Genomic DNA, 57,671 nt, shown 5'->3' on the forward strand with positions numbered 1-57,671 from the left:
AACTGTTGTAGGGGAATTTTACTATGAAGGTAGTACCAACACCGATTTCCGAGTAAGCATCCATTTCGCCGCCGTGTGCCTCGATGATCGCAAATGAGATTGAAAGACCAAGCCCTGTGCCTTGCCCCACCGGTTTTGTGGTGTAGAACGGTGTAAAAATCTGCTTCTTAGTTTCGTCGTCAAATCCCATACCGGTGTCAGTTACGTGAATTTCAATATATCCATCATTCAGATTGCTGGTTATGTTCAATTCACCGCCATCTGGCATAGCTTGCGCTGCGTTAACGAACAAATTTACAAACACTTGTTGTAGCTGGCCATAAGTGCCTTGAACAAACGGCAGATCTTGCGGCAACTGATTTTTAACTTCGTGCTGATACTTAAACTGATTCCATACTACCTTGAGTGATACATCGATAACTTCATTTAAACTCACCGACTCAAAGTTTTCTTCACCGGCATGCGAGAAATTCTTTAAGGCTTGGACAATTTCCGTAACGCGATTAATACCTTGTAAGTTAGTTTCAATAATCTTTGGAGCGTCCATACAGATGAAAGCTAAATCACTCTCATGGAGGGCCTTAGCGACCACCTCGGTGGCTACCGTACCGGATGACAAACACTGCGACAAAGTACTTTCCAATACCGCTAAATCGTCAACGTACTCTTTTAATGCCTGTAAGTTAGAGCGCACAAACCCTAAAGGGTTATTGATTTCATGGGCAACGCCCGCAGCTAGTTGTCCTAGCGATGCCATTTTTTCGTTTTGAACAAGCTGTTGTTGGGTGTTTTTTAAACTCTGTAATGCAACTTCTAGGTCGGCGGCGTGCTGTTGCAACGCAGTATCGTTAATACGTCGCCGAACACCGGTAAGCAACTGACCGCGCGCGGTATCCAGTACGAATAAACGCTCCTCCTGGAGTAAATTATTGTCACCCGCCAGAACAATAGTCGTTGCGGAATCATCAGCGGTAGGGATGGTTATCAATGCACAAGCTGACAATGCCAACTTCTCGAAAGTGGGGTCTTCCAGCGGGGTTACAACCCATTGTTCAACTAAATCAGCGGTGTCACTGACGATTGGCTTTAATGCTTCTACTACGGCTTGCTGATGCGTCCAACCCTGGCCTTTAACCCATAATCGATGCGGCTCCTGAAAATCATAATCTCCATTCTGACTAGCAACAGAAAAAGCTACATCCACTTGAGTAAACTCCACCAGCTCTTGCAATATTTGCGATAACAGCTGTTGCAGCGAATCCTGATTCACTACAAGTAGTGATGTATCGTGCAAAAACTCAAGCTCTTCTGTTTTCTTTTGCGCTTCTTCCAAAGACTGCTTTAGTAAGCTGTTAGCTTTGAAAATATCCCAAGAAAAATCCTCCAGCTGCTTTTCAGCAGCTAAACGGGCTTTTTTCTCTCGCTCGAGCTTGCGTTCGAGCATGGCGATTTTTTTTTCCAAATCGCTGGGGCTGTCTGTCATAGTTTTACAATTTCAAAAAGGCAGGAATCGTCTTTTTCTTGTGTTGATTCAGTTAGCGTAATTTCAACCGGCTGCTGTAAATGCTCGGCTAACGACAAAATCAGACCTTCGCAAAAGTAGTGCAGCTTGCGCGGAGATACGTAACGCATGCGCAGTGTTGTATCGGTCTCTTCGATAAACTCAAACGTTGGCAACAACGCATCGATATAGATTTTCTGTACTTCTACGTGGATAACATCTTGTACTGCACGCAAAAAGCCAAACACATCGGTGTAGCCGGTCATATCATGGGGCGAAATAGCCATTAGCTGTGCGAAGATCCAGCGGCCAAACAAACGCTGCGCCTCAATTGGGTCGAGCGCCTTTTGTTTGCACAGCTCAACAAAGATGGTAAAAAACTCATCGTCATCGTATAACAGCCCGCTGGTGTAGGCACCACCACTTGCCAACTCCACTTCGGTGAGCACAGCGTCCCACGCATATTCGTCAAATGTGGCTTCGACAAACTCTTCTAATTTCAAAAAAATGATGCCTTTCATAGCGTTAACCTTTCGCAAGCGTTATATTCAATAGTAATGTAAAAACTTCAAAGCTCAACCAAACATCGCGTTGGAAAAAATCGAGCTGCAGATGATAGGGTGCAGATGCATGTCGAATGCCAAAATTTTGTTAGTCGATGATGAGCAAGATATTCTAGATGCGTTGCAACGTGCATTGCGCAAACAGAGCTTCGATGTATCGACGGCGATTAGCGGTTTTAAAGCACTCGAATTTCTCAAAGACAATGCCGTTGACATAGTTGTATCTGACCTCAGCATGCCCGGCATGACAGGCATCGACTTATTTGCCCAAATCTCAGAGCTGTATCCTGAAACTGTGCGTTTAATGCTGACGGCCCACAGTGACCTAGATCATGTTTTAGAGGCCATCAATACCGGCCGCGTATGGGGTTATTTGCAAAAGCCGTGGGATAATCAAAACCTTATCGTCATCTTAAATCAAGCACTGAAAGCCAGAGATACTGCTACTGAAAACGCAATTTTGCGCAAAACACTGATGCGGTATCAGAAAGATAGAAAACCGAGTTTTGAAGGCTTTATTGGTGATTCTGTGGTTATGCAATTTGTGTATTCAGCCATAGAAAAGGCAGCCCCAAGCAGTGCATCCGTATTTATCACCGGCCCAAGCGGGGCGGGTAAGGAAGTTGCCGCCGAAGCATTACATCGATTGAGTAAACGCAGAAACAAGCCATTTATGGCTATCAACTGCGCAGCAATTCCCAGTGAGTTAATGGAATCCGAAATCTTTGGTCATCTGAAAGGTGCGTTCTCCGGCGCAACCAGCAATCGCGATGGCTTGGCCACTCTGGCCAATGAAGGTACTTTATTCCTCGATGAGCTGGGTGAGATGGATATTCTATTGCAGGCTAAACTCTTGCGTTTCATTCAAACGGGTGAGTTCTCTCGTGTTGGCTCAAACAAAGTCGAGAAATCCAATATTCGCTTTATTGCCGCCACTAACCGCGATCCACTGCAAGCCATCGCCGATAAGCAGTTACGCGAAGACTTATTTTATCGCCTCAATGTGATTGGGATTGACTTGCCAGCACTTAAGTACCGAGATGACGATGTATTGCAATTAGCCATCGCTTTTTTAAACGAGTTTTGCGAAGAAGAAGACAAGTTAATTGCCGGCTTCAGCCAGGAAGCCCAAGTCTTGCTGTCCAATTACGATTGGCCGGGCAATATTCGCCAGTTGCGAAACCTAGTGCACAGCTGCGTGATCATGACTGACGGGCCATTGATTGAAGAAGATGTGGTGAAACAACAGTTAAAGATAGATCGACCAGTACTTCCGGCGACTACCGCAAGCGCCAAACCAACAGTCATGGCCCATACTACAAGCCCACAAGCTTCCTCTAATGGTGAGATCATCCCTTTAGCGATAATCGAGCGTCAAGCAATCGAAAATGCCATCGCGCAATGTGAGGAAAATGTGGTACAAGCCGCTAGCGCATTGGGTGTGAGCCCGTCTACCTTGTACCGCAAAATTCAGCAGTGGCAAGATTAAGCATATTGAAAATGCATTGCAAAATGCGAAACACGAATCCGCTTAAAAAAATAAACCCGTAAATTCAACAACTTAAAGTTGGCCTAGTTCTTGTAGTTGTTCTCGTAGTAATGGTTTTATAACTGTAGAGAACGATAAATGGGCGTTGCACAAAAAGTACTTTCAACACTTTCATCGCGTTTGGTTGCCAATGCCTCTTGGTCAATCGGTGCTGAGGTTTGTGCAAAGTTTATTCGTATATTTTCATTGTTCGCGCTAGCGTGGATACTGCCCATGGATCAGTATGGGTTGGCGATGCTCGCGTTGGCATTACAAGATGTGGTGCGGTTGTTGATGCGCTGCGGCGCGGGAGCGCAAGTAGTGCAATGCTCCAACGATAGCTATCCTTCGACATTGTACAACGGCGTCGCGTTGCAATGGATATTGTGTATCGCGCTCACGGCAGGGCAAGTGGGTTTAGGCTGGCTTGCTGCGGCGTTTTACGAGCAACAACAATTATTCACCATTCTTGCCTGGTCTGCACCGGTTCTACTGGCTTTCCCTATCGTTTGCGCGCGCGTATTTAGTGCTACCCGTAACAATAACTTGCGCCTTATCAGTATTGCTACGGCTATTGGATTGTCTTTAGAAAATCTCAGTATCGCCATCAGCGCCTATTGGGGTGCTGGTATATACGCGATTGTCATCGGTAAATATGTATTCGCAATGGTATGGATCATCTACTTCTTGCGTTTACCGTCACCTGTACTAGTCGGTGAGTTCGACCTCACTAAGGTCAAATCTATGTTTGTTTCTTCGGGCAAGCTCGCCTGCAGTGAAGCCCTGCGCGCGGTAAAAATCCATTTAGATCTTTTTGTCGCAGGTAAGTTTATGACGCCGGATATGGTGGGTGTTTACAGCGTAGCCCGCAATGCTAGTTTTGGCATCAGCCAGTCGTTTTTATTGGCCTTCGAACAAGCCCTGTACCCATACTTGTGCAAGCTCCGTCGCGATAACGCCGTGCAGTCATTAGTCAAATTGCTCTCAGTAATTGGTCTTATCATTACTGCCGGTTTAGCGCTTCAATCGCTACTGGTGCCGTACTATTTACCATTGCTGTTTGGCGACAAATGGCAACTGGCAACTACTGCTGCAGCGTATTTGTGTATTGCCATGATCCCTGCAGTTGCGGTTGACTTGTGTTGTACAGCATTGCGTTCAAAAGCCGCATTTAGTTTTGAGTCTTGGCTACGCGCCGTCTTTATTATCACTTTTATTGTTGGCCTGATTAGCACTTCAGCCACGTCAGCCAATGCGTTTGCTCTGGTTGTTGTGTCGTGCAATGTTGCTGGCGTCTTGGTGGTTGTTACCACTTTGCTTGGCGGGCAATACATCACTAATCAATTACTTCAGAAGGAAAATGCCCATGAGTAATTCATCTCCCGTAGTAAGTGTTGTCATCCCGATGTACAACGTTGCTAAGTACATCCGTGAATCTTTAAATTCAGTATTAGTGCAGACATTTAGAGATTTTGAAGTAATTTGTGTCGACGATGGCTGCAGTGACGAAACCGTGGCTATTGTAAAACGCTACAGTGATCCGAGGATTAAGATAGTACAGCAAGCCAACCGTGGTCTTTCCGGCGCGCGAAACACTGGCATTGCGGCTGCCACGGGTCGCTTTGTCGCACTTCTCGATGCCGATGATCGCTGGCACTCAGAAAAACTGCAGCGCCATGTCGCGCATCTTTTGCAACGACCTCATGTCGGTGTTAGCTACTCACCATCGCTGTTTATGGACGATGACAGCAATGACTTAAACATCGGTCAGTTTCCTAAACTTACCAATATCAGTAAGAAGCACGTGTTTTGCCGTAACCCCATTGGCAATGGCTCAGCGCCTGTGATCCGCAAATCGGTTTTTGAGCAAGTGGCATATTGGCAAGACGGTCGTAAAATGTATTTTGATGAATCACTGCGCCAATCCGAAGACATTGAATGTTGGACACGTATCTGCTTACAAACCAATGCTCAGTTCGAGGGCATTGCCCAGCCGCTAACCTATTACAGAGTGAATGCTGGTGGACTGTCAGCGAATTTAGACAAGCAACTCGAAAGCTGGAAAAACGCCATGCGCAAGTTGCGCAGTCAACATACCCGCTTCTTTGCCGCCTACTATCGCTTAGCTTTAGCCTATCAACACCGCTACTTAACCCGGCGGGCGATTCAATCGGGCAATCGCAGTGCCGCACTTAAGCATTTAGCCCGCGCAATCAAATGTGACGGTAGAATATTTATCGAAGAGCCGCTGCGTTCAATCAATACTATGGTTTGTACACTATTGAGTATGCTTCCGCGAGGCTTGTACAAAGCGATAGAAAAAGTCGGTATGAATCTAAACGCAGCATTGCGATAACAGTAGAGAACGTGGCGGACGGTTAAATACCGCCACCTTGCTCCCATGCGTATAGACCGTCGACTTCCCATAATTTAGCTTGCTGCTTGCTAACTACAGAACGCTTTTGCTCTACCCATAAATTGAAGCCACCGGCCATTGACCAAACTTGAGATAACCCCATAGCGTTCAGTGATTTGGCCGCTAACGCCGAGCGAGCCCCCGAACGACAGTAGAGATAAATCGACTTACTCGCGAGTGTTTGTAATGGGTTATCGCTGTGCTTTACGCTTTTGTGATCGGTAATTTCCATCTCTAGAACGCCACGCGGGATATGAACTGCACCTGCAATCATACCCAGAGTCACTTCCTCGGTTTCACGAATATCAATCACAATAGCCTCAGGGTTTTCGGCTAATTCGCGTGCGACATCATCACAGGCACACTGTTTGATTTCGTGTTTTACTAAACCCACTAACTCTCTGCCATTAAGTAATTTCATCGGCTTTACCTCAGCATAATAATCTGGCTAACTGAATGGGCTAATATGCCCAAAGCAACAAGTAAAATGATCCATGCAAATCCCTTTTTAAGCAGGCTTTGCGGTAGTTTTTGTGCAAACGCTTGACCGAACATACTACCTACAATTCCGATAAGCGCGAAGGTTACGAGCACTGACCAATCAATACTGTGAATTAACGGTTGGTTGGTATACCAATGGTTAGCAAGACCGGCGAACGCGTTGAAAAAAATGATCGTTAAGCTGGTATTTACCGCCTGCTGCATAGGTATTCTGATTAGCGTAACCAATGCCGGAACAATTAAGAAACCGCCGCCAACACCGACTAAACCAGTTACTACGCCTAATCCTATTCCGGTAAGCACCAAGCGCAATTTCCCCGCCTTATCACCCGGATCAGTCGACTTAGTACTTTTCAGCATTCGCCAGCTCGCCAGCAACATGATAAGTGCCAAGATAATAAATTGGGTGTGTCCTGAAAGGTAGTTAGAGCCACCCGCAGCTAGGGCGCTCCCCAACATGCCAGTGACTGACATCCATATCGCTGCGCGGAAATTGATTTTGCCTTTTCGGCTATTGATCAAAACGGTACTTAAGCTGATTGCTGCGACAATAAATAACGCACCGACAATCGCTTGTTTCTCGCTAAAGCCAACGCCATACGCTAATACTGGCACTGTAAGTATCGACCCACCTGCGCCAAGCAGCCCTAAACTCAGACCTATAATTAATGCACTGATGAAAACAGTCAGCAAAATGTTGTACTCACATTTGAATATCTTATATTTATAATATACGATATATAAATAAATGCTAGAGGTAAAATAATGATTTCGATACATGCATTTTTTCATCAAGCTAGTTCTACTATCAGTTATGTGGTGTACGAACAGGCAAGCAAACAGGCGATGATCATTGACAGTGCGCTTGATTATTCAGCACATACTGGCAAGTTGTGGACTGAGTTTGCTGATCAGCAAATTGCTTTCATTGCCAATAACAACCTCCACGTTGAATGGATCTTAGAAACACATGCACATGCCGATCACATCTCAGCAGCGTATTATTTAAAATCGAAACTCGGCGGCAGAATTGGTGCTGGAGCAGGGGTTGTGGAAGTACAAAAGACATTTATTGAATTCTTTGACCTCGACTGTGCAAACATCACCAGGGAAAGCCAACCTTTCGACCATTTGTTTGTCGATAATGAAACCTTTAGCTTGGGAAATAGTGAAGTTAGCGTAATTGCTACGCCAGGCCATACAAATGACAGTGTTACCTATCTTATTGAAGGAAATGCATTTGTAGGTGACACCTTGTTTATGCCAGATGGTGGTACCGCCCGCTGTGATTTTCCGGGTGGCAGTGCAGAGGTGCTATTCGCTAGTATTGAGCGCTTACACCGGCTACCAGAGCAAACTGTGCTGTGGATGTGCCATGATTATCAGCCCGAGGGCCGCGAACTTAAATACAATTGCACTGTTGCACAGAGCAAAGCCGATAACATTCATGTTGGGCGAGGTAACAGTCGCGATGACTTTGTTAAACTGCGTGAATCACGCGACGAAAACCTTGATATTCCGAGGCTCTTGTATCCGTCAGTACAACTGAACATAGCCGCCGGAAAACTACCGCCAAAAGCGGCAAACGGTAAACGTTTTATCAAACAACCCATAGCCTTTATTTAAAGCTACGAATACGGAGTAGATTGCTAATGACAGATTTTATTGAGCCACTCATTGGTGGCGTAATTTTGGGGGTGTCGTCGCTACTTTTGTTAGTAGCAAACGGCAGAATTGCGGGCATTTCCGGAATTGTCAGTAATTTGCTTAAGTTACAACCCGGCAATGCTTGGCGTTGGATGTTTGTTATCGGGCTTATTCTTGGGCCTGTGGTGTTGCAAACCACTAGCTATAACTTACCCAATATCAACTCTAGCTGGTGGATGCTCATTGCCGGTGGACTGCTGGTGGGTTTTGGCAGTGTGTTCGGCTCAGGCTGTACGAGTGGTCATGGTATCTGCGGCATTGGTCGACTATCACCTCGGTCGATTACGTCGGTCGTTATATTTATGGCTACTGCAGCCATTACCGTATTCGTTACTCGACATCTTCTAGGAGCAGCTTAATGAACCTCATCATCGCTTTAATTGCCGGTATTGGATTTGGTATCGGTCTGACCATTTCGGGAATGGTTGAACCGCTTATCGTGTTGGCATTTTTGGATGTAGCAGGCGCATGGGATCCAAGTTTAGCCTTCGTAATGTGCGGCGCGTTGGCGGTATTTATTCCCGGTTATCTGTTGAGCAAAACCAAGATGTCGAAGCCTATTTTTGCCGCTAGCTTCTCATTGCCAACACGCAGTGATATCGACAAGCCTTTGCTGATTGGCGCAGTAATATTTGGTCTTGGCTGGGGTATTTCAGGCATATGCCCCGGGCCGGCGATCGCCAACCTCAGCGGCATGGATGAAAAAATATTTGGTTTTATTATTGCAATGTTAGTTGGCATGATAGCGGCCAATAAAGTGAAAACCACCTAAGCTGAAGTAAGACCCTAAATGCAAGATTTTGCCAAAATGGAAGCCAACGCCCAGGAAGCGATTAATTTATTAAAAGCGCTGGGCAACCGTTACCGACTAATGACGTTATGCGTGCTTCAAGATGGCGAAATGAGCGTATCTCAGCTCAATGAAGTTATTCCTATTCCACAATCATCGCTGTCTCAGCACTTGGCCTGGTTGCGTAAGGAAAAATATGTCGCTACCAGGCGCGAGGCGCAAACTATCTACTACTCACTGAACAGCCACGAAGTCACTGAAGTGATTGCGGTTCTCTACAAGCTATTTTGCGAAGATAAATAGCATAAAAAACGACAGGCGAAGAAGGGTTTAACCCGTGTGTTAAACCCTATATGAATAGAAATTGTTGACCTATGAAAAAGCCTTAATTTTTCTGCGAAGGTTCAATAGCGCTAGCGCTGAAAGAGAGAAAAACACTAACATGCCAGGCTCACTCACACTTTGTCGCACCGTACTCAGTTGAAAGTTGCCAAAATATTCATTGTCATTAGTCCCTGCAGTCTCGCGTATTTCTACACGGTCAAATAGGGTATTCGAATATACGCCAACGAAGGTTAAAACCGAATCAGAAAATAAAGGGTTAAATGAAAACGAACCAACAAGCGCATTACCGCTAAAGATAGAAAAACTGAAAACCGAATCAACACATGAGCTTACATTACAACCATTCGGCAATGAGCTTGAACGCGGATCGGTAACATCAAAGCCAAAGGCATACGCACCACCAGCAATATCTACATTAAAGTTCTCAACACCGGATAAGGCTAACTCATTTTGTAGAAGATTGGTGAAGTTGCCAAAAAAAACGCTTGCCGAGGGACCACTCGTAAAGGTCAAAGAGCCCGCGACGCTGCCGTTGCCACCGCTTGATGGGGTCGACACAAAAGTGACAACATTATCATTTTGAAAAGACGAGGCATCTGTGTAAATGATAATTGCGTTGGCTAGTCCGCTGACTGATAAAGACGCGACTAGCATTAAGCCTTGAAGGAATTTAATTGTTGATAGTTTCATACTGCGATTTTCTTTTTACTGCAAGATTAAGCGATTTAAAGCACAAATCGAGCCATACAGTTTTAATCAATAAAAACAATTAGTTAATAAAGATGTTTACAACTTGAAACCGGAGGTTGTAAAGATAGCTGACAGTATTCATGCCAGCCATCATACCGCTATGCAGCCATTCTGTTGTTTGCTTTAAATGGATAAAACAGTACACAGCCTAGGGTCAACAAAATTTTGTGCTTCGGCTTGAGCCAGCAACGTTTGTCTTTCAATAAATTCCACGCCGCTGACACGTTGCCATTGCGCAAATTGCGCTGAGCTAAATGACAAATGTGTGCGGCACAAAAGCGCATGCGTTCAATGCGTTGTTTAGTATCTACACTCGGTTGCTGTTCTAGACGCGCCATTATCCGTTGACTGAAAGGCAGCTCCTGCGCGGGTAAATGGTTTACACAAGCGCGATTTGTGGCATCCGTATGGTATAGATAATTGATACTAGGTGAGTAAGCAACGTGATAGTTTTCAGCCAGCCGGCACATTAAATCTTGATCTTCACCCATAGTTTCACCTACAGGAAAACCGCCTACGCTATCAATAGAGGATTTTCTTACCACCATACTGCAAAGGTGAAATGGCAAATCACCGCGACTCGCTAAATCGTAAAAACTGCTCATAAGTCCGCCTTCAGGCGGCACGTCAAATGGCGCAAATTTTACATCGCGAAAATAATTTTCGCCCACAACCATTTGATAACGGCTGGCGAAAACGCCGGCAATTGGAAAACGCTCGGCTAACTCCATCATTTGTTCAAGAAACATGGGCATCCATTCATCATCAGCATCAATAAATGCAATGAAGTCCCCAGTAGCTGCCTCAATCCCCGTATTACGAGCAACTGACACTCCAGCGTTAGTTTGCGAAATGAGATGCAAATTAGGAATATTGGCTTCTGCGACAATCTGTGCACCATCATCTGTAGAGCCATCGTCAACAACTATGATTTCATGAGCAGAAAGCGTTTGTTTGGCTACGCTTTCTAGGGTACGCATCACGTGTTGGGCTTTGTTGTAAAGCGGAATTACGACAGATATTTTATTGCTTTTCATAAGCTTAACTCCAATTACTCAATGAACGTTGCACCGCCTTGTCAACTGTAAGAGTTGGTATAGCAAACCCATTCTCTAGTCCATCAATTACTTGGTCAGTCAATGTTTGTGGATCAAAGTCTGTCATGTCACAACGATTTTGCTGTGGTAAACCGATTTGCTCACACCACTGATTACATTTTGGATGGTAATTTAATGAAAAAGACGGTGTTTCTGTCATAAATGCAAAAACGTTGCCATGTAAGCGCATACTCAAACACGCTTTAAAAGAGCCCACTAATTGAATAATGCTAAAGGTATCTGTGTGGTACTGAATAAAGCGCGAAGGCACAACTTTGCTTACTTTGCGAACAAGTAATTCACACAAGCGATCGTCACCAAACTCGTGATGACCATTCAGTGAAATCACACTAATTCTCTCACCAGTAGCATTCCATATACGAATCAGTGCATCAGCTAAATGGTCAATGCGTCTTTCATCAGCCTGAACGTCGAAATTGCCATGTGTACCCCTAGCAATAGGGCAGACATTAACTAAAATACCTGAACGCTCAGCGGGCAAGGCCTTAAAGCGCGGATGACTAACAAGTGAAGGCGCCAGATCGAAAGTCAACTGACAATTAGCATTGGGTGCAAGAGATTGAACAATGTCGTAACTCTTCTGATCGCGAACACCAACAAAGTCCAAGCGATTGAGTAGTTCAGCACAATGCCTCTCGGCAGACGTATCAACGAACGGCCCAACACTTACACCAACGGCACGCGATTTACCCGTACCTGAGAACTTAAGCATATCGAGCTTCATTTTTAAGTCATGGCTGTTGTGCATCACCGAGCCACCGCCAAACACCACAGTATCGCTACGCAGTGCATTAGCATAATGCTTAAGCCGATTTTGACCGCGAAATGACTGGCGTGCTTTGAGCGTGGGTGGCAAAGTTTGGCTAGCTAAGTCGTAAATAGTCGAGGTCGCCGATACGCAGATATTAGTATGCTCAGCGAGTGTGCTAATGCCGTACATAGACGCCAGCATCAGAGCGTCGTCGCCCGCATTGTGCATACCGTAATAGCCTACTAAATAATGACTAAATTTACGCATCGTAATTCTCCAATTTTTGTGGTGTGAAGGCCATGCCAATGATTAAAAATGCAGGCCAGCATAAATACATTAAAATTTCTAAATTCTCGAAAAAGCTGTAGCACAACAACACAAACACCAAACATAGCGCTCGATGTGCTAACTTGCTGTGAATACCTTGCCAAACAAGATAAACAGCGCTGATAAATAATGGGATTGCCAGAGCAAACAAGCCTACTAGCCCTTTAACAAACAACAGCCCATACCAACTGTGGTGAGTACCAATAGGCATAAATTCCACCATCTTCGGACCGCGTTCAATAATGCCGTGACCAAACCAAAACGCTTCACTCTGCCAACGCTGGATAGCGATGTTTGCCAATGCATTACGCACACGAGTTGAATCTGGGCGCGCATCTTTTACTTGCTGATAGGAATCCATAACCGCCTCAAACAACGGTTGTCCCAACAACAGCAATGCAGGTAAACCAACCCCAGCGATGAAAAATAGCGCGGGGTGCTTTAATGATTTTTGAGTACTCAACAAAGGAATAAGTACGAGGAAAATGGCCAGTCCCGCACGAGACTGCGAGAGTACAACAATCACAAAGCAGCCAAAGTAAGCCCAGCGACGGATCTTGTCGTTCTTTTCAAGCGACACAATCACCAGTGACAAACACGCAATCAAACCGGCAGATGGTGCCCAGGGGCCAAAAAACTGCCAACGACCAGCCCCGGTTTCTGGATTCATACCAAATAGCGAGACTTTGAAAAAATCAGGACCAGGACCGCCCACAACTTTTAATGGCGAAACGTAGATATCACCACTTATACCTGCGATATAAGCCAATACGCTAATCAATGCGAAGACTAGACTGTGAATAGCAACCAGCGATACACCGCGCACTACATAGTGGGGGCGGATGTAAGAACAGGCACCCAACCAGATAAATAGTGACATTAACGCCCAGCCTTTGGCCCAACCGATGGTTGATTTTATTGTCTGCGGCATACCTAAATTCCAATTGGCGTGTCCAATGAACAAAGCGAGAAGCATGGTTAGCATGCCGATGTGCCATACCCATTGCATGGCGGATACGCTTTGCACTTTTAGACCTTGGCCAACGAAGCTGCGCAACAACACAATACCAGCCAGCATATAACCGATTACCGAGCCCAATACGTAAAGGCCGCCGAAAGCATAAATCCCGTAAGTACTCGACAACGCAAGGAGGGTTAGCTTTTCTTCAGAATAAGATTGATGATCTTGTCGCGTTGCCATAATACGATTAATCCAATTGTGATGAAGACAAAGCCAAATAAGCCCGCGGCAATCGCTATAGCTACTTTGGGTGATGTTTGGTTAAATTCTAAGCTCGGTTCGGACAGCATTTGCAATACAGGGTAGGATGCAAATACGTCTGCCTTGTTTGCTTCTAAACGGGCTGCAGCCGATGTGAAAACAGCCTCTGCCAAATCGAACTCGCGTTGTAAGCGATCAAGTTCAGCCACTTCACGTGATGCAACTTTTAATTCATCACTGACGTGAACATGCGCACGTTCGATTTCAATTAACTCTGATCGCGTACCGGTTAGTTTCGCCATTGCATCAATTAACTGACTGAACAGTTGGGCGCGCTTGGGACTCTCGTTTACAGTTAATGCTGACACTAGCTGTGGTGATTCAACACCTACAAACTGACCCACGTACTGCAACATTTTTTCCCGTGCAGCTTCTGCTCTGCGCTTTTGTGCAATAACTTTCGGATGACTCGCTCCCCAGGAAGCGGTGAATTCTGTAAGCGTTTCAATCGAAACATTGAGCTCACTCACATAACCGGTGAAATTCGGATCTGACTGCAACATCAAACCAATCGACGCTAAATGTGGAGAAACCTGCAACTCTTCGCTTAACTGATTTACATAGTGCTCAAGATTCGTGAGCTCACCTTGCAGCATGTGTTTTTGATGTTTTAAATCCGCCTGCATTTTAATCATAAGCTCGATTTGATCTTGTGAGACCAACAACGAACGCTGTTGAAAATCAACAATGCTGTTACGCGCAAAGTTGGTTCTTTCGCGATAAGTCTGTAACACCGCTTTAATAGAATTATCGCGACGCTCAACTTCATCTGCGCGCAGTTCATCAAGTTCAGCCTGTAATGCTGTGTACAAGGCCCAAGCTTTCTCTTCCGCGTGCTCAGGTGTAAGGCTAGCAATTGAAACTGTGATTATTGATGTCTGTTCAGTCAAAGTGACTTTGGGTTGACCAAAATCCTTCATTGACATATTTAGGGCTTCGCTGGCCTCCTCTAAAACGGTACGACTCATCAGCATTTGCTTGTAGTTAACTCGAGGGTTAAAGCCACCGCCAGAAAATGGCGCTGTAGTTTGCGAAACCACTTGGCCAACTTCATTCAGGCTGACATTGCTGCTTGCACCTGTGCCAGGTAACACGAGTTCCATTTCACTTTTGTACTTCGCTGGCATTTGCAAATAAACCACAACTAACAGTGCGATTACTAAGTATGCAACGCCCCCTGTAACCAAATAGGGCCAGCGCAGTATGCGGTACACTAACGACCTAAATTGATCAAACTTCGTGGGGATTTTTAAAGCATTCATAACAGCACCCTTAGAACAATTTAATCGGTAGCAAGACATCAGCAATGGTGGCTGCGATATCGCGTAGATTAGTCACATCACTGTCGTAGCAGGCAATCGCGTCATTCGGCATCAAATACGGATTGATAGCATCGCGATCAGGCTCTCTAAGCAACTGTTCAATAGACCGTTCGATGACCTGCGTTTCACCGGTAATGGGGTGTTTGCTGGCTAACACGACTTTACGCGGTGCGTTCGTCCACGACATACCGCCTACACAATTAGCAGAAATAGCGCCCTGCAACAGGCGTGTACCATACGGCAAGTTGGTTGAATAACGGCCCACTGCTGCATTGGCATTACTTTCAGCAGAGTCGATAAGGTTCGACATAAACACCCGGAAACCTTTTGGTGTAATTTGACTAGGTTTAACCAAGTGCGGTTGGAAACAACCAGTGCTCGGCACAACAATGTGGTCACCTGCTACCAAGGGAATATCGGTAACGGGTTTGCCAGAAATAATACCGCTTAAATCAACTTCAATACGCCAACCGTTGCGCACCAAAAACACTTGCTCTAATTTGGCATCAGGACGCACACCCGAAGCCGCGCGAAGTGCTTCAGACAAATAACGAGTCGGGGTGTAATCACCTGTTGCTGCATCACGCGCGTCGTACATGGCGTCAGGCGATTCAGTATTGATAAGTACGCGACCTGAAGCGAAAACCGCACCTTCAACTGTGACTTCAATGGCTGACCAACGTAATACTTTGATCGTTGTCATGGCTGTTTCCGGTTGAAACAACTGCGCTTTAATCAATGCAAGTTCGATTTCTTTGGAAATTTCGCTAGTAGTTTTGCCAATCGCTTGAATCGGCGGCAACATGGGTACGTTAATGTTGCCCAAGCTATCAACCATGTAATTGCCAGCAAAACCTTCACCCATGTCAAGTTGCAACTCGATAAGATCCCCTTGACTCAAGGTTAACTGACCACTAAAAGGCGAAGAATTTTGCTTGGCTGAAGGCGAATGTTTTACCAGCCCAGCTTCGTTAGACACAATGCTGACTGGCGCCGCAAATAAAAAGCGCTCGTCACAGTGCGAAGACCAAAAAAAGCTTCCACCTTCAGGTGTGCGCTGTGCGAAAGCAACGCCTTGTTTATTCATCTCACCGTAAAAGTCGTGTTCACTTTGCTCAGCCGTGCGCAAACCGTGATGTTGGGTACATGCGCTTAGCAAATTTGCGAGAGATAACAACACTAGCAAGGTTTTGTACGACTTCATTTTAATGTTCCTGTAAAAACGTTATACCTAGCGTTCGCAAGGCCCATGCCAAGAGTTAAGCGTTTGTTTTATATGGCTTTTATATTTTCGTTTCGCAGGGTTTTCGCATTGTGCGAGCGGATTTTTTGTATTTTGCAAATGCAAAATAACGGTTTATGAGGGTGTAAAACTGACGCTGGCCCTCAATTGAGGGCCGGAATTAGTGGGGATTAATAAGCGCCTTTGGCAAACATTACCGCAGGAACCGTTTTCAATAAGATAAGCATATCCATGATAAAGCTTTGTTTTTCTACGTATGAGTTATCCAGTGACATTTGCTCATCAAAAGTGGTATCTGCGCGACCTGATACCTGCCACAACCCTGTTAATCCAGCCTGGCAGTGTAGACGTGGGTAAATACTCGCATCGTACTGCTCAAATTCGCTAACTAAGTGAGGACGCGGGCCTACAAGTGCCATATCACCTTTAACAACATTGAATAATTGTGGTAGCTCATCGATAGAGAGTTTTCGAATAATACGACCTACAGGCGTTATACGCGGATCATTGACGTACTTCTTACACACACCTTCACGGCTACTTTCTTCTGGGTTGGGTTCGCGAAACTTAGGATCAGTCGCAAGGTACATAGAACGCAACTTATAACATCTAAAGCGGCGGCCAAAAGCACCAATTCTAACCTGTGAAAACACTATCGGGCCTCGGCTATCAAGCTTAACGGCTAGCATTGCGGTTAAAATCAATGGGCTTAATAGCAATAAGATTGCAGCTGCAGCAATGCGTTGTAGCCACATAGGCATACCTTCGCGCTTAACGGCCTTAGTTTGCTTTTCGGGTGTTACATTGAAGGGGTTTTTAGGTAGTAATAGTGACAAGTTCATACTTTGTCTCCTTATTCACAGCAAGCGCTTAGGCTTGTTTAAAAATAAATGTTCTGATTAAAAATTCGGGTGTGCCGATAACGTAACGCGAGAATTTAACAATCGGCTCTTGATAAAGTCTGAACAGCCATTCACAGCCTATTTCTCGCATCCAGCGCGGGGCGCGGGGAATACGGCCAGAATAGAAATCAAATAAGCCGCCGACGGCAAGAATACTGTTACAGCGCAGCAGTTTGCGATGTTGGTTAATCCATGCTTCTTGAAACGGTGAGCCCATCGCTACAAGCAATACTGCAGTACCGCTACTGTTGATGCGCTCGACAATATCGCTGTAATCTTTGTGGAAGCCATGCTCGACACCACTGATTTGCAATCCAGGGAATTCTCGCTTGAGTTTATTTGCCATTTCTTTGGCTACACCAGGTGCAGCGCCTAACAAAAAGATACTTTTGTGTTTTTCTACACATGCTTGGCAAATTGGCGGCAGCATGTCGGTACCATTAATGTTGCCCTTGAGTAAATAACCTTTACTTTGTGCGGCCACGCGCATACCTGAGCCATCCGCGAAGCGCCAATCGCTTTTCATTAATGCTTGTCTAAAAGACGCGTTGCGCTCAGCAAGATTGACTGAATGTGCGTTAATAAAAAAACCGGTTTTTGGTGTTTGAGTGTAAATGGGTTTGTCCGCGGTGACACGCGCGACTGCGGATTCCATTGAATCATTTGTGATATCAATGCCGAATACATCGAAACGGGCTGGCTTGGTCAACGTTGAGTTACTGAAGAACACCTGAATTAATAACCCTTTGAACATTAATACCAAGTACTGCGAATAGGACTGATTGGCTTGCTTTTGGGTTAGCTCGTATTCAGAGGTATCAGATAAACCGATGCAAGCATTAATTTCCGCCAAACTAAATAAGCCTGAAGGCATATTGTACCGCTTGGTGAACTCCCGTTGTTCATGCAACGAAAGACGGGTATTGGTACCGACTCCGCAAATCGCTATTGAACCTTTTGCGATATCGAACAAAATGGCAGTGCCCTTCAACAGGCCAAAGCGAAATGTACGTAGAGTCACATTACGACCTAATGCGTCCACGGCGTAATGATTGATCAAACATGATTCTCGTTTAACCAAAGCGATACATGCATTAATCAAAAACACTGGTAGTAAAACAACTAACATCGGCGCGACGATCAACCAATCAAGTTTAGTTCCGCGATAGTTAACCTTGTTGCACCGAGTGGTGAGTGAATCCGCTATTGACGATGAGTTTTGCATGGCTAAAACACCTTCAGAAAAAATAACTAACTGGGGGTTGCGACTAACATGCCACTTTTACAAAAATTTATAACCTATTGTATTTACTGTATTAATTTTTAAATCTTTGATTTAAAAGTGATGTTTTATGCAATTTGCGATGCGCAAAAGTAATCAATTTCTCAATTTGCAAAGCATTCTGAAATGACAATAAAAAAGGGGCCTTAAAAGCCCCTGGTTGAATAGATAGAGTGCGGTAATTAGAAACTAACGCTTAGATACTCAATATTCGTTAAGTCAATTTCACGCTGCCCCTCAAATCCAAGGCTAGACGCCACTATGCGCACCTTTTTCACATAGTGAGGGAAATCCACCTCGCTAGTTAGCCAACCGCTCTCATTCGTGCGTCCAATGAAGATAGTTTCAGGTTTCATGTCCTGGTTCTGATCATCAGCGGGAATGGCTTGAACGCGGATTATAATCCCACTCAATGGGCTTCCATCTGTGTCTGCCACCGAAATATCTAAGTCAATTTCTCGATGAGAGGTAAACATAAAGCCTTCAGGTACATCTATCTCTAGTGAGCGCTTGGCATCGTTATCGGCTAAACAGTGTCCTGACAAAGTTAGTAGTGAAGCCGCAGTGATTACTTTAAGTGTTGAGTTCATCATCTTAGTTCTCCTCTTTGTCATAAACGTGTGCAGTGCGAGTTGTTGATTGATACCAGTCTTGCTCTTCAGTGCCAGCAGACTCTACCCATAGTTCATAACGTGGATAAGCCCATTCAACATCAATATACTCGCGCGGATACTGCCATTGTTGCTCAAGTTTAAGTCCCCAAGGCAATCCCGATTCACTGATAAAATAGCGGCCATATTGTGGGTCAGAGTTATCTTTACCTTTGCCGATTAACCAAGGGTCAAACAAATCTGTGGGCGGATAACCTGCAAAATGGATCTCGTGGCTGCGATTATTCGTGCGGAAGATAAAGAAGTCCAAGCTTGAATGAGGTAATGAGGCGATTGGATAAGCAAAACTTACATCTAACTCAAACGGCACTGGTTCGAAACGGTCGCAGTTCATCACCGTGTTAAAGTGCGAGCAGGTGCCAATTTCTCCAGTATGAGTAAATACTTTGGAATTACCCCACAGTTTGATCACTGCGTCGGTTTGATAATCTTCTGTCTGCTTGTCGTATCTGTTTTCGGCGATATCGATATATGCAGATTCAACCAATTCTGGCGGAAGATCTAATAACCTTAGCGCGAATCCACTGGCGCGTGATGCTCCGCGACCATCAATATAACCTGTCAGCTTAAAGCCTGCGATCTCGCCTTGAGCATTGTAGATTGTGACCATCCGCTCGCGTACGACTAAGTCATTCATGTCGTAATCACCATAATTAGGATAGTTATCTTCAAATGCGAGGGTCACGTAACCATCAGTACTTGGATAAGAGCTGCTGTAGGCACGTTTATAATCATTCGGGAATTCGTCTTCTTCATCAGCGATACCGTCTGCATCACTATCGTTAGCGTCAGGCATTACCGATAACTCTTCGGTTTCAAGTGCCGTAAAAGGCGTTACTTTTACGCTGAAGACAGCATCGTTAAAATCGTTGTCGCCCCAGGTACGAGGTAAATCCTCAAAACCTAAAATCACTTCTTCAACCTCATTATCGAGCAACAGTACATTGTGCTGGCGCAATTCTGCGGTGTGTTCTGGATTCAATTCACTGATCGAATAGTAGTACGGGATCTTCCAAGGCTTAACACCCGTGTAATACCAATACCCATTAGCCGCAATAAAAAAGCCAATAGAAGTACCAGCCTTAAAATGGCCTAAACTGACACGATGACCGTTAGTCATGTGTGGAAATGACAAGTTTGGGAATACGATAGTTTCCTGAATTTGATGTATATCCGTGGGCGGGTTTTGCCTATCATAGGTAAAAAAACCAAACGAATTGCGATACCCTGCACCCTCATGGATAAAGGTTACAAACACCTCACCGTCTTCTACTAAATGGATGTTTGCGCCGTCGTCATCAGTCAAAAAAGCTTCATTAATCGCCGATTCTGGTAGCGCATTGCGAATGCGTTCAAAGAAATCCTGTGGATAATCGTTCTTAGCCCACGACATACCTTCAGGTTTGCCTGTCGATTGGTCGTAACCCAGTGGCCAGGGTTGCCCCGAGAGAAACTGCCATTGGTAATTGCCATCAACGAGCTCAACAGCGTTTGCGTTTTGCAGCCCTGAAATGGCTGCGCTAAGCACGAGCAGTGACATCAGCCAGTCAGGTAGTTTAAATTGCTTCATATGTTTCTCCTTTGGGATCTCCTAAGGAGCAGTGCCACAACCATGCCAACACATATGCTATTGTTTTATATTGTTTTTTTATTTTTCATCGAGATTTTTCGCAGTTCGCGTCTCGAATTGATTTGCAAACTAAAAAAATTCTACAAAAATCTGTTTTTTGCGGCTTCTAAAAGCAAACATCCGTCACTTTAGAGTTGGTCTTGTTTTTGCTGTAAATCGCTTAAGGCACAAAAAGCGGAATGTTAGCGCAAAGACTTATACCTAAACACGAGGTACGCAAGATATGAAAAAGCTATTGATTCTGAGTATTGCCTTGAATGGCTATCAGTGGTTGTATCATAAACATCTCGCGAGCCATAGACGCTATGCAGATAAAATAGACGCTGATTATTTACTTGTTGACCAACCCAGTTTCGTTGGTTTAGGTAGCGAGTGTTGCTGGCTTAAGATTCACTTGATTCAAGCAGCACTTCGCGCCGGATACAAACACGTTTTGTTCCTTGACGCAGATGCAATGGTGCATGCCCATACCCCTGATATTCTAGCCGACCCTGCCAATGACTACCCGTTATTAATGGCTAGGGGCAGAACCCAGCGTTGGAATTCAGGCGTTATCCTAGTTAAGAATTGCCAAGCAACACTCGATTTTATCGACTTTGTCTTGGCGCATAAGAACGACCCAATCGCGGAGCAACATTCTGTGGGTTGGGGCGAAAACGGTCACATTATAGCTGCGGATGCACAGTTGCGCTTAACGCGTGCATTATCGTTAAAGTGGAACAATACTTACGACCAGCATTGTGCTGATTACATTCGCCACTTTTGCGCGGGTAGCCTGCGGACATCGTCAGTTTCTAACTTCATCCATAAAGTTGTGCATTGGATGACGGCCAAAATGGCTAAATACAATAGCGAAATTCACAGCATCGAAAATTTAAATGGACTGTTATATAGCGTTATACGTCGTTACCCGCAGTTCTTCACTGCAAAGCAAAGCTATTATGAGCAATAAAAAAGCCGGCGAAAGCCGGCTTTTTTAGTTTTTTATTAGACTTTTTACTTACGCAATTTCCGTATCAAACGCAATTGCGCAATTGCCTCAGCTAGCTCAACGGCTGCTTCAGCGTAATCAAAGTCTGTGCCTGGATTAGCAATATGCTCTTCAGCGCGACGTTTCGCTTCTTCTGCAGCTTGCTCATCGAGATCTTCTGCTCGTACTGCGGTATCCGCTAGAACAGTTACAGTGCCGGGTTGTACTTCAAGTACACCACCAGCAATGTAAATCATCTCTTCTTCACCGTGCTGCTTAACTAGTCGCACCATGCCAGGCTTTAATGAAGTGATAAGTGGCGCGTGACCCGGGTGGATACCCAATTCACCTTCACTACCTGTCACCTGTATAGTCTCGACGCGACCAGAGAAAACCTGTTCCTCTGCACTTACTACGTCAAGATGTACTGTCATTGCTGCCATGGGCACCTCCTAAAGTGAGCGCTTGCGCGCTCAGACTTATTTTTTGTTGGCTTTCTCTAACGCTTCGTCGATTGAACCAACCATATAGAAGGCTTGCTCAGGCAGGTCATCGTAATCACCTGCTAAGATACCCTTAAAGCCAGCAATCGTGTCTTTAAGCGATACGTACTTACCAGGAGAACCAGTAAATACTTCTGCTACGAAGAACGGTTGTGACAAGAAACGCTGGATCTTACGTGCACGTGTTACCACTTGCTTGTCTTCATCAGACAATTCATCCATACCCAAGATAGCAATGATGTCTTTAAGCTCTTTATAACGCTGCAATGTGGTTTGTACGCCTTGTGCAGTATCGTAGTGCTCTTGACCAACTACTAGCGGGTCTAGCTGACGTGATGTTGAATCCAACGGGTCAACCGCAGGGTAGATACCCAAAGATGCAATATCACGTGACAAAACTACCGTTGCATCCAAGTGAGCAAAGGTTGTTGCTGGAGACGGGTCAGTCAAGTCATCGGCAGGTACGTATACCGCTTGGATTGAAGTGATTGAACCAGTCTTAGTAGACGCGATACGCTCCTGAAGTACACCCATCTCTTCAGCTAGTGTAGGCTGATAACCTACCGCTGAAGGCATACGACCTAGAAGTGCTGATACTTCAGTACCGGCCAAAGTATAACGGTAGATGTTATCAACGAAGAAAAGTACGTCACGACCTTCGTCACGGAACTTCTCAGCCATTGTCAAACCAGTCAGTGCAACACGTAGACGGTTACCCGGTGGCTCGTTCATCTGACCGTATACCAACGATACTTTATCCAGTACGTTTGATTCGTTCATTTCGTGATAGAAATCGTTACCCTCACGCGTACGTTCACCAACACCCGCGAATACTGAGTAACCACTGTGCTCGATTGCGATGTTACGGATAAGTTCCATCATGTTTACGGTTTTACCAACACCCGCACCACCGAACAAACCAACTTTACCACCCTTAGCGAATGGGCATACCAAGTCGATAACCTTGATACCAGTTTCTAGTAGTTCAACAGAGCTAGATTGTTCTTCGTAGCTTGGCGCTTCGCGGTGAATAGACATACGCTCTTCTTCACCGATAGGGCCCGCTTCGTCAATCGGGTTACCTAGAACGTCCATGATACGGCCCAAAGTAGCTGTACCCACTGGAACGCTGATAGGTGCGCCTGTGTTTTCAACGGTTAAACCACGGCGTAGACCATCGGTAGTACCTAGTGCGATACCACGGACAACTCCGCCACCTAATTGTTGCTGCACTTCAAGGGTTAGACCCTCTAAGTCACCTTCGGTCACTTTCAGTGCGTCATATACTCTTGGTACGTCTGACTGTGGGAATTCAATATCCACAACAGCACCAATGATTTGGACGACCTTACCTTGACTCATAATTAGTCCTCGTTATCTTTAAACCTGTTGCCTACACCGCAGCTGCGCCGCCAACGATTTCGCTGATTTCTTGCGTAATCGCTGCCTGACGGGCTTTGTTGTATACCAATTGCAATTCATCGATTAGATTGCCGGCGTTGTCTGTAGCAGCTTTCATCGCTACCATTCGCGCGGCTTGCTCTGAAGCTGCGTTTTCGACTACACCTTGATATACCTGAGACTCAATGTAGCGCGTCATCAAAGCTTCTAAGATTGGCTTTGGATCCGGCTCATAAATGTAGTCCCAACGATGCTGTAATGCTTCATCTTCCGATTTCGGCAAAGGCAATAATTGATTGATCACTGGCTCTTGAGCCATGGTGTTCACAAATTTGTTGTAAACCAAGTAAATTCTATCGAGCTCACCGTTATCAAACGCGTTAATCATTACGCGTACAATACCGACGATATCGCTCACACTTGGCTTATCTCCAATTCCTGATTCAGCAGCCATCACGTTGCCACCGAAACGGTTGAAGAACGCACACGCTTTAGACCCCAATGCAGCAAACGCAACTTCTACGTCTTTTTCTTGCCAACCTTTGATGTCTTGTGTCACGCGTTTAAATTCATTGGTATTCAAGCCACCACACAGACCACGGTCTGTAGAGATAACGATGTAACCAACGCGCTTAACTTCGCGTTCTTCTAGGTACGGATGACGATATTCAAGCGCACCATTTGCGATATGACCAATCACTTTTAGCATGTTGTCTGCGTATGGACGGCCGTGAGCCATTCGGTCTTGCGCCTTTTTCATTTTTGACGCTGCAACCATTTCCATCGCACTGGTAATTTTTTGGGTGTTTTTAATACTCCCAATCTTACCTTTAATTTCTTTACCGCTGGCCATGATTATTCTCCAGTTACTTAACGAAAGCGGTGCCTTAGTTATTCACCAAAGCACCTATCGATTACCAAGTTTGCGTCGCTTTAAATGTTGTTAAAGCGTCGTTCATTTGTGATTCGATATCGTCGTTATAGTTACCTGTCTCATTAATCGTGTTCATCAGCTCAGCTTTTTCACTGTTCATGTACGAGTGAAGGGCCGCTTCGAAATCGAGGATTTTGTTAAGCTCGATGTCTTTCAAGAAGCCTTTTTCAACTGCGAACAATGAAACTGCAGTGTCAGCAACACTCAATGGTGAATACTGCTTCTGCTTCATAAGCTCCATTACGCGCTCACCGTGCTCTAGTTGCTCACGGGTTGCGTCATCAAGGTCAGAAGCGAACTGCGAGAATGCTGCCAACTCACGATACTGGGCCAATGCTAGACGGATACCACCACCTAGTTTCTTAACGATTTTCGTTTGTGCCGCACCACCAACACGCGATACCGAGATACCAGCGTTAACCGCTGGACGGATACCGGCGTTGAACAAGTCAGTTTCCAAGAAGATCTGACCGTCGGTAATTGAGATTACGTTAGTAGGTACGAACGCAGATACGTCACCTGCTTGGGTTTCAATAATAGGTAGCGCAGTCAATGAACCAGTCTTACCTTTCACTTCGCCCTTAGTGTAGTTCTCTACATAAGTTTCATTTACACGAGCAGCACGCTCTAGTAGACGCGAGTGCAAATAGAAAACGTCACCTGGATATGCTTCACGGCCTGGTGGACGCTTCAATAGCAATGAAATTTGACGATAAGCAACAGCTTGCTTAGACAAATCATCATATACGATTAGGGCATCTTCACCGCGGTCACGGAAGTACTCACCCATAGTACAACCTGAGTAAGGTGCGAGGTATTGAAGTGCAGCAGATTCAGATGCAGATGCAGCAACAACGATAGTGTTTTGCAATGCACCGTGCTCTTCAAGCTTACGCACAACGTTAGCAATAGTAGAGGCTTTTTGACCAACCGCTACGTATACACAAGGAACGCCTGTGTCACGCTGGTTGATGATGGCATCGATAGCTAGTGCTGTTTTACCTGTTTGACGGTCACCGATGATTAGCTCACGCTGACCACGACCGATTGGAATCATTGAGTCAACTGACTTATAACCAGTCTGTACTGGTTGATCAACTGATTGACGTTCGATTACACCAGGAGCGATTTTTTCTACTGGTTCAAAACCGTCAGAATCAATAGCGCCTTTACCGTCAATTGGCTCACCTAGAGTGTTAACAACACGACCAAGTAGACCACGACCCACTGGAACTTCCAAGATACGGCCAGTCGCTTGTACTTTAGTACCTTCTTGTAGGTCCGCATAAGGACCCATTACTACCGCACCAACAGAGTCACGCTCAAGGTTCAATGCAATCGCATAGCGACCACCCGGTAGTTCAATCATTTCACCTTGCATTACATCAGCAAGGCCATGGATACGAATAATACCGTCGGTTACACCGACAATCGTACCTTCATTTCGCGCTTCACTCGCGATATCGAACTGTTCAATTCTTTTCTTGATCAGTTCAGCAATTTCTGTGGAGTTAAGTTGCATGCTCTTTATCCCCGTTATGCTTGCAACGCGTCTGCGAGACGGTTCAATTTAGATTTTACGGAACCATCGATGACCATGTCGCCGGCTTTAATAAGCACACCAGCGACCAGTGCAGGATCCACGTTACAATTAAGCTTCACTTTACGTGCCAAACGCTGTTCTAACGACGCACTGAGTTTGCTTTGTTGTGCAGCTGAAAGCTCGGTAGCTGATGTCACATCAACGTCGATTTCTTTCTCGAACTCTGCTTTAAGCTCTGCAAACAGAGCAGCAATTTCAGGCAACGCGGTTAAGCGTTTATTCTCAGCCAAAACCTTCACTAGGTTTTGACCGTGTGTGTTGAGCTGTTCACCACAAATGTTGATAAACACTTCAGCTAACTTGTCTGCAGCCATTGAACCGGTGAGTAATTCCTCTACGGTTTCATTAGCCGCAACTTCAGCTGCGAACACCAACATTTCTTGCCATTCGGCAATGGCTTTCTGCTCAACGGCAAAATTAAATGCAGCAGTAGCATAAGGGCGAGCAACGGTTGTTAATTCAGCCATGGCTCAATATCCCTTATAGTTCCGCGACAAGTTTTTCAACAATGTCGTCTTGTGCTGCTGCATCAATTTCGCGCTGAAGAATACGCTCAGCGCCAACAACTGCTAATGCAGCTACTTGCTTGCGCAGGTCTTCTTTCGCACGGTTACGTTCAGCTTCGATTTCTGCATAACCTTGATTAATGATTTTTTCGCGTTCGGCATGGCCGCGTTGCGTTTCTTCATCAACTAATTGGTTAGCGCGTTTTTTCGCTTGTTCAATAATTTCAGCGGCTTGCTGCTTCGCTTCGCGAAGTTGTGCCGTTGCTTTTTCTTGAGCAAGTTCTAGGTCTTTACCAGCACGCTCAGCATCGGCCAAGCCATCAGCGATGGTCTTTTGGCGAGCTTCGATCGCAGCCATTAGCGGTGGCCAAACGTACTTCATACAGAAGATTACGAATACCGCAAAGGCAATTAGCTGACCTATTAGAGTGGCGTTAATGTTCACGTCCGCTCCTCCTCGTTAATTCGCTATAAAGTAGGGTTAATAGAATTAAGCACCAACCGCGAACAATAGGTATAGCGCGATACCAACACCGATCATTGCGATCGCATCGATAAGACCCGCAACGATGAACATTTTGACCTGTAGTTGAGGCGCTAGCTCAGGTTGACGAGCAGCAGATTCTAGGAACTTACCACCTAGAAGACCAAAACCAATAGCAGTACCTAGGGCACCCATACCGATTAGTAGAGCAACTGCGATATATAACATGTAAATCTCCGATTTAGTTAAAGTGTAATGTTAAAAGTTAAAAGCAAAACGTTATTAATGGTCTTCACTCGCCAAGCTCAGATACACGATGGTTAACATCATGAAAATGAAGGCTTGTAGTGGAAGAACCAGAATGTGGAATACCGCCCATGCGAAGTGCAATGGAAGTTGGAACAGACCGATTGTCGCAATCAGAATGAAGATCAACTCACTGGCGTATAAGTTACCGAACAGACGCAGAGCCAGAGACAACGGGCGCGCAAGTAATGTTACGGTTTCAAGAATAAAGTTCACTGGAATAAATGCCCAGTGGCCGAAAGGCTGCATGGTCAGTTCTTTAGCAAAACCACCGATGCCTTTCATTTTCAGGGAGTAATAAATAATTAGGAAGAATACACCGATCGCTAATGCAAACGTGAGGTTGAGGTCCGTCGTCGGTACAGCCTTCATGTACACATCATGCGGGTCCATGCCGAATCCGTATTCACCTATCGCTCCTGCAATCATTGGTAGAACGTCAACGGGTACCAAGTCCATTAAGTTCATTAGAAGCACCCAGACGAAGATTGTCAGCGCTAATGGCGCAATCAAAGAACTTCTGCCGTGGAAGGTACTGGTAACGTTTTCGTTGACAAAATCAACGACCAATTCAACGAAAGCTTGAGTTTTAGACGGTACACCGGTAGTCGCTTTTTTTGCGACGCTACGGAATAGCCATAAGAAGAGTAGACCAAGACCAATTGACCAACCTAAGGTGTCAACATGCCAGACCCAAAAGCCTGCATCTTCACACGCCTTATTGAACACTATCCCATCATCGGATGTGCACATTCTAGCGTTGGTTAAATGGTGTTTGATATATTCTGAGGTTGTGTATTCAGAAGCCATTGTTTAACCCAAAAGTTTAATTATAAAACTGTTTTATAGCCCCGCGCCTCAAGAACTTTGGCTGACGCGAAACATTGTTAGCCAATAACTAATAGTGGCAATCGCAAATGCACAAAAAAGGAGAACTGGTTGTGCTTCGAAGGCGATAAACGCGATTCCAAAAATTAGTGCTGCTAAACCTAATTTGTATCTGGCTCCTTGCATTAAGCTAGTCGCGACAGCTTTTGCCTGCTGCGCACCAGAGAACCGAAATGCAAAAAACGCAAAAATTCCATTCGGGACCACACTGGCAAAACACCCTAACAACACTGATATGACCCCATTTAGGTCAGTTGCTGTCGCTGCGGCGGCAGCTAACACTACAGTTACGCCAAGTTGAACAAAAAAGCCCACTTTCGCCAGTGCTTTTCCGTCGGCGACTAAGTCGTTCGAAGGCATGTGTTTTGTCGTATCTAACGCCCGAAATAAAAGCGACGAAAGTATACTTGGTATTGAAACTTTTTCAACCGTTATAACCTTTTTGAAAGCTATTATGAAAATTTACTAACGGAATGACAAAGACACAGTACAACAGGTCGTGTTTTGCGTGCAATTACCTCGAAAATAATTGACTTTCGCTGTGTATTAAAACTAATTACTCGATTTCTTTCAGTGCCAATTTAGTCAAAATGCCATCGAGTTCATCGAGGCTGGCAAAATTAATCGTCATTTTGCCTTTACCCTTGGCATTGTGATCAATCGACACCGGCGCTCCAACACTCTCCGAAAGGCGGGTTGCTAGTCGGGCAACATCTGGGTCAACTTGCTTTGGCGCTTTCGGCGCGGCTGGCTCTAGTAGCTTTTTGACCAATTTTTCAGTGTCTCTCACCGTCAAACCTTTACCTGAAACGTGCTGCGCAGCTTCTGATTGAGCATCACCTTCAAGCGCCAACAACGCTCTCGCATGGCCCATTTCAATATCGCCATACTCGACTAATTTTTTCACATCGCTATTAAGATTATTGAGGCGCAATAGGTTGGTTACTGTAGTGCGTGATTTACCAACCGCTTCTGCGACTTCTTGATGAGTGAGCGCAAATTCAACCATTAGACGGTCAAGGGCTTGTGCCTCTTCCATGGCATTGAGATCTTCACGCTGAATATTTTCAATCAATGCGATGGCAACAGCTGATTCATCTGGCACGTCTTTGATTAAACACGGAATCACGTCTAAGCCAGCAATTTGAGCAGCTCGCCAACGACGCTCACCCGCGATAATCTCAAACTTTTCTTCGGCAAGTTGGCGCACGACTACAGGTTGTATTACACCTTGTGAGCGAATTGACGAAGCCAAGTCTTCTAGTGCCTCAGGCGACATGTCTTTACGCGGTTGATACTTACCCGGTGTTAACCACTCAATGGGGAGCTTGTTCAGTTCACTGTTGCGGCTAGGTGGATTCTTTGGATTTGATTGACTAGTGGCAAGCAGGGCGTCTAAACCTCTTCCCAATCCGCGCTTCTTTGCTGACATGCTGTCCTCGTTTAACTTAACTTGCTTACGCCGATGCGGCGACTTTGTGTGTATCTCGGCGACGTAAAATTTCGCCAGCTAGCGCCAAGTATGCTTTGGCTCCGGTTGATGATTTATCATAGTACATCGCTGGCGCACCAAAACTAGGAGCTTCTGCTAAGCGTACGTTGCGCGGTATAACAGTGCGATATACTTGTTCACCAAAATGCCTTTTTAACTGCTCTGACACATCGTTAGCTAATCTGTTGCGCGGATCGTACATGGTGCGCAACACGCCTTCAATTTTGAGATTAGGGTTGACCACTGATGCGAGCTTCTGAATTGTGTCCATCAAAGCAGTCAAACCTTCCAAGGCATAATATTCGCATTGCATAGGTACTAACACAGAATCAGCAGCTGCAAGTGCGTTGACGGTGAGTTGGCTTAGCGAAGGTGGACAATCGATGAAGATAAAATCGTAATAATTCAGCACCGGTTTAAGAGCGTTGCGCAATCTTAGCTCACGCGCGAAGACTTCCATCAATTTAATCTCTGCAGCAGTGACATCTCCATTACCAGGAATCAGATCGTACTTACCTGCAGTGTCTTTGATGATGACTTCGTCAATTGGTTGCTCTTCGATAAGCAACTCATAACTGGTAGCAGATACTTCGTACTTATCGATGCCACTGCCCATGGTTGCATTGCCTTGTGGGTCGAGATCGATCAGTAACACTTTGCGTTTAGTTGCTGCCATTGACGCAGCAACATTCACTGCGGTAGTGGTTTTACCTACACCACCTTTTTGATTGGCGATTGCAATGACCTTAGCCACAATTCTTCCTATCTTACTGTTTTTTTAGCCTAATTAAATGGCGTTCACCGACCATAAAGGGAATATCTAGTTTGTGAGTACTAACTAAATTGATATTATCGGGTAACGCAGTAAGCTCATCTTGCGGGTATTGGCCTTTTAATGCAAGAAATTCACCTGAAGAATTAATCAAATGTTGGCACCATTGCAGCATATCCTGTAGCGAGGCAAAGGCTCGGCTTAGCACGCCGTCGTAATGATCGCTTATTTGGTGTTCTTCTACGCGAGATTGAACCGGTATGACATTGCTCAAACCGAGTTCAAACACCACTTGCTTCATAAAACGCACGCGTTTGCCCAAGCTATCTAAACACGTAAACTGCGCGTTTGGACAAGCGATTGCCAATGGGATCCCGGGTAATCCTGGGCCTGTTCCTACATCGATATAGTTTTTGTTTTCGATAAAGGGTACAACCGCAAGAGAATCGAGAATATGCTTGTTAAGCATTTCGTTGGGATCGCGCACTGAGGTTAAGTTATAGGCTTTGTTCCATTTGACCATTAACTCTACATAAGCCACCAGCTGATTCATTTGAGTATTGCTGAGATCAAGGCCTAGTTGCGCGACACCAGAGGCTAATTGATTTTGTAAATCCATTGCCATTTAAGCGCTCGCGCGCTGTTGCTTACGCAACGCACCTTGTTTCTTCAAATAGACTAACAATAACGAAATAGCAGCTGGTGTAATACCTGAAATACGTGACGCTTTGCCAATGGTTTCCGGGCGTGCATCAGTTAACTTAGCTACCACTTCATTACTCAAACCAGATACTGAGGCAAAATCAAAATCAGCAGGTATCAACGTATTTTCATGACGTTGGGCTTTTGCTATCTCTTCTTGTTGACGCGAAATATAGCCCGCATACTTTATCTGAATTTCAACTTGCTCTGCCGCTTGTTCGTGCTTTAAGGCAGGGCCTAAAGATTCTATCGCCATTAACTTGCGATAAGTCATTTCTGGACGGCGGATCATTTCTTCCAATGAATGCTCACGCGACACCGGATTTTTAATCAGTTGGTTTAATTCACTAACTGCAACGTGGTCGGGATGTACCCACTGGCCACGCAACCGCTGTAATTCTTGCTCGATTAACTCTTGCTTGTGATTGAACGCCTGCCAGCGCGTATCATCAACCAAACCAACCTCACGACCCAGTGCGGTCAATCGAATATCGGCATTATCTTCACGTAACAATAAGCGGTATTCTGCACGGCTGGTGAACATACGATAGGGCTCTTTGGTCCCCATAGTCGCTAAATCATCAATCAATACGCCCATATAGGCCTGATCGCGACGCAAGATAAGCGGATCTTTTTGCTGCACTTGCAAGGCGGCATTGGCACCGGCAATCAATCCTTGCGCACCGGCTTCTTCATAACCTGTAGTACCGTTGATTTGACCGGCAAAGAACAATCCTTGAATAAACTTAGTTTCAAGGGTTTGTTTTAAGTCGCGCGGATCAAAGAAATCGTATTCGATCGCATAACCTGGGCGGATGATATGCGCGTTTTCAAACCCATTGATCGACCGTACTAGCTGCATTTGTACGTCGAAAGGCAAACTGGTTGATATGCCGTTTGGATAAACTTCAATGCTGTTTAGCCCTTCAGGCTCGACAAAAATCTGATGTGAGTTTTTGTCGGCAAAACGCATGATCTTGTCTTCAATTGACGGACAATAACGCGGGCCCACGCCTTCAATAACACCTGTATACATTGGCGATCGATCTAATCCACCACGTATGATGTCATGCGTTTTTTCATTAGTGTGCGTGATATAGCAAGGGACCTGACGAGGATGATCAGCCACACTACCCATGAATGAAAATACAGGTATTGGGGTATCACCTGGCTGTTCCTGCATTTTCGAAAAATCGAGTGTTCGAGCGTCTAATCGTGCAGGGGTACCTGTTTTTAAGCGATCAACTCTAAAAGGCAATGCCCGTAGACGTTGTGCTAACGCGTTTGACGGTGGATCACCGGCGCGACCACCTTGGAAATTTTCTAAGCCAATGTGGATTGTTCCGCCCAAGAAGGTGCCTACGGTCAGCACTACAGTGGGCGCTTTAAACTTCAAACCCATCTGTGTAACAACACCGCAAACGCGGTCATTTTCAACGATCAAATCATCAACGGACTGTTGGAAAATTGTAAGATTTTCGGCGTGTTCTAACGTGTTACGCATGGCTGTGCGGTACAAACTGCGATCAGCCTGAGCACGGGTTGCGCGAACCGCTGGTCCTTTGCTGCTGTTTAGGGTTCTAAACTGAATGCCTGCGCGATCAGCAGCCATTGCCATAGCACCACCCAGCGCATCGATCTCTTTAACTAGGTGGCCTTTACCGATCCCACCGATCGCAGGGTTACAAGACATTTGACCCAAAGTCTCAATATTGTGCGTGATCAGCAGTGTATTCACACCCATTCTTGCCGCAGCTAAAGCAGCTTCTGATCCTGCATGACCGCCACCGACAACAATGACGTCAAATGATTGTTGATAAAACACGTCTAAAACCCTCAAACCTTGATAACACAGCATTTTAGGTCACTAAAAATGCGGCCGCGTATTCTATCTGATCATTGTACTGAAAAAAATGTTTATTGGTTAAAAACTAAACGTTATTAGCAAAAAAGATTCGTTTTAGATAATTACTGATCTGGTGTTAGATCGAAGAGACCGCTTTGCTTTATAAATATGATCTTTCTTTATATTAGATTATTTTTATTATTATTAAGGAGACGTAATTCTGTGTAAAACCCTTTTTAAGTTAAAGAAAACAGCGAGTTAGATCATGTTTAAAGTTGTGATCTATGCGATCGTTAAGGCAAATAAGCTGTTAATAACTAGTGGGTTTATCCACAGGTTAATATTTAACCAATAGTGTAAACAGGAATATATACACTAATTAACAGTGTTTTTGCGATCTTATCCACACTTGTGATCCAGTTGTTCACTTACTGTGAGTAAGTTGGGGAGCGATCTTGAATAGATAGAGAAGTGAGGTGAAGGATCCCTTATTGTTAAAGGGATCCAGAATGATCGTACTAGTCTTTTAACACTTTTACGCTGCCACCACTGGTCCGCAGTGTTAATTCCGGGCCACCACCGTTGATCGAGCCGCGAATTGAACGTTTTTTGGTTCTACCATCGACCTCAAATTCAGAGCTAACAGATCCGCCTGATGTAGAGGCGTCTAGTTCAATAGCTATATCTTCCGGGAGGATTGCGGTGATCGAACCCCCCGATGTAGAGAGCTTTGCATCTTCAGTGATCTGCTTTTTAAACTCAACCTTGATGCTACCGCCAGATGTATTTGCATCAATTTCACCATACACACTGTCTACGCGGATTGAACCACCCGAGGTGTGAACATCGACGTTACCGATAATATCACCAAGGGCAATGGAGCCCCCGGACGTTTGAGCATCAATGTTACCTTCAAGATCTTCAATTTTGATGGAGCCACCCGCGGTATTTAAATCTAGGTCATAGTTTTCTGGCACAGTAATGTAGAATTTGGCGCGAATTTGCGAACCATTCCAACCCCATTCACCATCTTCTTTATCGCCGTAGATACTCACGCCATCACCAGTGCGTTCAAAACGCACAGAAAACTCATCTGCATCCGGGCCTTCAACTTCTACTTCAATTTCTACTGTATCGCGGTCGTGTGTTTCGATATTTAAGCTGCCCACATCGGTTTTTAAATAGAGTGTTTCCCCCGCTTCTACATCATAGGTTTGGGTAAAAACATCGGCGTGCGCAATTAAGCTAATACTTGCGGCGAGGGCGAAAGCAGCGGTCCCTGTTGTAATTTTGGTGATCGTTTTCATGTTTGTTCCTTTGTCTAAATGGACGAGCTTTAATGGATTTATAGCTTAGTCGCAGGTGCTTAGACAAAGGTTTAAATGTAACCAAATTAAATTTGGTTGGGTCGATAAGAGGGGGCGCGTTGTTCTTCTGGAATAGCGGGTGTAATTGACTTTCTGCGGCTCGGGCCACTGAATTTTACTTTGTAAGTATCGTACTCTTTGATCGACTCGAAACAATAATTACCCAAAGCGTTTTCGAGTTCGCTAAGGTTGTGGTTAGTGATCATAATGCAATTTTTATGGTCCACTAATCGTTGGCGCAATAAGTTACCCAACCAACTCTGCGCGTTCTTTTTGAGCATGGTTTCGTTAACACACACTTCATCCAAGATAAGTAAATCAACACTTAACAGTTCTTTTTGGATATCTCTAAACTGCTGTGCGATATTATCGGTAGATGAATAGTCATACGAGAAAAAACGCATTTCTAATAAGGTAGATAGCTGCCGATAAAGCACGGTAGTCTCAAACTGTGCAATTAATTCATGTGCTATCGCACCCGCTATGTGAGATTTTCCACGCCCGTAATCGCCGTAAAAAATCATCATATGCGAGCTGTTGTTGCGCCAATTAGGGTCGGCATGTGCGGCTATAAACGACTGAGCGATGTTAACGGCTTCGATTACGTCTTGGCTATCTTGTTGGAGGTTTGCGAAGGTCCACCCTGGGTTTAGGTCTGAACGACCATGCAATTGCTCAATGCGTTGTTGCTTTGAATTTTGCTGAAGCTTTTGAACTTCTAAATTGGCTTGTTGTTCGTATTCGCGCCGAATCGATTGAAAATCAACAGTTTCCGGATCGGTGGGCGGCAAAGGGTTTTTCCCCAGTATTTCTGCCAATCTATTGATTTTATCGTTTAGTGAATCCACGCGTGGTGTCCCTCGTTAAAACAGAGCAGTAGATTACTGCTTTGACCGATATTTTTCTACTAACTTACGTGCATTGTCATCAATTTCGACAGCTGATTGCGGGGTTGTTAGTTGTGAGCCTATTTGCGTTTTGTGGCGTGGCACCTTAGCTAATCGTTGTTGCTTTAAATAACTCACAAATTTTTGTGTCCACTGAAAATGACTCAGTTGTGTATCCGGTCGGCCTAACCAATAAGCAACAAAATCACCGGTTTCTTCCGGGGTAAATGCTTTGTCTATCAATCCGACCAACTGCGCTAGCTCAGCAAAGAGTTTGTCATCGGGTTGCCAATCGATATAGATGGCCGATTTATTCTGATGAAGTCGCTCTACACTCGCTTGTTTGACGACCACCAAGGGCAAAATAACGCGTTTATTGTTGAGACTGCGATTGATATCGCAATCACTGGGGATCTCAATCAAGCCAACGTTGACTAGTTCTTTAAGTAATGCATTGATTTGACGACCAAGTGTGAAGTGCTGTTCGGTGCCGTTGAGCAACTGCATTATATGCTTATAGACTAGCTCACCCGATGCGCCCGTTTGAACGTTAGCATTAGGTCTAAGGCTCAGCATGTATAAGACACGTGCTGGATTACTTAAGGGTTGGCTTAGCGCATCGAGTTCGGCACTGTTCATGGTTGTTTTGGGATTAGGCTGAAGTGAACAATTGAATGTTGTTGTCTAACCATTCCACTGCATACTCCTCTGGAATAGGGTGTTGGAGTACATCGACTTCTAATGGTTCGGCCAACGCTTTTGCTTGGGCGTTTTGCATCAGTTTGTGCATCTGGGCGCCACCATAGCAAAATGTATCGTAGCTACTGTCACCTAGACTGAGCACCCAATAAGGCAAATCATTTAACGTTTTGCCGACCAGATCATCGGCAAAAGGTTGAATATTATCAGGCAGATCGCCAGCGCCGTGGGTAGATGTGCATATCAGCCATATGCCCTGTTGCGGGATAGCAGCAAAATCAGGCGCTAAGTAGATTTCAGTGGTTAAGTTTTCTGCTTGGAGTCGATCTGCAACCGCATCAGCAACATATTCACTGGCACCCAAGACTGAACCGACAATGATGTGGACGGTATCCATTATATTACTTACCTATACAAAAAGACGAGAAAATTCGGCCAAGAAGATCATCTGAAGTAAATTCGCCAGTGATCTCATTGAGGTGTTGTTGCGCGATCCTAAGCTCTTCAGCGAGAATTTCTCCAGCTGCATGTTCGAGCAATTGCTGTTGGCCGCTATGGATGTGCTCAGCGGCGTTATTGAGCGCTTCTAAATGGCGACGGCGGGCGATAAATTGGCCATCGGTTTGGCTGGCATAGCCCATTGACTCTTTCAAATGCTCTATCAAAGGTGATAAGCCCAATTGTTGGCTAGCGGCAATTTTGAAAACTGAATACTGTCCGTGGTCGCTATCTATGCGTTCTGGGGTTTGACTTTCTCTGCTCAAATCAATTTTATTGCGCACTACGGTCACTGGTATTCCGTCGGGCAATTGCTGCATAAATTCGGGCCATAACACATGCGGATCTTTTTCAGTGGTAGTTGTGCTATCAACAACTACTAATACGTGATCGGCTTGCTTAATTTCTTCCCATGCGCGCTGAATACCGATTTGCTCTACTTTATCCGTACTATCGCGTAAACCGGCGGTATCAATAATATGCAACGGCATTCCGTCTAGGTGAATATGCTCCTTTAATACATCACGAGTGGTACCAGCAATATCCGTAACAATAGCTGCATCACGGCCGGCGAGGGCGTTGAGCAAACTCGATTTGCCAGCATTGGGCTTACCGGCGATAACCACTTGCATTCCTTCACGTAATAGCGAGCCCTGTTGTGCGCGTTTTTGAACATTGGTTAGTTGCTCTACAATTGCGCTAAGGTCATTTTCAACCTTGCCATCACTGAGAAAATCGATTTCTTCTTCAGGAAAATCAATCGCTGCCTCTACATACATGCGCAAATGTATGACTTGCTCTACCAATGCGTGTATTTGCGTTGAGAACTCACCTTGTAAGCTGCGCATGGCGCTTTTAGCTGCTTGTTGTGAACTGGCATCGATAAGGTCAGCAATCGCTTCTGCTTGAGCCAAATCCATTTTGTCATTCAAAAAGGCGCGTTCGCTGAATTCACCTGGGCGTGCCATGCGAACATTATTGTGGTTAAGTATTTCAGCCAAAAGCATATCAATAACCACTTGGCCGCCATGACCTTGCAGTTCTAATACATCTTCACCGGTAAACGAATAGGGCCCTTGAAAGAACAGACCAATACCTTGGTCGATGGCTTCACCGGATTGGTTGTAAAAAGGCAGGTAAGCGGCCATGCGAGGCGCCGGGCATTGCTTGAGTATTTGTTCGGCAATCGATTTAGCATCAGGCCCAGATACTCTGACGATACCAACGCTGCCTTTACCAGCGGCAGTCGCCTGAGCAACGATGGTATCAGATGCTTGAAAGCTCATAGTGACCGAGACCTAATGGCTTAGTCACGAAAGTTATTGAATTGGAACGGTTGACCAAGGTCTGCGCCTTTTACCAACTGAATGGCTTGTTGCAAATCATCGCGCTTCTTGCCAGTAACGCGCACTTGATCACCTTGAATCGATGCTTGCACTTTTACTTTGGCGTCTTTGATCAACTTGACAATTTTCTTCGCGGTAGGTTGATCAATACCTTGTTTGAAACTAATCAGTTGGCGAAAGTTCTTACCGCGGTGCTCAATGCCTTGGGCATCAATACAGGCGGTATCCACGCCGCGTTTAGCACACGCATTACGCAACATAGAATCCATTTGCTGAAGCTGAAAGTCAGCCTCAGCATTCATGATGACGCCGTCGTCGGTGGCTTCAAAACTGGCTTCGACACCACGAAAGTCAAACCGTGTAGCCAACTCACGATTAGCATTGTCGATAGCGTTTTTAACATCGACCATTTCGATTTCTGACACAATATCGAATGAAGGCATGTTTATCTCCGTTTACTTCTCGTGTTAGTGAGTCTGAATACCGCGTTTTTCCATCGAACGATAAATCAATTTCGCTTGGATAATGGTGATCACGTTAGAAATCAACCAGTACAATACAAGACCTGCAGGGAACCAGATAAAGAAAATACTCATTGCAACAGGCATCCACTGCATGATTTTTTGCTGCATAGGATCTTGAACAGTGGTTGGATTTAACTTCTGCAACAAGTACATGCTGGCACCGGTAAGAACAGGCAATACGAAGTAGGGGTCCATCACTGACAAATCAGTGATCCACAAAGCAAAGTCTGCGTGGCGCAATTCCACACTTTCCAGCAGTACCCAGTACAAGGCAAGGAAAATTGGCATTTGTAGTAATAATGGGAAACAGCCGCCCATCGGGTTTACTTTTTCCTTCTTATACAGCTCCATCATAGCTTGTGACATCTTTTGACGGTCATCGCCATAACGGTCTTTAAGCTGCTGCATTTTTGGTGCTAATACACGTAGCTTGGCAAAGGATTCGTATTGCTTTTTGGTCAGCCAGTACATTGCACCTTTAACAATAATAGTAATTAGGATAATCGCGACACCCCAGTTACCCGAAATGCTAAACAACCATTGAAGAAGGTCAAACAATGGCTGAGAGATCCAGAACAATGGACCGTAGTCCACGGTTAAGTCCAAGCCACGGGCTAAGCCTGCTAGTGTTTCTTGATCCTTAGGACCAATGTAAAGCGTGCTCGAGATAGTTTCCTGTGAACCTGGTGCAACAACTACAGCAGGGGTGGTATAGCCGATAATTGCAAACTCGTTGTTCAACAGGTTTGAGTAAATGGTGTTGTTTTGATCTTGTGGCGGTACCCAGGCCGAAACAAAATAATGCTCCAGCATGCCGACCCAACCACCGAGCGTAGCGATACGCAAGGATTCGTCTTCGAAATCACCGAAAGCAAATTTCTCATAACGCTCGTCTTGGGTTGAATACGCAGAACCTCGATAGGTTGGCATAAACATGCTACCCGTTTCAGGCAGAATAGTGGTTTGTTTTAGTTGCGCGTATTGTTGTACCCGCGCATTGTCAGTCATGCCGTTTTGGATGGTGTAACTCACATCTACCACATGTGAATTTCGCGCGAACGTAAATGTCTTTGTAATCACCAAACCTTCGCTATTTGCCCAAGTTAATGGCACGCTCAAGGTGTCACCATCTAAAGTAAATTGATTGCTAGCGACTGAATAAATTGGACGACCACTTGGATTTGAATCTGGACCATCCGGACCAATCAATCCACCTTGGGCTACATAAAGTCCCGGATTAGTTGCTTGCAACAATTGAAAAGGCTCTTCTGAACCTTGTTCTTCTGGATATAGTTTAAGGTCTGCAACAACGACATCACCACCGATAAGATCTATGGTAACTGCCAATGCGTCTGTTTCAACCGTGACAAAACGCTCACCGTTTGCATTGTCTCCGGCAATTGGCGTAGCGCCTGGAACATCCTGCAAACTTTGTTGAGTAATATCTTCAGGTACAGCTGATTGTGCGTTTGGTGCAGGCGTAGCACTGGGTACACCATTGGCGGCTGCTGGGAGTTCAGTGGTTGACTCTACTGGCTGGATAGGTTGTGGACCATAATCTTTCTGCCATTCTGTCCATAGTAAAAAGCTAACTAAAACTAAGCCAATGAGCAGAAAACTGCGTTGCGATTCCATAGTATTCTCTTAACGATATTTGATCTTATTGGTTTTTGGTGGCACTGGGTCTTCACCGCCTGGATGTAGCGGTTGGCATTTTAATATGCGTTTAACTGATAACCAACTACCAATTAGTAACCCGTGTTCATTTAATGCTTGCACAGCGTATTGCGAACAAGTCGGGGTGAACCGACAAGTAGGTCCAATTAATGGAGATAGTACTTTTTGATAAATTCTAATCAGTAGAATTGGTACAAAAACTATTACTGCGCGCAGCGTTTCGCGAGCTTTGTCCATAATTTTTCCAACAATAAAAATAACTCTTGGTTAGACATCTGTTCAGCATTTGATTTTCCGAGCACGACTATATCAACATTTGGTAGACGGTGCTGGTTTAATCGAAAACTTTCGCGAATTATACGTTTCACACGATTTCTATCATGCGCTTTACGGATACGCTTCTTAGCTATAGTGATGCCAATACGAGGATTATCAATGGTGTTTTTGCGTGCAAGGATGGTAAAGGCAGAACTGCCAGTAGGGATTGCGTCTTGAAAGACGAAAGTAAAGTGGGAGGGAGTTAACAAGCGCAACTCCCGAGTAAATCTGCACTCGCCCACTTTAAGCAAGGTTTAGCTTATGCTGAAAGACGAGCGCGACCTTTTGCACGGCGGGCAGCAAGCACTTTACGACCATTTTTTGTCGCCATGCGAGCGCGGAAACCGTGTGAACGCTTACGCTTCAGATTGCTCGGTTGAAAAGTTCTTTTCATCGCCTGAATCTCATCATTTAAAAGTTAACAAAATACTTTGAAAACATGCATTAATCACAACGAAAAACCGTTCAAATTTAGTGCCTGCTCCCAAAAGGACGCTGAATTCTAGAGATCGTTCGACTTAATGTCAATTAAAATCAAAGCGATCAGCGGTTTTTTTCAGATGTTTTTTACGGTAGCAGCGTTTAGTTGCGCTAATGATAGAACCTTTTTAGCGAGTGATGTTCGTATGCTCTGTGCATAAAATGTGCTTAGTGCTTAATTTATCCACAGATTGTTTTTTAATATGGACATTTTGGCATTAAATTTGATCAATTCAGCGTGTATAGACATTGCTAAATAACATGCTCTTTCACTTTGATTACAGTGCTACATGATCGCAAAAATATAAATAAAAATAATTAAAACAATAACATATACCTTTTTTTAAAAAAGATCGATAAATTGATCGAATTGTTGTTTTACATAGATCTTCGAATGCGAGATAATTCACAGCGTAACTCGGATATATCGCAATATTTCATTTATATCGACTGATTCTGCAAAGTTTGGCTTTGCGGAGGTTTTTGTGTCTGTGCATAAATTAAGCCGAGTTTTACTACTTAATATAAAGAAAAATAAGGTTTTTTAATGGCGGATGTTTGGGCGCAGTGTCTCAACCGGTTAAAAGAAGATTTGCCGGTTCAAGAATTCAGCATGTGGATAAGACCACTGCAACATGAAGTTAGCGAGAATACAATAACGTTGTATGCGAAAAATCACTTTATCCTTGATTGGGTAAGAGATAAATATCGCACCGCAATTTCTGCAGTTCTTAGCGAGTTGTATGATAACGATGTCCCCACGCTAAAACTTGAGGTGGTTGGAAATCGGTCAGTGCAGCATGTCGTGAATGAAAGCACGCCTAAACCTTCAAACGCTCCACAGGGAGAGGTTAAGAAAGTTGCCACACCGGCTCTCAATGATCCGATGCAAGAAGCGCCGTTAAAAGCCCAAAACCAAGTAACCCCCATTCCGGCGGGTCTTGCACATAAAAACAATCTGAATCCCACCTACAAATTTGAAAGTTTCGTTGAGGGTAAAAGTAACCAGTTAGCACGTGCAGCGGCGTCACAAGTGTCTGACAATCCTGGCAAGGCGTATAATCCTTTGTTTATATATGGTGGGACTGGGTTGGGTAAAACCCATTTGTTACACGCAGTAGGTCACGGAATAATCGAGTCAAAACCGGATGCAAAGATAGTATATATGCACTCTGAGCGTTTTGTTCAGGACATGGTAAAAGCGTTACAAAACAATGCGATAGAAGACTTCAAACGGTTCTATCGGTCGGTTGATGCATTGTTAATCGATGATATTCAGTTTTTTGCTAATAAAGATCGTTCTCAAGAAGAGTTTTTTCATACGTTCAACGCTTTGCTTGAGGGTAATCAGCAAATTATTCTTACGTCGGACCGTTATCCCAAGGAAATTGAAGGGGTAGAGGATCGCCTCAAGTCTCGCTTTGGATGGGGTTTAACGATAGCAATCGAACCGCCAGAGCTAGAAACTCGTGTAGCGATTTTAATGAAGAAGGCCAGTGAAAACCATATAGCGTTACCCAACGAAGTCGCATTCTTTATAGCTAAACGCCTACGTTCGAACGTTCGCGAGTTGGAAGGGGCGTTAAATCGTGTAATAGCCAATGCGAATTTCACCGGGCGCCCAATCACGATTGAATTTGTGAAAGATGCATTGCGCGATTTGTTATCGCTGCAAGACAAGCTGGTAACGATAGAGAATATTCAAAAAACCGTTGCGGATTATTACAAAGTTAAATTGTCGGATATTTTGTCCAAGCGGCGCAGTAGAAGTATTGCTAGACCAAGGCAACTAGCGATGGCACTTGCGAAAGAACTAACCAACCGCAGTTTACCGGAAATTGGAAACGCGTTCGGTGGTCGCGATCACACGACGGTTCTGCATGCTTGCAGAAAAATAGAGCAGCTAAGAGAAGAAAGTCATGATATAAAAGAAGACTATAAAAACCTAATTAGAACGTTGTCTTCATAAAGCTATCAAAAGAGAAAAACGATAAATGAAATTCACAATTAGCCGCGAAAAATTTCTTCAGCCATTACAACTTGTCGTTGGTGCCGTCGAACGTCGGCATACACTTCCAATCCTTTCAAACGTACTGATCAAAGTTAGTGAAGACGCACTTTGGCTGACTGGTACAGATTTAGAGGTAGAGTTAATTTCTAGCGTCGCTCTTGAAGGTGAATTCAGCGAGGGTGAAACAACCGTTCCTGCTAAAAAGCTTCTCGATATTATTCGTGGCCTAAATGAAGGAAACGATGTTGTTTTCCAGTTGGATGGTAGTAAAGCCATTATTCGTAGTGGTAGAGGTCGTTATTCACTATCAACATTATCAGCGAATGATTACCCTAATTTAGAAGATTGGGAAGGCGAAGTTGAATTTGAAGTAACTCGCAGTGATTTAAAACAACTTATCGATAGTACTTCTTTCTCAATGGCTCAGCAGGATGTACGTTATTACCTAAACGGCATGTCGTTAGAAACCGAGGGGAATGTTGTTCGTACCGTCGCCACCGATGGCCATCGCTTAGCGTTGTGCAAACTTGAGTTTGAAGGCCTTAGTTTGTCCTCCAGACAGGTGATTATACCGCGCAAGGGTGTGCTAGAGATTACACGCTTAATAGAAGATGACGATAAAGGTTTGAAGATTCAAATTGGCTCTAATCACATCCGTATTTTCTCAACCGACTTTATTTTTACAAGCAAGCTGGTAGATGGTCGCTTTCCAGACTACCGCCGTGTAGTACCGAAGGAATGCGACAAGGTCGTTAAATCTAACAAGGAAGTACTAAAGCAAACATTCTCACGTGCCGCTATTTTATCTAACGAAAAGTTCAAAGGTGTACGTCTTAATTTGGCAAGTGGCGAGTTAAAAATTACTGCCAATAACCCAGAGCAGGAAGAGGCAGAAGAAATCGTTGATGTCGATTACAATGGTGAAGATTTGGAAATTGGTTTTAATGTCGCCTATTTAATCGATGTCCTAAACGCATTGAAATCTGACGAAGTACACATTTCTTTATCCGATAGTAATTCTAGCGCGCTTATTGAGTCGGAAGGTGATAGTGCCTCTCAATACGTCATTATGCCAATGAGGTTGTAATTCAGCTTATGAAGCTGAATCAACTCCAGATAACAAACTTTCGAAATTTAAAAACCGTTACCATTAGCCCGTCGTCGGACCTAAATCTGATTTATGGGGCTAATGGTAGCGGTAAGTCTTCTCTTCTAGAAGCGCTTCATTTTATTGGCTTTGGCCGTTCGTTTCGTACCAATAAGCCTAACAACGCCATTGCCCATCAAGAAACCTCGTTCACCATTTTTGCTCAGTGCAATCAAGAGAGTGAATCTCCATTGTCTGTTGGGCTTCAACGATCCGCTGACGACCAATTCGTTTGTAGTATCAATGGCGAAAGGTCGAATAGAGTGTCTGATATGGCATCATTGGTACCAGTGCAAATCTTCACACCACAAAGCATAGAGCTATTGATTGGCTCCCCCGGTGCGAGAAGACGCTTTATCGATTGGGGATTGTTTCACGTGGAACATTCTTTTTCAGACATGTTTCGAAACTATCAACGAGTACTTAGACAAAGGAATGCACTGCTAAAATCGATGCAAATAAGTAAGGCTTCTGTCAGTTCAGAAATACTCGCTCAGCTCGATTACTGGACGAATCAGCTGTCTATCTTGGGTACAACCATAGATGAAAATAGAAAGTCATACTGGGAGTCGTTTGAACCGCTATTTAAAGCCATTTCGTCACAATTTTTACCTGAGTTTTCTTTCGAATTATCGTATCATAGTGGTTGGGATTCAAACGTGCCTTTAGCTGATTTTCTGCGCCAACGATTCGATTCAGAGCGTCGTTATGGTTATACCAGCTACGGTCCGCATAAAGCAGATTTCAAGATAAAAGTGGATGGCACTCTAGCGGTTGAAGTTTTATCAAGAGGTCAACTTAGAATGCTTGTTGCTGCGTTGCAGCTAGCCCAAACAAAGCATCTGTTTAATCAGAAAAATCAATCCGGATTGTTTCTGCTAGACGATATTGGGGCAGAGCTAGATGAAGAAAAACGTCGATTGTTTATTAACGAACTGATCAAGACAACTTCACAAGTATTCGTTACCGCGATTGAAAAGCAGCAATTGTTTGAACCAACTAACATAACAAATATAAAAGTGTTTCACGTGGAACATGGCCGCGTGACAGAGGAGCAATAGATGTCAGAAGAGAACAGTTACGATTCTTCCAGTATTAAAGTTCTAAAAGGATTAGACGCAGTAAGAAAAAGACCTGGAATGTATATCGGTGATACTGATGATGGCACAGGGTTACACCATATGGTGTTTGAGGTCGTTGATAATTCTATCGATGAGGCATTAGCCGGACACTGTAGTGAAATAACAATTCAAATACATACAGACGGTTCAGTATCTGTTGCAGATGATGGTCGTGGTATTCCAACCGCTATGCACCCTGAAGAGGGTGTTTCAGCAGCAGAAGTCATCATGACGGTTCTTCACGCTGGTGGTAAGTTTGACGACAATTCATATAAAGTTTCAGGTGGTCTCCACGGTGTAGGCGTATCGGTAGTTAACGCGTTATCAAGTAAACTAAAACTACGAATTCGTCGTGAAGGGAAAACGCATGAGCAAGAATATCACCACGGTGTACCACAAGCTCCTTTAGCCGTAGTTGGAGATACTGACAAAACAGGTACGATGGTTCGCTTTTGGCCAAGTCACGACACTTTTACGCAAACAGAATTTCATTACGACATACTGGCGAAAAGACTACGTGAATTATCTTTTCTAAACTCTGGTATATCTATCCGCTTAAAAGACGAACGCGATGGTAAGGAAGACCACTTTATGTATGAAGGTGGCATACAAGCGTTCGTTGAATATCTGAATCAAAATAAGACACCTGTTCACCAAAAGGTTTTCCATTTCACTACTGAAAGGGAAGATGGAACTGCGGTCGAAATCTCAATGCAATGGAACGATGGCTTCCAAGAAAATGTATTTTGCTTCACTAACAACATCCCTCAAAGAGATGGAGGTACGCATTTAGCCGGCTTTAGAGCAGCGCTTACACGGACGCTAAATAACTTTATGGAGAAGGAAGGGCTTAACAAAAAAGCTAAGACTAATGCCTCTGGTGATGATGCTCGAGAAGGTCTTACAGCAGTTGTTTCGGTTAAAGTACCTGATCCAAAGTTCTCGTCTCAAACTAAAGACAAGCTTGTTTCTTCAGAAGTGAAATCTGCTGTAGAAACAACCATGGGTGAAAAGTTCGCCGAATTCTTATTGGAGAATCCTGCAGAGAGTAAGATTATCGCTAACAAGATAATTGATGCTGCCCGTGCGCGTGAAGCAGCGCGTAAAGCGCGTGAAATGACACGCCGAAAAGGTGCATTAGACTTAGCAGGTTTGCCAGGTAAATTAGCTGACTGCCAGGAAAAAGATCCAGCCTTTAGTGAACTGTACATAGTGGAGGGTGACTCCGCCGGTGGTTCAGCAAAGCAAGGTAGAAACCGTAAGAACCAAGCCATTTTGCCATTAAAAGGTAAGATTCTGAATGTTGAGAAAGCCCGTTTTGACAAGATGTTATCCTCGCAAGAGGTAGCTACATTAATTACAGCACTTGGTTGTGGAATAGGTAGAGACGAATACGATCCTGAAAAACTGCGTTATCACAGTATTATTATTATGACCGATGCTGATGTTGACGGATCTCACATTCGTACTTTACTTCTGACATTTTTCTATCGCCAAATGCCAGAAATTATCGAACGTGGTTATGTATATATTGCACAGCCGCCGTTGTATAAGATTAAAAAGGGCAAACAAGAGCAGTACTTGAAAGACGATGATGCGTTAAACCAGCACTTAACCACCATCGCTGTAGACGGCTCTTCGTTGTATACGAGTCCGAATGCTCCAGCAATTAGCAGTGTGGGTCTAGAAAGCCTCGTTAAGCTTTATCAATCTACCGAAAAGATGATTGCACGCATGCACAGAGTGATGCCAACATCGTTACTGCAAAGTATGATTTATGTGGATACCATCACTAAAGATAGCTTGAAAGACAAAGCGACTTTAGAAGCCTTTGCTAAGGCATTATTAACAGACCTAGATACCAACGACGAAGGCGCAACATTTACCTTTGACGTCCGTGAAGATGCTGAGCATTCTACAAACAAACTAGTCATCATCATGCGTATGCACGGTATCGATTACGAATACGTGATTGACGTTGATTTTGTCGAAAGCGCGGAATATGCAAAGTTGGTTGAGCTCAACAATGCGATTAACGGTATGATGGAAGACGGTGCGTACGTTCAGCGCGGTGAACGTAAACAGCCCGTTGCTAGTTTTGAAGAAGCGTTGAAGTGGTTAATGGCTGAAGCGAAGCGCGGTCAATATATCCAGCGATATAAAGGTTTGGGTGAGATGAACCCAGAACAACTTTGGGAAACGACCATGGATCCTGAAAGTCGCCGCATGTTACAAGTAACGATTGAAGATGCGATAGGTGCAGACCAATTGTTTACTACATTAATGGGTGACCAAGTTGAGCCAAGACGTGCATTTATAGAAGAAAACGCACTTAATGTAGAGAACTTGGATGTTTAATGTCTCACATTAAGACAAATAAAAAAGCCGAAGTTAATGACTTCGGCTTTTTTGTTGATAAAATTTATAATATTAAAACATGAGTTCTAATCGATTTAGTCTAAAACCTTAAACCCTATAAACGAACTACTTTAATACTAACACTTGTTTCATCGTCATTTGACTCTATCCAAATTGCAAACCGACCCGTTTGATCAGGAGTGAACTGCAAATTCTGCGAATCTCCAGCACAGTATAGCTGGTATTCCTGATTTAATTCTAACCTTAAAACTACGTCACGAAATCCACACTTTGTATGTGGCGTCCAATACTGATCGGCAAGGTGAAAGTCATAAGGCTGACCATCTGCGATGAGCTCTATTTCGGTTACGTAACGAGTTTCGGTAACTTCAACAAACTGATGTTCAGGAATGATTTCGAACCAATTAAAATTGCCCACTGCATGCAGGTCGGACAAGTTTAGCTTGGGTTTATCAGCTTCAATAAAATCATCTAAAATCGAGGTGCTACTGCACCCTGACAACAACAAGATGACACTAGCACACGCTAGCTTTTTGAAACGTTTCATCATTTAATTTTTTACCACCACAAGCTTACTAATGTCAGCAACACTCTCTAGCATCCAACGTAGTTCGTTTAATAAACCCAGACGATTATTACGAATCGCTTCATCCTCTGCCATTACCATTACATTATCGAAGAACGCATCTACTGGTTCGCGTAAGCTCGCGATAACGGCGAGTAAGTCGGCGTAAGCGCGTTGTTTATGTAATTCACTAACCTTTGAATCAATGCTTTGCATTGCAGAATGAAGGGATTTTTCCTCCACCTGTGTTAGTAACTCAGTATCACAGCATAGTGAAACATCAACTTTGTTCTTGTTGAGTATATTGGCGATTCGCTTGTGCGCTGCTGCTAAAGACTCTGCTGCCGCGTTGCTCTTAAACTGACTGACTGCTTGAATTCGCGCATCATAATCTGTTGGCTGAGTAGGGCGCTTTGAAGATACTGCTTGGATAACGTCTGGGCTTATACCACGATCTTGATACATAGCAGCAAAACGACCCAAGCTAAAGTCGATAACCTGTTCTTGGCATTCAGAGTTGGTAAGCTTATCTGCAAGCTCTGCATAAGCTAGCCCTACCAATTCGACAAGATCTAAGCTCAACCCATTATCGATGATTGTGCGCAGCACACCAATAGCAGCGCGGCGCAATGCAAATGGGTCTTTATCCCCTTTTGGCAATTGACCAATACCGAAAATACCTACGAGGGTGTCTAATTTATCTGCCAATGCGACACTGATACTAATAGGATCAGTTGCGATTTTGTCACCTGCAAAGCGCGGCAGGTATTGTTCAAACAAGGCGTTGGCAACTGCTGGATTTTCGCCGTCGTGATTAGCGTAATGCATACCCATTACACCTTGCACGTCTGGAAACTCCATAACCATATTGGTCATTAAGTCTGTCTTTGACAGTAGGCCAGCACGAGCTGCGTGCGCTGTACTTGCATTCAAAAGCCCAGCAATTTTTTCCGCTACCTTCGCTATACGTTGCGATTTATCCGCTAATGTCCCCAGTTGCTTTTGAAACACTACTGTTGTCAGTGAATCCAGGCGCGATTCTAACGACGACTTTTTGTCTGTTTCGAAAAAGAATTGTGCATCAGCTAGGCGTGGCCGAATAACGCGCTCATTGCCTTCAATCACCTGTCTCGGTTCATTACTTTCAATATTGGCAACAAACAAGAAGATAGGAGCGAGGGCGCCGTTATCGTCAAGCAACGGAACATACTTCTGATCGTCTTTCATCGTGTAGATCAAAGCTTCTTTGGGTACGGCCAAAAAACTTTCATCGAACGATGCTTGCATTATCACTGGCCACTCTACCAATGAGGCTATTTCGTCCAATAAGTCGTCGCTATAATCTGCAGATAAACTGAGAGAGCCAGCGACTCGGTCGAGTTCTTGTTTTATCTTTTCACGGCGTTGAGCAAAGTCTGCCAAGACGTATTCTTTTTCGAGCGCAGCGGCATACTCTTCTGCATGGTTGATCTCAACTCTGCCACTACCATGGAATCTGTGGCCTTGCAGGACATTTTTAGATTGCTTATCGAATAATCGAATCACAACGGAGTCACTGCCGTAGAACGCGCAAAGGGTATGAACTGGACGAATAAACTGGGCATTCGAATCACCCCAACGCATAACTTTTGGAATGGGTAATTTGCTTACTGCTTTCTCGACTAGATCTTGCAGCAAGTCGTGAATAGATTGGCCCTTTACCTCTGCCTTGTGTAGTAACCATTCGCCTTTATCAGTCACCAAACGCTCGGCCTGTTCTACAGTAATCCCGTTTGAACGTGCCCAACCTTCAGCTGCTCGACTCGGGTTACCCTGTTCATCAAATGCTACATTGACAGCTGGGCCACGCTTCTCTATTACTTTATCTGCTTGTGTTTCTGCCAGCCCTTTTACTTCTACCGCTAAACGACGTGGGGCGGCAAAATAACGCACCGAATCAAAACTGAGCTCAGCAGCTTGTAAAGCTATCTCGATGCCGCTTGCAAAAGCTTGTGCTAATGATTTGAGCGCTTTGGGTGGTAACTCTTCGGTACCAATCTCTACTAATAATGTTTCCGTACGCATCGATTACTGCTCCTTTTGACACATTGGGAAACCGAGCGCTTCTCGGCTTGCATAATATTGCTCGGCACAGGCTTTTGCTAAAGTGCGAACACGTAAAATATAGCGTTGCCTCTCGGTCACTGATATCGCGTGACGCGCATCTAATAAATTAAATGCATGAGATGCTTTCATTACCTGTTCGTAAGCCGGCAGTGCTAAGCCTTTGTCTATTAACATTTGGCTAGCTGATTCACAGTCGTCAAATTGCTGGAATAACGTCTTAACATCGGCGTACTCAAAGTTATACGTAGATTGTTCAACTTCGTTCTGATGGAAAACATCGCCGTAAGTAACTGTGCCCATTGGTCCGTTAGTCCAGACTAAATCATAAATACTATCGACGTCTTGGATGTACATAGCTAGACGTTCCAAGCCATATGTGATTTCGCCAGTGACGGGTTTGCATTCAAGGCCACCAACTTGCTGGAAGTAGGTGAATTGAGTGACTTCCATGCCATTAAGCCATACTTCCCAACCTAAACCCCAAGCACCGAGAGTTGGTGATTCCCAATTGTCTTCGACAAAACGGATGTCGTGTACGAGAGGATCAAAGCCAAGCTCTTTTAAAGAGTCGAGATATAGCTCTTGAATATTCTCCGGTGATGGCTTCAACATTACTTGAAATTGGTAGTAGTGCTGCAGGCGATTTGGATTTTCACCGTAGCGACCATCAGTTGGTCGGCGACAGGGTTGCACGTAGGCACTACTAATAGGCTCAGGTCCTAGCGAGCGAAGGAAAGTCATGGGATGAAAAGTACCCGCGCCAACCTCCATATCCAATGGTTGAATGATTACACAGCCTTGTCTGGCCCAATAGTCTTGCAGAGCTAAAATCAGGCCCTGGAACGTCTTTATGTCGTATTTTTGCATGCTACCAATACAGTTCTATAGCGAAAGTCAAATAAAGTGGCATAGTATACATTTTCAGCGGGCTTGAAAGTAGCCCAAATATAAGGAATTGAGTATGTCAGAGATTGATTCTGCTGTGCAGGAACCCACGCGCTGCGGATGGGTTTCGTCTCATCCGCTATATCAGCAATATCACGATACCCAATGGGGACGTCCGGTGCTGAATGACCAAGAACTATTTGCTAAGTTGTGCTTGGATGGACAACAAGCGGGCTTGAGTTGGTTTACCATTCTTCAAAAGCAAAAAAACTATGAAAAAGCCTTCTTTAATTTTGACCCGCACAAAATTATTCGGCTGACTGAAAAAGACGTTGAGGCATTACTGCAAAACCCTGGAATCGTGCGCAACAGACTTAAAGTAAATTCAATTATTCGCAATGCAAAAGCGTATTTAGCAATCAAAGAAAAGCAAACATTCTGTGACTTTATTTGGCAATTTACCAATCACAAGAGCATCGTCAATCAATGGCAGCGATTAGATCAGTTACCTGTTACAACGCTCGAATCAGACGCGATGTCAAAAGCGTTAAAAAAGGCAGGCTTTAATTTTGTTGGTAGCACTATCTGCTACGCATTTATGCAGGCGGTAGGGATGGTTAACGACCACACTGTCGACTGCCACTGTTACGACGAAGTCGTGAAATTAGCTAGGCGCTAAAATAAATCGTCATCGCTATAAACGAGTTCTCCCTAGCTCGTTAGTATGGCTCTATCTGACGTAGTTCTTGTAATTCTTTGAGAATAGCCGATTCGTGGTTTGCTTCGATTTGTCCTCGCTCCCTGTCTTGTTTTCGCCGCTCCGCTTTACTCAGAGCATTACGCGCATCGTGTGTAGGGAAGTGGCTTATTTCTTTATAAAGCTGATGAATCCGAGGATACATAGCGGGATAATCGGGTTGCGGAATAACAGGAATCGCGGCTAGCAAGTTACAGATGCGGATTGCCCCTTCGGAAAAATCACACTGTTGTTGCTCCATTGCCATTGCAATGGTTTGGATGCTTTGCGTTATATTATCAATCCGTGTTTGTCGGGCTTGTTGCTGACGTTCGTTTTGTTGCTTTAACTGAAACAACAACTTGCCGGCATAGAAGCCTAAACCGGCGATAATGGTTAAGCCAAGAGCAATAAAAAGTATTTGCATATCGTATTAGTCTTTAAAATCGTCAATACGGATAGCGTCTAGCTGCGCAAAAGGATCATTGTCCTGATCTTCATCATCACTTTCCTTGATACCAAGTAAATCACACAGCACCTGATGTCGCTCTAATTGAGCATCAATCCATTTTCGATCATCATCTTTGAGAATTGCCCCGTCTTCCAATTGGTCAAGCAGGTAATTAAAACGCTCGTTAGCTTCAAGGGCTGCAAGCTCTTGTGCTGGAGTGGCGTATTTGCGTTTTTCGATTTTTTGAATGGGCTCTGATGTCGCTTTCACCACTAGCGGTACAGGTTTCTTACTGCCTATACGCTTATCTGTAACTGTTTTTTGGTTACCTGCTGCTTGCGGTTTGGTGTCTACATTGTGACGTGAACCCGGCGCTTTACCCTTGTGCTTTTTTACGCGCGTGGGTTTGCTCGGGCGCTGTGGTTTACTTTGCCAATCTTTGGGCGCCTTAGCTACGCCGATAGGCCCGCCTTTGCGTGATTTCTTTGCTCGTGCCATTGAGATTTGTATCTTATCGAATAATGCCGAGATTATACCGCACACAGTCGTCGCATCAAAACAACATCTGCACCTGGAGTTTCTAGTAAAAAACCATCGCGCTTGGCCAAATATTCAAAGGTCGCTAAATTAAAAAACGATACATGGGTTTGATCATTCTTATAGTGCCAATTGGCAAACTTCTCCACTGATAACCACCGTTTAGTCATAATCACTAAAAGACCGTTCGGTGATAGTAAATCGAGCCATTGCTGCCATTCGACATCGGGTTGGTGAAAATGCTCTATAGCCTCAGTACTAACGATAAAGTCGAAACCGTTTTTGGGCTTTTGGGGCGGGTTTGGTGCAAAAAGTGGGTCGTAAACCTGCATATCGAAACCGTCTTGCGCAAGACGACGAGCAAGAACCGGATTCGGGCCAGATCCAAAATCGAGTCCATTGGCTGGCGATTCGATATTATTAAGCAAGGGGAGACGAGCACGATCTAAAAATTTTAGATAACCCAGGTCATCATCGCTGTTTTGATGCAGTTCATATTCTGCCCGCTCAATGTTAATAGAAGGTAAAAACTCAGAACTCACAAAGACTAAATGGCATTCACCGCACCGCAGAAAACGGCGTTTTTTATCGGCATAAAAAAAGTCAGTTTTAAGGGCTGAGCACAGCGGACAGGGCATGTGAGTTTTTGAACCACCAGAAAAGAAAAAAGGTGAGGGCAGCTAGCCATCACCTTGTTTATGAGTGCCGTTTGACACTTCTCCCATTGAGCACTTCTGTGTGCTGTATCGCCGTCCTAGCCACTCTACTTTTTATTATTATTCACAGAGCGATTATATTGTTTTGGGTCTTCCTGACACTTTATTGACTCTTCCAATCTTGAAGTTTGTTAAACGGCTCGTGTTGTTTTTGGTCTTGGAGAGCACGTTAAAACTCAATTCGCAATGTAGAATACAGCAAAAAATTTTTATTACAACTTTTTTACAAAAAAAGATGACAATTTTTTGACGACTTAATGTAAACCACTCAAATACTGAGAAAGCACTTCAATATCTTCGTCGGTTAAACGCGCCGCAATATCACGCATCATGCCATTAAGGTCATTGGCGCGATCGCCAGAACGGAACATTTCCAGCTGTGCTTTTGTGTAAGTCGCATGTTGACCGCTGATATCTGGGAAGTTCGCTAGGCCCATGCCATTACCGCGCGGACCATGACAGGCGATACACGCTGTAATACCGCGATCGGCATCACCACCGCGATATAGCGCTTCGCCCGGTTCGATCATATTCTCTGGCGTTTCGCCTGGCGTCATGTCTTGACTTGAGAAATACGCTGCTAAGTCGCGCATGTCCTGTTCAGAAAGCCCTGCAGCGAACCCATTCATCACCGCATTATTACGACCTTCTGCTCCGCCTGTTTGCGATGCTGTCTTAAAATCTTGTAATTGCTTAACTAAGTACGATGCATGTTGACCAGCAATTTTAGGGTTCATATCAATCATACTGTTACCGTCATTGCCGTGACAGGCTGCACAGGCAGCTGATTTCGCTTTCCCTGCTTCTGGATCTCCAGCCGTTGTTTCTTGAGCAAACGCAGCGTTAGCAGAAAGGACGGCAAAGCAATATAGCAAACCAAGTTTTTTCATAAATCATTTCTTCCACTGGTGAATTGTTACCCTAAAAGCGTGATAACATTCATATTTTACACGTTTCACTGCACAGAAAAACCTTTTCCACGGAAATGTGTAATATTTATTCGTCAATATAGATAAACTATACCTGTCTTTGATCACTAACGACTTACATTAAGAGCCACAAATGACCTACTTTACTCAAGCTAAATTCGCGTTGAGCGCGCCTGACATTAAACACCTAGGACCAGATACCGGTGTTGAAGTCGCTTTTGCGGGGCGCTCAAATGCCGGCAAGAGTAGTGCACTTAATACACTGACTCGGCAAAAGAACTTAGCGCGTACCAGTAAAACGCCAGGTCGTACACAAATGATCAATGTATTTCAGCTTGACCAAGATAGACGCCTAATTGATTTGCCTGGTTATGGTTACGCCAAAGTGCCAATTGCAATGAAAAAGAAATGGCAACAAGCACTCGCTGAGTATTTGCAGAAACGCGAATCGCTGAAAGGCTTAGTGGTTTTAATGGATATTCGGCATCCGTTTAAAGATCTTGATCAAGAGCTAATTCATTGGGCTGTAGGCGCGAATATTCCGGTATTAGCGTTATTAACCAAAGCGGATAAGCTAAAAAGCGGCAAGCGCAAAGAGCAGCTTATGTTTACTCAAGAAGCCGCCTTAGCTTTTTGTGGCGATGTTACGGTGAAAACATTCTCATCTCTGAATCGGTTGGGACTACCTGATTTAGAAAGAACGCTTGCATCATGGCTCGGCATCGAATAGTCACGAGCAAAAAAAACCCCGCACATAAGGCGGGGTAATAGGACTTCAGAGAAAACACACAAAAACCGTAGATTAAGAGTTGTGGGATTCTGAAAAGTTCAAAGTTTTTTTCGAGCATAAAAAAACCCCAGTCAAATGACTGGGGTTAAAGCAAAGGTTGAAACACAAATTTGTTAACCTCTGTACCCTACCTGATTAAGTTTAAATCAGTTGTGGTAAATTTCAAGGTTTTTTTGTAATTAAATTACAGAAATGTATTCAAGTAACGCACCTGTTAATGCGCTTCATCCCAGTTCGATCCCACTCCGGCCTCTACAATTAATGGGACAGAGAGGGAAACCGCCGTTTCCATGATTTTTGTAATTTCCTGTACATATTTGTCTACAAATTGTTCTTTAATTTCAAAAACCAATTCATCGTGTACCTGCATGATCATATAAACAGAGTCGTCTGGTTGGGCCGAAACCCATTCGTCAACCGCAATCATGGCGAGTTTGATTATATCGGCGGCTGTGCCTTGCATTGGCGCATTGATAGCTGCTCGCTCAGCGCCTTTGCGTCGTGCGCCGTTGCTCGATTTAATATCGGGTAAATACAAGCGTCGGCCGAAAACGGTACTAACGTAACCGCTTTGCTTAGCCGCTTCGCGAGTATCTTCCATATATTGCAGAACGCCAGGATACCGTTCAAAGTAAGTATCCATATACTGTTGTGCCTCGTGACGCGGAATATTCAATTGTTTGGCGAGGCCAAATGCCGACATTCCATAAATCAAACCGAAGTTGATTGCCTTAGCACTGCGACGCTGATCGGTTGTCACCTCATCTAATGACACACCAAAAACTTCCGCGGCGGTAGCGGCATGCACATCACGTCCACTCGCAAAGGCGGTTTGTAAGCCTTTATCCTCGGAAAGATGAGCCATAATTCGCAATTCAATTTGACTGTAATCGGCAGCAACAATCACAAAGCCCTCTCGGGGTACAAAGGCTTGGCGCACTCGTCTACCCTCAGGAGTCCTTATCGGGATGTTTTGTAAATTAGGGTCAGTTGATGACAAGCGACCCGTGGCGGTAATTGCCTGATGATACGAGGTATGAACGCGGCCAGTACGATGGTCAATCATCTTGGGTAACTTGTCGGTGTAGGTGTTTTTCAGCTTACTCAAACCGCGGTACTCCATAATCATTTTAGGTAATGGATATTGTGCGGCGAGTTCTTGTAAAACTTCTTCTGAGGTTGATGGGGCACCTTTAGGCGTCTTTTTAACAACCGGTAAGTCCATTTTCTCAAACAAGATATGTTGCAGCTGCTTTGGTGAACCCAAGTTAAATGCTTCACCCGCTTCTTCGTGTACGCTTTGTTCGAGCTCTACAATTCGAGCCGCTAGCGTCTGGGACTGTTGGCTTAATTGCTGGCTGTCAATCAGGACGCCTGTTTGTTCCATTTTTGCAAGTACTTGAATCAGCGGTTGTTCGATTGTTTGATAAACTTTTTTAAGTTCATCTGTGGCTTGTAACTTGGGCCATAAACATTGATGCAATGCAAGGGTTACTTCCGCGTCTTCAGCGGCGTAGGGTGAAGCTTCTGCTAGCGCAATTTGATTAAACGTTAGTTGTTTTGCGCCTTTACCAGCGATACTTTCAAATGAAATAGTCGCGTGACCTAAATGCGCAAGAGCGAGAGAATCCATATCGTGGCGGGTGGCCACACTGTTGAGTACGTATGACTCAAGCATGGTATCGAACATTACGCCATTGAGCTTAATGTCATAATTTGCCAACACGTTCATATCGTATTTGATGTGTTGACCAATTTTACGTGGGTGTGGATCCTCCAAGAAAGGCTTTAACTGTGCGAGTACCCAATCGCGGTCCAGCTGCTCAGGCGCCCCGGGGTAATCGTGGGCAACAGGAATATAAGCTGCTTGACCGCGTTCAGTACATAACGATATTCCGACTAGCTCAGCCTGCATGTAATCCAAACTAGTGGTTTCTGTATCTACAGCGATAAGTTCAGCATTATTAATTTTATCGAGCCACAGCTTGAATGTTTCCTCATCTAAAATAGTAATGTATTCGCCTTTACCAAAAACTGCCTCAACACTTACAGAGTCTTCTGCAGTTTGAACTTGGCTGGCTGAGTCTGAGTTACCATCATTTGTTGCAGCGACCTCTTGAGACCAGCGCTTAAATTCATATTCTGCAAACAGCTCTGCTAGCTGTTGGTTGTCAGGGGCTGTGGGTTCCAATGTTTCTGGCGTAAACGCTAAATCCAAATCAAGTGCAATAGTTGCTAGGCGATAGGACAGTTTTGCCTGCTCCTCATACTCGGCCATTTTGTTTGCTAGTGTTTTGGCACCACGAAACTCTAATGACGCAATTTTGTCCAAATTAGCGTAAATCGCGTCTATGCCACCTATACCATTTAACAGCCCTTGCGCGCTTTTATCCCCAATTCCGGGCACACCCGGAATGTTGTCGACCTTGTCGCCTTTAAGTGCAAGAAAATCAATAATCAGTTCTG

At 44.5% G+C, this 57,671-nt stretch carries 59 protein-coding genes (2 of these 59 only partly in view); 14 read left to right on the forward strand and 45 right to left on the reverse strand.

Features of this window, described 5'->3' with window-relative positions; translation table 11 throughout:
• Together QTP81_RS01610 and QTP81_RS01615 are read right to left on the reverse strand one after the other, a co-directional pair.
• Window positions 1-1,483: the 5' portion of an ATP-binding protein gene (locus tag QTP81_RS01610; RefSeq protein ID WP_289363227.1), read on the reverse strand. It extends 2 nt beyond the left edge of the window; only the first 1,483 of its 1,485 coding nucleotides appear in the window; the start codon lies at window positions 1,481-1,483; the stop codon is cut by the window's left edge — 1 of its three bases falls inside, at window position 1.
• Window positions 1,480-2,022 (reverse strand): heme NO-binding domain-containing protein, encoded by a 543-nt coding sequence (locus QTP81_RS01615; protein WP_289363229.1) that lies wholly within the window; start codon window positions 2,020-2,022, stop codon window positions 1,480-1,482. The genes QTP81_RS01610 and QTP81_RS01615 overlap by 4 nt, the downstream gene beginning before the upstream one ends.
• Before the next feature lie 109 nt (window positions 2,023-2,131).
• Between QTP81_RS01615 and QTP81_RS01620 the strand changes: the two genes are divergently transcribed.
• The 3 genes from QTP81_RS01620 (at window position 2,132) to QTP81_RS01630 (ending at window position 5,948) form a co-directional block, all read left to right on the forward strand.
• A complete protein-coding gene (locus tag QTP81_RS01620; RefSeq protein WP_289363232.1) occupies window positions 2,132-3,553 on the forward strand; it encodes a sigma-54-dependent transcriptional regulator in 1,422 nt (473 codons plus the stop codon).
• A gap of 138 nt (window positions 3,554-3,691) precedes the next feature.
• A complete protein-coding gene (locus QTP81_RS01625; RefSeq protein ID WP_289363233.1) occupies window positions 3,692-4,966 on the forward strand; it encodes an oligosaccharide flippase family protein in 1,275 nt (424 codons plus the stop codon).
• Entirely contained in the window at window positions 4,959-5,948 is a 990-nt protein-coding gene (locus QTP81_RS01630; RefSeq protein ID WP_289363234.1) for a glycosyltransferase family 2 protein, read from the forward strand. The genes QTP81_RS01625 and QTP81_RS01630 overlap by 8 nt, the downstream gene beginning before the upstream one ends.
• A 22-nt stretch (window positions 5,949-5,970) precedes the next feature.
• On the opposite strand, the gene QTP81_RS01635 is transcribed toward QTP81_RS01630, so the two are convergent.
• The gene (locus QTP81_RS01635; protein ID WP_289363235.1) at window positions 5,971-6,429 is read right to left on the reverse strand and encodes a rhodanese-like domain-containing protein; all 459 of its coding nucleotides are present in this window, start codon (window positions 6,427-6,429) and stop codon (window positions 5,971-5,973) included.
• 5 nt (window positions 6,430-6,434) lie between these two features.
• Window positions 6,435-7,301 (reverse strand): sulfite exporter TauE/SafE family protein, encoded by an 867-nt coding sequence (locus QTP81_RS01640; protein ID WP_353059710.1) that lies wholly within the window; start codon window positions 7,299-7,301, stop codon window positions 6,435-6,437.
• Here QTP81_RS01640 and QTP81_RS01645 point away from each other — a divergent pair.
• From QTP81_RS01645 to QTP81_RS01660, 4 genes are read left to right on the forward strand one after another with little or no spacing between them, the layout of a single operon-like run.
• Window positions 7,275-8,135, forward strand: a complete 861-nt coding sequence (locus QTP81_RS01645; RefSeq protein ID WP_289363238.1) for an MBL fold metallo-hydrolase — start codon at window positions 7,275-7,277, stop codon at window positions 8,133-8,135. The genes QTP81_RS01640 and QTP81_RS01645 overlap by 27 nt on opposite strands.
• A 26-nt stretch (window positions 8,136-8,161) precedes the next feature.
• Window positions 8,162-8,575, forward strand: a complete 414-nt coding sequence (locus QTP81_RS01650; protein ID WP_289363239.1) for a YeeE/YedE family protein — start codon at window positions 8,162-8,164, stop codon at window positions 8,573-8,575.
• Window positions 8,575-8,988 (forward strand): DUF6691 family protein, encoded by a 414-nt coding sequence (locus QTP81_RS01655; RefSeq protein ID WP_289363240.1) that lies wholly within the window; start codon window positions 8,575-8,577, stop codon window positions 8,986-8,988. Before QTP81_RS01650 ends, QTP81_RS01655 begins: the two co-directional genes overlap by 1 nt.
• Before the next feature lie 18 nt (window positions 8,989-9,006).
• Complete coding sequence (locus QTP81_RS01660) at window positions 9,007-9,309, forward strand: ArsR/SmtB family transcription factor (RefSeq protein WP_289363242.1); 303 nt, start codon at window positions 9,007-9,009, stop codon at window positions 9,307-9,309.
• A 69-nt stretch (window positions 9,310-9,378) separates the two neighbouring features.
• On the opposite strand, the gene QTP81_RS01665 is transcribed toward QTP81_RS01660, so the two are convergent.
• The 10 genes from QTP81_RS01665 to QTP81_RS01710 form a co-directional block, all read right to left on the reverse strand.
• Entirely contained in the window at window positions 9,379-10,041 is a 663-nt protein-coding gene (locus QTP81_RS01665) for a hypothetical protein (RefSeq protein ID WP_289363244.1), read from the reverse strand.
• A gap of 158 nt (window positions 10,042-10,199) precedes the next feature.
• The gene (locus QTP81_RS01670) at window positions 10,200-11,138 is read right to left on the reverse strand and encodes a glycosyltransferase family 2 protein (RefSeq protein ID WP_289363245.1); all 939 of its coding nucleotides are present in this window, start codon (window positions 11,136-11,138) and stop codon (window positions 10,200-10,202) included.
• Between the two features lie 4 nt (window positions 11,139-11,142).
• On the reverse strand, window positions 11,143-12,237 hold the full coding sequence (locus QTP81_RS01675) for a polysaccharide pyruvyl transferase family protein (RefSeq protein WP_289363247.1): 1,095 nt from the start codon (window positions 12,235-12,237) through the stop codon (window positions 11,143-11,145).
• Entirely contained in the window at window positions 12,230-13,498 is a 1,269-nt protein-coding gene (locus QTP81_RS01680) for an O-antigen ligase family protein (protein WP_289363248.1), read from the reverse strand. The genes QTP81_RS01675 and QTP81_RS01680 overlap by 8 nt, the downstream gene beginning before the upstream one ends.
• The gene (locus QTP81_RS01685; protein WP_289363250.1) at window positions 13,453-14,841 is read right to left on the reverse strand and encodes a GumC family protein; all 1,389 of its coding nucleotides are present in this window, start codon (window positions 14,839-14,841) and stop codon (window positions 13,453-13,455) included. The genes QTP81_RS01680 and QTP81_RS01685 overlap by 46 nt, the downstream gene beginning before the upstream one ends.
• A gap of 10 nt (window positions 14,842-14,851) precedes the next feature.
• Window positions 14,852-16,105, reverse strand: a complete 1,254-nt coding sequence (locus QTP81_RS01690) for a polysaccharide biosynthesis/export family protein (protein WP_289363251.1) — start codon at window positions 16,103-16,105, stop codon at window positions 14,852-14,854.
• Window positions 16,106-16,314: 209 nt separating this feature from the next.
• Window positions 16,315-16,986, reverse strand: coding sequence for a sugar transferase (locus tag QTP81_RS01695; RefSeq protein WP_289363252.1), 672 nt, complete (start codon window positions 16,984-16,986; stop codon window positions 16,315-16,317).
• Between the two features lie 28 nt (window positions 16,987-17,014).
• Complete coding sequence (locus QTP81_RS01700; protein WP_289363254.1) at window positions 17,015-18,271, reverse strand: WecB/TagA/CpsF family glycosyltransferase; 1,257 nt, start codon at window positions 18,269-18,271, stop codon at window positions 17,015-17,017.
• Window positions 18,272-18,510: 239 nt separating this feature from the next.
• Window positions 18,511-18,921 carry a DUF8469 domain-containing protein gene (locus QTP81_RS01705; protein WP_289363256.1) on the reverse strand — a complete coding sequence of 137 codons (411 nt, stop codon included), beginning with the start codon at window positions 18,919-18,921 and terminating at the stop codon, window positions 18,511-18,513.
• A 1-nt stretch (window position 18,922) separates the two neighbouring features.
• Window positions 18,923-20,569 carry an LruC domain-containing protein gene (locus tag QTP81_RS01710; RefSeq protein WP_289363257.1) on the reverse strand — a complete coding sequence of 549 codons (1,647 nt, stop codon included), beginning with the start codon at window positions 20,567-20,569 and terminating at the stop codon, window positions 18,923-18,925.
• A gap of 283 nt (window positions 20,570-20,852) precedes the next feature.
• On the opposite strand from QTP81_RS01710, the gene QTP81_RS01715 reads away from it, so the two are divergent.
• Window positions 20,853-21,581 (forward strand): putative nucleotide-diphospho-sugar transferase, encoded by a 729-nt coding sequence (locus QTP81_RS01715; RefSeq protein WP_289363258.1) that lies wholly within the window; start codon window positions 20,853-20,855, stop codon window positions 21,579-21,581.
• A gap of 44 nt (window positions 21,582-21,625) precedes the next feature.
• On the opposite strand, the gene QTP81_RS01720 is transcribed toward QTP81_RS01715, so the two are convergent.
• The 23 genes from QTP81_RS01720 to rpmH form a co-directional block, all read right to left on the reverse strand.
• Window positions 21,626-22,042 carry a F0F1 ATP synthase subunit epsilon gene (locus QTP81_RS01720; protein ID WP_289363259.1) on the reverse strand — a complete coding sequence of 139 codons (417 nt, stop codon included), beginning with the start codon at window positions 22,040-22,042 and terminating at the stop codon, window positions 21,626-21,628.
• A 36-nt stretch (window positions 22,043-22,078) separates the two neighbouring features.
• Window positions 22,079-23,464 carry a F0F1 ATP synthase subunit beta gene (gene atpD, locus QTP81_RS01725; RefSeq protein WP_289363261.1) on the reverse strand — a complete coding sequence of 462 codons (1,386 nt, stop codon included), beginning with the start codon at window positions 23,462-23,464 and terminating at the stop codon, window positions 22,079-22,081.
• Window positions 23,465-23,495: 31 nt separating this feature from the next.
• A complete protein-coding gene (gene atpG / locus QTP81_RS01730) occupies window positions 23,496-24,356 on the reverse strand; it encodes a F0F1 ATP synthase subunit gamma (RefSeq protein WP_289363262.1) in 861 nt (286 codons plus the stop codon).
• A gap of 61 nt (window positions 24,357-24,417) precedes the next feature.
• The gene (gene atpA, locus QTP81_RS01735; RefSeq protein WP_289363263.1) at window positions 24,418-25,959 is read right to left on the reverse strand and encodes a F0F1 ATP synthase subunit alpha; all 1,542 of its coding nucleotides are present in this window, start codon (window positions 25,957-25,959) and stop codon (window positions 24,418-24,420) included.
• A gap of 14 nt (window positions 25,960-25,973) precedes the next feature.
• Window positions 25,974-26,507, reverse strand: coding sequence for a F0F1 ATP synthase subunit delta (gene atpH / locus QTP81_RS01740; protein WP_289363264.1), 534 nt, complete (start codon window positions 26,505-26,507; stop codon window positions 25,974-25,976).
• A 13-nt stretch (window positions 26,508-26,520) separates the two neighbouring features.
• A complete protein-coding gene (atpF, locus tag QTP81_RS01745; RefSeq protein WP_289363265.1) occupies window positions 26,521-26,991 on the reverse strand; it encodes a F0F1 ATP synthase subunit B in 471 nt (156 codons plus the stop codon).
• 45 nt (window positions 26,992-27,036) lie between these two features.
• Entirely contained in the window at window positions 27,037-27,258 is a 222-nt protein-coding gene (gene atpE, locus QTP81_RS01750) for a F0F1 ATP synthase subunit C (protein ID WP_026376053.1), read from the reverse strand.
• A gap of 54 nt (window positions 27,259-27,312) precedes the next feature.
• A complete protein-coding gene (atpB, locus tag QTP81_RS01755) occupies window positions 27,313-28,146 on the reverse strand; it encodes a F0F1 ATP synthase subunit A (RefSeq protein WP_289363267.1) in 834 nt (277 codons plus the stop codon).
• A 48-nt stretch (window positions 28,147-28,194) separates the two neighbouring features.
• A complete protein-coding gene (locus QTP81_RS01760) occupies window positions 28,195-28,584 on the reverse strand; it encodes an ATP synthase subunit I (protein ID WP_289363269.1) in 390 nt (129 codons plus the stop codon).
• 196 nt (window positions 28,585-28,780) lie between these two features.
• Window positions 28,781-29,656 (reverse strand): ParB/RepB/Spo0J family partition protein, encoded by an 876-nt coding sequence (locus QTP81_RS01765; protein ID WP_289363270.1) that lies wholly within the window; start codon window positions 29,654-29,656, stop codon window positions 28,781-28,783.
• A 25-nt stretch (window positions 29,657-29,681) separates the two neighbouring features.
• On the reverse strand, window positions 29,682-30,470 hold the full coding sequence (locus QTP81_RS01770) for a ParA family protein (RefSeq protein ID WP_289363271.1): 789 nt from the start codon (window positions 30,468-30,470) through the stop codon (window positions 29,682-29,684).
• A gap of 13 nt (window positions 30,471-30,483) precedes the next feature.
• On the reverse strand, window positions 30,484-31,113 hold the full coding sequence (gene rsmG / locus QTP81_RS01775) for a 16S rRNA (guanine(527)-N(7))-methyltransferase RsmG (protein WP_289363272.1): 630 nt from the start codon (window positions 31,111-31,113) through the stop codon (window positions 30,484-30,486).
• Window positions 31,114-33,015 (reverse strand): tRNA uridine-5-carboxymethylaminomethyl(34) synthesis enzyme MnmG, encoded by a 1,902-nt coding sequence (gene mnmG, locus QTP81_RS01780; RefSeq protein WP_289363273.1) that lies wholly within the window; start codon window positions 33,013-33,015, stop codon window positions 31,114-31,116. It lies immediately after the preceding gene.
• Between the two features lie 539 nt (window positions 33,016-33,554).
• Entirely contained in the window at window positions 33,555-34,343 is a 789-nt protein-coding gene (locus QTP81_RS01785; RefSeq protein ID WP_289363274.1) for a DUF4097 family beta strand repeat-containing protein, read from the reverse strand.
• Between the two features lie 86 nt (window positions 34,344-34,429).
• Window positions 34,430-35,251: an ATP-binding protein gene (locus tag QTP81_RS01790; protein WP_289363275.1), complete on the reverse strand. Its 822-nt coding sequence runs from the start codon at window positions 35,249-35,251 to the stop codon at window positions 34,430-34,432.
• 33 nt (window positions 35,252-35,284) lie between these two features.
• Window positions 35,285-35,929, reverse strand: a complete 645-nt coding sequence (locus QTP81_RS01795; protein ID WP_289363277.1) for a DnaT-like ssDNA-binding domain-containing protein — start codon at window positions 35,927-35,929, stop codon at window positions 35,285-35,287.
• Between the two features lie 13 nt (window positions 35,930-35,942).
• The gene (mioC, locus tag QTP81_RS01800) at window positions 35,943-36,386 is read right to left on the reverse strand and encodes an FMN-binding protein MioC (protein WP_289363279.1); all 444 of its coding nucleotides are present in this window, start codon (window positions 36,384-36,386) and stop codon (window positions 35,943-35,945) included.
• A 4-nt stretch (window positions 36,387-36,390) separates the two neighbouring features.
• The gene (gene mnmE, locus QTP81_RS01805) at window positions 36,391-37,773 is read right to left on the reverse strand and encodes a tRNA uridine-5-carboxymethylaminomethyl(34) synthesis GTPase MnmE (RefSeq protein ID WP_289363281.1); all 1,383 of its coding nucleotides are present in this window, start codon (window positions 37,771-37,773) and stop codon (window positions 36,391-36,393) included.
• 20 nt (window positions 37,774-37,793) lie between these two features.
• The gene (locus QTP81_RS01810) at window positions 37,794-38,276 is read right to left on the reverse strand and encodes a YajQ family cyclic di-GMP-binding protein (protein ID WP_289363282.1); all 483 of its coding nucleotides are present in this window, start codon (window positions 38,274-38,276) and stop codon (window positions 37,794-37,796) included.
• A gap of 24 nt (window positions 38,277-38,300) precedes the next feature.
• Complete coding sequence (gene yidC, locus QTP81_RS01815; protein ID WP_289363283.1) at window positions 38,301-39,992, reverse strand: membrane protein insertase YidC; 1,692 nt, start codon at window positions 39,990-39,992, stop codon at window positions 38,301-38,303.
• A gap of 9 nt (window positions 39,993-40,001) precedes the next feature.
• On the reverse strand, window positions 40,002-40,271 hold the full coding sequence (gene yidD, locus QTP81_RS01820; protein ID WP_289363284.1) for a membrane protein insertion efficiency factor YidD: 270 nt from the start codon (window positions 40,269-40,271) through the stop codon (window positions 40,002-40,004).
• Window positions 40,238-40,594, reverse strand: a complete 357-nt coding sequence (rnpA, locus tag QTP81_RS01825; protein WP_289363383.1) for a ribonuclease P protein component — start codon at window positions 40,592-40,594, stop codon at window positions 40,238-40,240. The genes yidD and rnpA overlap by 34 nt, the downstream gene beginning before the upstream one ends.
• A 17-nt stretch (window positions 40,595-40,611) precedes the next feature.
• Window positions 40,612-40,746: a 50S ribosomal protein L34 gene (rpmH, locus tag QTP81_RS01830; RefSeq protein ID WP_014290886.1), complete on the reverse strand. Its 135-nt coding sequence runs from the start codon at window positions 40,744-40,746 to the stop codon at window positions 40,612-40,614.
• 633 nt (window positions 40,747-41,379) lie between these two features.
• Here rpmH and dnaA point away from each other — a divergent pair.
• The 4 genes from dnaA to gyrB are packed head-to-tail and all read left to right on the forward strand — an operon-like array spanning window position 41,380 to window position 47,469.
• Entirely contained in the window at window positions 41,380-42,801 is a 1,422-nt protein-coding gene (gene dnaA / locus QTP81_RS01835; protein WP_289363313.1) for a chromosomal replication initiator protein DnaA, read from the forward strand.
• 25 nt (window positions 42,802-42,826) lie between these two features.
• On the forward strand, window positions 42,827-43,930 hold the full coding sequence (dnaN, locus tag QTP81_RS01840; protein ID WP_289363316.1) for a DNA polymerase III subunit beta: 1,104 nt from the start codon (window positions 42,827-42,829) through the stop codon (window positions 43,928-43,930).
• A gap of 8 nt (window positions 43,931-43,938) precedes the next feature.
• Entirely contained in the window at window positions 43,939-45,051 is a 1,113-nt protein-coding gene (recF, locus tag QTP81_RS01845; protein ID WP_289363318.1) for a DNA replication/repair protein RecF, read from the forward strand.
• Entirely contained in the window at window positions 45,052-47,469 is a 2,418-nt protein-coding gene (gene gyrB / locus QTP81_RS01850) for a DNA topoisomerase (ATP-hydrolyzing) subunit B (RefSeq protein WP_289363320.1), read from the forward strand.
• Between the two features lie 115 nt (window positions 47,470-47,584).
• Here the strand turns inward: gyrB and QTP81_RS01855 are convergent, their stop codons facing one another.
• From QTP81_RS01855 to glyQ, 3 genes are read right to left on the reverse strand one after another with little or no spacing between them, the layout of a single operon-like run.
• The gene (locus QTP81_RS01855; protein ID WP_289363322.1) at window positions 47,585-48,040 is read right to left on the reverse strand and encodes a hypothetical protein; all 456 of its coding nucleotides are present in this window, start codon (window positions 48,038-48,040) and stop codon (window positions 47,585-47,587) included.
• A complete protein-coding gene (gene glyS / locus QTP81_RS01860) occupies window positions 48,041-50,119 on the reverse strand; it encodes a glycine--tRNA ligase subunit beta (RefSeq protein ID WP_289363324.1) in 2,079 nt (692 codons plus the stop codon).
• 3 nt (window positions 50,120-50,122) lie between these two features.
• Window positions 50,123-51,028, reverse strand: coding sequence for a glycine--tRNA ligase subunit alpha (gene glyQ / locus QTP81_RS01865; protein WP_289363326.1), 906 nt, complete (start codon window positions 51,026-51,028; stop codon window positions 50,123-50,125).
• A 94-nt stretch (window positions 51,029-51,122) separates the two neighbouring features.
• Between glyQ and QTP81_RS01870 the strand changes: the two genes are divergently transcribed.
• Window positions 51,123-51,725 carry a DNA-3-methyladenine glycosylase I gene (locus QTP81_RS01870; protein WP_289363328.1) on the forward strand — a complete coding sequence of 201 codons (603 nt, stop codon included), beginning with the start codon at window positions 51,123-51,125 and terminating at the stop codon, window positions 51,723-51,725.
• A gap of 40 nt (window positions 51,726-51,765) precedes the next feature.
• On the opposite strand, the gene QTP81_RS01875 is transcribed toward QTP81_RS01870, so the two are convergent.
• From QTP81_RS01875 to QTP81_RS01890, 4 genes are all read right to left on the reverse strand, one after another.
• Window positions 51,766-52,209, reverse strand: coding sequence for a DUF2489 domain-containing protein (locus tag QTP81_RS01875; protein ID WP_289363330.1), 444 nt, complete (start codon window positions 52,207-52,209; stop codon window positions 51,766-51,768).
• Between the two features lie 6 nt (window positions 52,210-52,215).
• The gene (yihI, locus tag QTP81_RS01880; protein WP_289363333.1) at window positions 52,216-52,731 is read right to left on the reverse strand and encodes a Der GTPase-activating protein YihI; all 516 of its coding nucleotides are present in this window, start codon (window positions 52,729-52,731) and stop codon (window positions 52,216-52,218) included.
• A gap of 32 nt (window positions 52,732-52,763) precedes the next feature.
• Window positions 52,764-53,312, reverse strand: coding sequence for a class I SAM-dependent methyltransferase (locus QTP81_RS01885; protein WP_289363334.1), 549 nt, complete (start codon window positions 53,310-53,312; stop codon window positions 52,764-52,766).
• Window positions 53,313-53,740: 428 nt separating this feature from the next.
• The gene (locus tag QTP81_RS01890) at window positions 53,741-54,376 is read right to left on the reverse strand and encodes a c-type cytochrome (RefSeq protein WP_289363336.1); all 636 of its coding nucleotides are present in this window, start codon (window positions 54,374-54,376) and stop codon (window positions 53,741-53,743) included.
• A gap of 172 nt (window positions 54,377-54,548) precedes the next feature.
• Between QTP81_RS01890 and yihA the strand changes: the two genes are divergently transcribed.
• Complete coding sequence (gene yihA, locus QTP81_RS01895; protein WP_289363337.1) at window positions 54,549-55,145, forward strand: ribosome biogenesis GTP-binding protein YihA/YsxC; 597 nt, start codon at window positions 54,549-54,551, stop codon at window positions 55,143-55,145.
• A gap of 274 nt (window positions 55,146-55,419) precedes the next feature.
• Here yihA and polA read toward each other — a convergent pair whose 3' ends face one another.
• A protein-coding gene (gene polA, locus QTP81_RS01900) for a DNA polymerase I (protein WP_289363384.1) crosses the window boundary here: on the reverse strand, window positions 55,420-57,671 show its 3' portion. Its footprint extends 517 nt past the window's final position; 2,252 of the gene's 2,769 nt are visible here — the last part of the coding sequence; its start codon lies beyond the right edge, outside the window; it ends in the stop codon at window positions 55,420-55,422.

Source organism: Neoalteromonas arenosi, from assembly GCF_030362855.1.
Lineage (GTDB): Bacteria > Pseudomonadota > Gammaproteobacteria > Enterobacterales > Alteromonadaceae > Alteromonas_E > Alteromonas_E arenosi.

What these genes read in the sequence shown, in the direction of transcription:
- QTP81_RS01630 (WP_289363234.1), top strand. Translation starts at nt 4,959, where the DNA reads ATGAGTAATTCATCTCCCGTAGTAAGTGTTGTCATCCCGATGTACAAC.
- QTP81_RS01640 (WP_353059710.1), bottom strand. Translation starts at nt 7,301, where the DNA reads ATGAAAAAATGCATGTATCGAAATCATTATTTTACCTCTAGCATTTAT.
- QTP81_RS01625 (WP_289363233.1), top strand. Translation starts at nt 3,692, where the DNA reads ATGGGCGTTGCACAAAAAGTACTTTCAACACTTTCATCGCGTTTGGTT.
- yihA (WP_289363337.1), top strand. Translation starts at nt 54,549, where the DNA reads ATGACCTACTTTACTCAAGCTAAATTCGCGTTGAGCGCGCCTGACATT.
- recF (WP_289363318.1), top strand. Translation starts at nt 43,939, where the DNA reads ATGAAGCTGAATCAACTCCAGATAACAAACTTTCGAAATTTAAAAACC.
- QTP81_RS01875 (WP_289363330.1), bottom strand. Translation starts at nt 52,209, where the DNA reads ATGCAAATACTTTTTATTGCTCTTGGCTTAACCATTATCGCCGGTTTA.
- QTP81_RS01720 (WP_289363259.1), bottom strand. Translation starts at nt 22,042, where the DNA reads ATGGCAGCAATGACAGTACATCTTGACGTAGTAAGTGCAGAGGAACAG.
- atpH (WP_289363264.1), bottom strand. Translation starts at nt 26,507, where the DNA reads ATGGCTGAATTAACAACCGTTGCTCGCCCTTATGCTACTGCTGCATTT.
- QTP81_RS01645 (WP_289363238.1), top strand. Translation starts at nt 7,275, where the DNA reads ATGATTTCGATACATGCATTTTTTCATCAAGCTAGTTCTACTATCAGT.
- QTP81_RS01715 (WP_289363258.1), top strand. Translation starts at nt 20,853, where the DNA reads ATGAAAAAGCTATTGATTCTGAGTATTGCCTTGAATGGCTATCAGTGG.
- QTP81_RS01855 (WP_289363322.1), bottom strand. Translation starts at nt 48,040, where the DNA reads ATGATGAAACGTTTCAAAAAGCTAGCGTGTGCTAGTGTCATCTTGTTG.
- rpmH (WP_014290886.1), bottom strand. Translation starts at nt 40,746, where the DNA reads ATGAAAAGAACTTTTCAACCGAGCAATCTGAAGCGTAAGCGTTCACAC.
- atpE (WP_026376053.1), bottom strand. Translation starts at nt 27,258, where the DNA reads ATGTTATATATCGCAGTTGCTCTACTAATCGGTATGGGTGCCCTAGGT.
- QTP81_RS01695 (WP_289363252.1), bottom strand. Translation starts at nt 16,986, where the DNA reads ATGAACTTGTCACTATTACTACCTAAAAACCCCTTCAATGTAACACCC.
- atpB (WP_289363267.1), bottom strand. Translation starts at nt 28,146, where the DNA reads ATGGCTTCTGAATACACAACCTCAGAATATATCAAACACCATTTAACC.
- QTP81_RS01670 (WP_289363245.1), bottom strand. Translation starts at nt 11,138, where the DNA reads ATGAAAAGCAATAAAATATCTGTCGTAATTCCGCTTTACAACAAAGCC.
- QTP81_RS01705 (WP_289363256.1), bottom strand. Translation starts at nt 18,921, where the DNA reads ATGATGAACTCAACACTTAAAGTAATCACTGCGGCTTCACTACTAACT.
- QTP81_RS01655 (WP_289363240.1), top strand. Translation starts at nt 8,575, where the DNA reads ATGAACCTCATCATCGCTTTAATTGCCGGTATTGGATTTGGTATCGGT.
- QTP81_RS01665 (WP_289363244.1), bottom strand. Translation starts at nt 10,041, where the DNA reads ATGAAACTATCAACAATTAAATTCCTTCAAGGCTTAATGCTAGTCGCG.
- QTP81_RS01795 (WP_289363277.1), bottom strand. Translation starts at nt 35,929, where the DNA reads ATGAACAGTGCCGAACTCGATGCGCTAAGCCAACCCTTAAGTAATCCA.
- QTP81_RS01870 (WP_289363328.1), top strand. Translation starts at nt 51,123, where the DNA reads ATGTCAGAGATTGATTCTGCTGTGCAGGAACCCACGCGCTGCGGATGG.
- QTP81_RS01615 (WP_289363229.1), bottom strand. Translation starts at nt 2,022, where the DNA reads ATGAAAGGCATCATTTTTTTGAAATTAGAAGAGTTTGTCGAAGCCACA.
- glyQ (WP_289363326.1), bottom strand. Translation starts at nt 51,028, where the DNA reads ATGCAAAAATACGACATAAAGACGTTCCAGGGCCTGATTTTAGCTCTG.
- yidC (WP_289363283.1), bottom strand. Translation starts at nt 39,992, where the DNA reads ATGGAATCGCAACGCAGTTTTCTGCTCATTGGCTTAGTTTTAGTTAGC.
- gyrB (WP_289363320.1), top strand. Translation starts at nt 45,052, where the DNA reads ATGTCAGAAGAGAACAGTTACGATTCTTCCAGTATTAAAGTTCTAAAA.
- QTP81_RS01675 (WP_289363247.1), bottom strand. Translation starts at nt 12,237, where the DNA reads ATGCGTAAATTTAGTCATTATTTAGTAGGCTATTACGGTATGCACAAT.
- mnmE (WP_289363281.1), bottom strand. Translation starts at nt 37,773, where the DNA reads ATGAGCTTTCAAGCATCTGATACCATCGTTGCTCAGGCGACTGCCGCT.
- glyS (WP_289363324.1), bottom strand. Translation starts at nt 50,119, where the DNA reads ATGCGTACGGAAACATTATTAGTAGAGATTGGTACCGAAGAGTTACCA.
- QTP81_RS01660 (WP_289363242.1), top strand. Translation starts at nt 9,007, where the DNA reads ATGCAAGATTTTGCCAAAATGGAAGCCAACGCCCAGGAAGCGATTAAT.
- mioC (WP_289363279.1), bottom strand. Translation starts at nt 36,386, where the DNA reads ATGGATACCGTCCACATCATTGTCGGTTCAGTCTTGGGTGCCAGTGAA.
- QTP81_RS01680 (WP_289363248.1), bottom strand. Translation starts at nt 13,498, where the DNA reads ATGGCAACGCGACAAGATCATCAATCTTATTCTGAAGAAAAGCTAACC.
- QTP81_RS01690 (WP_289363251.1), bottom strand. Translation starts at nt 16,105, where the DNA reads ATGAAGTCGTACAAAACCTTGCTAGTGTTGTTATCTCTCGCAAATTTG.
- QTP81_RS01635 (WP_289363235.1), bottom strand. Translation starts at nt 6,429, where the DNA reads ATGAAATTACTTAATGGCAGAGAGTTAGTGGGTTTAGTAAAACACGAA.
- QTP81_RS01785 (WP_289363274.1), bottom strand. Translation starts at nt 34,343, where the DNA reads ATGAAAACGATCACCAAAATTACAACAGGGACCGCTGCTTTCGCCCTC.
- QTP81_RS01620 (WP_289363232.1), top strand. Translation starts at nt 2,132, where the DNA reads ATGTCGAATGCCAAAATTTTGTTAGTCGATGATGAGCAAGATATTCTA.
- atpD (WP_289363261.1), bottom strand. Translation starts at nt 23,464, where the DNA reads ATGAGTCAAGGTAAGGTCGTCCAAATCATTGGTGCTGTTGTGGATATT.
- rsmG (WP_289363272.1), bottom strand. Translation starts at nt 31,113, where the DNA reads ATGGCAATGGATTTACAAAATCAATTAGCCTCTGGTGTCGCGCAACTA.
- QTP81_RS01650 (WP_289363239.1), top strand. Translation starts at nt 8,162, where the DNA reads ATGACAGATTTTATTGAGCCACTCATTGGTGGCGTAATTTTGGGGGTG.
- QTP81_RS01810 (WP_289363282.1), bottom strand. Translation starts at nt 38,276, where the DNA reads ATGCCTTCATTCGATATTGTGTCAGAAATCGAAATGGTCGATGTTAAA.
- QTP81_RS01760 (WP_289363269.1), bottom strand. Translation starts at nt 28,584, where the DNA reads ATGCCTTCGAACGACTTAGTCGCCGACGGAAAAGCACTGGCGAAAGTG.
- yidD (WP_289363284.1), bottom strand. Translation starts at nt 40,271, where the DNA reads ATGGACAAAGCTCGCGAAACGCTGCGCGCAGTAATAGTTTTTGTACCA.
- dnaA (WP_289363313.1), top strand. Translation starts at nt 41,380, where the DNA reads ATGGCGGATGTTTGGGCGCAGTGTCTCAACCGGTTAAAAGAAGATTTG.
- yihI (WP_289363333.1), bottom strand. Translation starts at nt 52,731, where the DNA reads ATGGCACGAGCAAAGAAATCACGCAAAGGCGGGCCTATCGGCGTAGCT.
- atpG (WP_289363262.1), bottom strand. Translation starts at nt 24,356, where the DNA reads ATGGCCAGCGGTAAAGAAATTAAAGGTAAGATTGGGAGTATTAAAAAC.
- QTP81_RS01685 (WP_289363250.1), bottom strand. Translation starts at nt 14,841, where the DNA reads ATGAATGCTTTAAAAATCCCCACGAAGTTTGATCAATTTAGGTCGTTA.
- QTP81_RS01890 (WP_289363336.1), bottom strand. Translation starts at nt 54,376, where the DNA reads ATGAAAAAACTTGGTTTGCTATATTGCTTTGCCGTCCTTTCTGCTAAC.
- QTP81_RS01765 (WP_289363270.1), bottom strand. Translation starts at nt 29,656, where the DNA reads ATGTCAGCAAAGAAGCGCGGATTGGGAAGAGGTTTAGACGCCCTGCTT.
- atpA (WP_289363263.1), bottom strand. Translation starts at nt 25,959, where the DNA reads ATGCAACTTAACTCCACAGAAATTGCTGAACTGATCAAGAAAAGAATT.
- dnaN (WP_289363316.1), top strand. Translation starts at nt 42,827, where the DNA reads ATGAAATTCACAATTAGCCGCGAAAAATTTCTTCAGCCATTACAACTT.
- QTP81_RS01700 (WP_289363254.1), bottom strand. Translation starts at nt 18,271, where the DNA reads ATGCAAAACTCATCGTCAATAGCGGATTCACTCACCACTCGGTGCAAC.
- QTP81_RS01710 (WP_289363257.1), bottom strand. Translation starts at nt 20,569, where the DNA reads ATGAAGCAATTTAAACTACCTGACTGGCTGATGTCACTGCTCGTGCTT.